The organism is Bartonella sp. PS17NMGDW (assembly GCF_042193555.1).
Taxonomy (GTDB): Bacteria; Pseudomonadota; Alphaproteobacteria; order Rhizobiales; family Rhizobiaceae; genus Bartonella; species Bartonella grahamii.
Map to the genome: position 1 here is coordinate 115,344 of NZ_JBHILY010000004.1, position 51,366 is coordinate 166,709.

At 36.1% G+C, this 51,366-nt stretch carries 40 protein-coding genes, 1 tRNA gene and 4 pseudogenes; 38 read left to right on the forward strand and 7 right to left on the reverse strand.

Annotated elements, in window-relative coordinates; genetic code table 11:
• The first annotated feature begins 1,767 nt into the window (after positions 1 to 1,767).
• From ACFIJK_RS04440 to ACFIJK_RS04470, 7 genes are all read left to right on the forward strand, one after another.
• Complete coding sequence (locus ACFIJK_RS04440; RefSeq protein ID WP_375626816.1) at positions 1,768 to 2,601, forward strand: outer membrane protein; 834 nt, start codon at positions 1,768 to 1,770, stop codon at positions 2,599 to 2,601.
• Between the two features lie 333 nt (positions 2,602 to 2,934).
• Positions 2,935 to 3,846: a porin gene (locus ACFIJK_RS04445; protein WP_375626818.1), complete on the forward strand. Its 912-nt coding sequence runs from the start codon at positions 2,935 to 2,937 to the stop codon at positions 3,844 to 3,846.
• Between the two features lie 883 nt (positions 3,847 to 4,729).
• The gene (locus tag ACFIJK_RS04450) at positions 4,730 to 5,011 is read left to right on the forward strand and encodes an outer membrane protein (protein WP_375626820.1); all 282 of its coding nucleotides are present in this window, start codon (positions 4,730 to 4,732) and stop codon (positions 5,009 to 5,011) included.
• A 202-nt stretch (positions 5,012 to 5,213) separates the two neighbouring features.
• A complete protein-coding gene (locus tag ACFIJK_RS04455; RefSeq protein WP_375626822.1) occupies positions 5,214 to 6,104 on the forward strand; it encodes an outer membrane protein in 891 nt (296 codons plus the stop codon).
• A 1,441-nt stretch (positions 6,105 to 7,545) separates the two neighbouring features.
• The gene (locus ACFIJK_RS04460; protein ID WP_375626824.1) at positions 7,546 to 9,333 is read left to right on the forward strand and encodes a porin; all 1,788 of its coding nucleotides are present in this window, start codon (positions 7,546 to 7,548) and stop codon (positions 9,331 to 9,333) included.
• Between the two features lie 248 nt (positions 9,334 to 9,581).
• Positions 9,582 to 12,497 (forward strand): isoleucine--tRNA ligase, encoded by a 2,916-nt coding sequence (gene ileS, locus ACFIJK_RS04465; RefSeq protein ID WP_375626826.1) that lies wholly within the window; start codon positions 9,582 to 9,584, stop codon positions 12,495 to 12,497.
• A gap of 177 nt (positions 12,498 to 12,674) precedes the next feature.
• Complete coding sequence (locus ACFIJK_RS04470) at positions 12,675 to 13,166, forward strand: hypothetical protein (protein ID WP_375625697.1); 492 nt, start codon at positions 12,675 to 12,677, stop codon at positions 13,164 to 13,166.
• A gap of 648 nt (positions 13,167 to 13,814) precedes the next feature.
• On the opposite strand, the gene ACFIJK_RS04475 is transcribed toward ACFIJK_RS04470, so the two are convergent.
• Positions 13,815 to 14,261, reverse strand: a complete 447-nt coding sequence (locus tag ACFIJK_RS04475) for a nucleoside deaminase (RefSeq protein ID WP_375625699.1) — start codon at positions 14,259 to 14,261, stop codon at positions 13,815 to 13,817.
• A 268-nt stretch (positions 14,262 to 14,529) separates the two neighbouring features.
• On the opposite strand from ACFIJK_RS04475, the gene ACFIJK_RS04480 reads away from it, so the two are divergent.
• The 9 genes and pseudogenes from ACFIJK_RS04480 (at position 14,530) to lpxK (ending at position 25,619) form a co-directional block, all read left to right on the forward strand.
• Positions 14,530 to 15,930: a pseudouridine synthase gene (locus tag ACFIJK_RS04480; protein ID WP_375626829.1), complete on the forward strand. Its 1,401-nt coding sequence runs from the start codon at positions 14,530 to 14,532 to the stop codon at positions 15,928 to 15,930.
• On the forward strand, positions 15,911 to 16,477 hold the full coding sequence (rsmD, locus tag ACFIJK_RS04485) for a 16S rRNA (guanine(966)-N(2))-methyltransferase RsmD (RefSeq protein WP_375625702.1): 567 nt from the start codon (positions 15,911 to 15,913) through the stop codon (positions 16,475 to 16,477). Before ACFIJK_RS04480 ends, rsmD begins: the two co-directional genes overlap by 20 nt.
• Positions 16,478 to 17,280: 803 nt before the next feature.
• Positions 17,281 to 17,730 (forward strand): hypothetical protein, encoded by a 450-nt coding sequence (locus ACFIJK_RS04490; protein ID WP_375626831.1) that lies wholly within the window; start codon positions 17,281 to 17,283, stop codon positions 17,728 to 17,730.
• A 1,696-nt stretch (positions 17,731 to 19,426) separates the two neighbouring features.
• Entirely contained in the window at positions 19,427 to 20,758 is a 1,332-nt protein-coding gene (locus tag ACFIJK_RS04495) for a TldD/PmbA family protein (RefSeq protein WP_375626833.1), read from the forward strand.
• Entirely contained in the window at positions 20,745 to 21,548 is an 804-nt protein-coding gene (locus ACFIJK_RS04500; RefSeq protein ID WP_375626835.1) for a 3'(2'),5'-bisphosphate nucleotidase CysQ, read from the forward strand. The genes ACFIJK_RS04495 and ACFIJK_RS04500 overlap by 14 nt, the downstream gene beginning before the upstream one ends.
• Before the next feature lie 46 nt (positions 21,549 to 21,594).
• On the forward strand, positions 21,595 to 21,840 hold the full coding sequence (locus ACFIJK_RS04505) for a DUF4170 domain-containing protein (RefSeq protein ID WP_375626837.1): 246 nt from the start codon (positions 21,595 to 21,597) through the stop codon (positions 21,838 to 21,840).
• A gap of 259 nt (positions 21,841 to 22,099) precedes the next feature.
• A pseudogene (locus tag ACFIJK_RS04510) lies at positions 22,100 to 22,363 on the forward strand (type ISP restriction/modification enzyme); the annotation flags it as partial.
• 903 nt (positions 22,364 to 23,266) lie between these two features.
• Positions 23,267 to 24,589, forward strand: coding sequence for a lipid IV(A) 3-deoxy-D-manno-octulosonic acid transferase (gene waaA, locus ACFIJK_RS04515; protein WP_375626839.1), 1,323 nt, complete (start codon positions 23,267 to 23,269; stop codon positions 24,587 to 24,589).
• Positions 24,579 to 25,619: a tetraacyldisaccharide 4'-kinase gene (gene lpxK / locus ACFIJK_RS04520; protein WP_375626841.1), complete on the forward strand. Its 1,041-nt coding sequence runs from the start codon at positions 24,579 to 24,581 to the stop codon at positions 25,617 to 25,619. The genes waaA and lpxK overlap by 11 nt, the downstream gene beginning before the upstream one ends.
• A 19-nt stretch (positions 25,620 to 25,638) precedes the next feature.
• On the opposite strand, the gene ACFIJK_RS04525 is transcribed toward lpxK, so the two are convergent.
• Together ACFIJK_RS04525 and mutL are read right to left on the reverse strand one after the other, a co-directional pair.
• Positions 25,639 to 25,875: a DUF2093 domain-containing protein gene (locus ACFIJK_RS04525; RefSeq protein ID WP_375625714.1), complete on the reverse strand. Its 237-nt coding sequence runs from the start codon at positions 25,873 to 25,875 to the stop codon at positions 25,639 to 25,641.
• 108 nt (positions 25,876 to 25,983) lie between these two features.
• Positions 25,984 to 27,837, reverse strand: a complete 1,854-nt coding sequence (gene mutL / locus ACFIJK_RS04530; RefSeq protein WP_375626844.1) for a DNA mismatch repair endonuclease MutL — start codon at positions 27,835 to 27,837, stop codon at positions 25,984 to 25,986.
• 239 nt (positions 27,838 to 28,076) lie between these two features.
• Here mutL and ACFIJK_RS04535 point away from each other — a divergent pair, with 239 nt between their 5' ends.
• Both ACFIJK_RS04535 and lldD read left to right on the forward strand, forming a co-directional pair.
• Positions 28,077 to 29,165, forward strand: coding sequence for a 2'-deoxycytidine 5'-triphosphate deaminase (locus tag ACFIJK_RS04535; RefSeq protein ID WP_375626846.1), 1,089 nt, complete (start codon positions 28,077 to 28,079; stop codon positions 29,163 to 29,165).
• A gap of 1,155 nt (positions 29,166 to 30,320) precedes the next feature.
• Positions 30,321 to 31,472 (forward strand): FMN-dependent L-lactate dehydrogenase LldD, encoded by a 1,152-nt coding sequence (gene lldD, locus ACFIJK_RS04540; protein ID WP_375626848.1) that lies wholly within the window; start codon positions 30,321 to 30,323, stop codon positions 31,470 to 31,472.
• A gap of 1,086 nt (positions 31,473 to 32,558) precedes the next feature.
• On the opposite strand, the gene ACFIJK_RS04545 is transcribed toward lldD, so the two are convergent.
• Positions 32,559 to 32,681 (reverse strand): hypothetical protein, encoded by a 123-nt coding sequence (locus ACFIJK_RS04545; RefSeq protein WP_375625722.1) that lies wholly within the window; start codon positions 32,679 to 32,681, stop codon positions 32,559 to 32,561.
• A 1,483-nt stretch (positions 32,682 to 34,164) separates the two neighbouring features.
• Here ACFIJK_RS04545 and ACFIJK_RS04550 point away from each other — a divergent pair.
• Positions 34,165 to 34,619: pseudogene (locus tag ACFIJK_RS04550) on the forward strand (integrase); the annotation flags it as partial.
• An 849-nt stretch (positions 34,620 to 35,468) separates the two neighbouring features.
• Here ACFIJK_RS04550 and ACFIJK_RS04555 read toward each other — a convergent pair.
• Positions 35,469 to 36,131: a lysozyme gene (locus ACFIJK_RS04555; protein WP_012754682.1), complete on the reverse strand. Its 663-nt coding sequence runs from the start codon at positions 36,129 to 36,131 to the stop codon at positions 35,469 to 35,471.
• Positions 36,132 to 37,182: 1,051 nt separating this feature from the next.
• Between ACFIJK_RS04555 and ACFIJK_RS04560 the strand changes: the two are divergent.
• Positions 37,183 to 37,387 (forward strand): annotated as a pseudogene (locus tag ACFIJK_RS04560) (helix-turn-helix transcriptional regulator).
• Between the two features lie 102 nt (positions 37,388 to 37,489).
• Here ACFIJK_RS04560 and ACFIJK_RS04565 read toward each other — a convergent pair.
• Positions 37,490 to 37,562 (reverse strand) — tRNA-Thr (locus ACFIJK_RS04565).
• A 453-nt stretch (positions 37,563 to 38,015) separates the two neighbouring features.
• Between ACFIJK_RS04565 and ACFIJK_RS04570 the strand changes: the two genes are divergently transcribed.
• On the forward strand, positions 38,016 to 38,219 hold the full coding sequence (locus tag ACFIJK_RS04570) for a SlyX family protein (RefSeq protein ID WP_375626827.1): 204 nt from the start codon (positions 38,016 to 38,018) through the stop codon (positions 38,217 to 38,219).
• A gap of 570 nt (positions 38,220 to 38,789) precedes the next feature.
• Here the strand turns inward: ACFIJK_RS04570 and ACFIJK_RS04575 are convergent.
• Positions 38,790 to 39,128: a hypothetical protein gene (locus tag ACFIJK_RS04575; protein WP_375626851.1), complete on the reverse strand. Its 339-nt coding sequence runs from the start codon at positions 39,126 to 39,128 to the stop codon at positions 38,790 to 38,792.
• A gap of 164 nt (positions 39,129 to 39,292) precedes the next feature.
• Here ACFIJK_RS04575 and ACFIJK_RS04580 point away from each other — a divergent pair, with 164 nt between their 5' ends.
• The 17 genes and pseudogenes from ACFIJK_RS04580 (at position 39,293) to ACFIJK_RS04660 (ending at position 51,081) form a co-directional block, all read left to right on the forward strand.
• A complete protein-coding gene (locus ACFIJK_RS04580; protein WP_375626823.1) occupies positions 39,293 to 40,720 on the forward strand; it encodes an amino acid permease in 1,428 nt (475 codons plus the stop codon).
• Between the two features lie 40 nt (positions 40,721 to 40,760).
• Positions 40,761 to 41,441, forward strand: a complete 681-nt coding sequence (locus ACFIJK_RS04585; protein WP_012754688.1) for an energy-coupling factor ABC transporter ATP-binding protein — start codon at positions 40,761 to 40,763, stop codon at positions 41,439 to 41,441.
• Complete coding sequence (locus tag ACFIJK_RS04590; protein WP_375626854.1) at positions 41,438 to 42,076, forward strand: energy-coupling factor transporter transmembrane component T family protein; 639 nt, start codon at positions 41,438 to 41,440, stop codon at positions 42,074 to 42,076. The genes ACFIJK_RS04585 and ACFIJK_RS04590 overlap by 4 nt, the downstream gene beginning before the upstream one ends.
• A gap of 15 nt (positions 42,077 to 42,091) precedes the next feature.
• The gene (locus ACFIJK_RS04595; protein ID WP_375626819.1) at positions 42,092 to 42,661 is read left to right on the forward strand and encodes a biotin transporter BioY; all 570 of its coding nucleotides are present in this window, start codon (positions 42,092 to 42,094) and stop codon (positions 42,659 to 42,661) included.
• Between the two features lie 246 nt (positions 42,662 to 42,907).
• Positions 42,908 to 43,462, forward strand: coding sequence for a biotin transporter BioY (locus ACFIJK_RS04600; RefSeq protein ID WP_375626856.1), 555 nt, complete (start codon positions 42,908 to 42,910; stop codon positions 43,460 to 43,462).
• 70 nt (positions 43,463 to 43,532) lie between these two features.
• A pseudogene (locus ACFIJK_RS04605) lies at positions 43,533 to 43,631 on the forward strand (SMI1/KNR4 family protein); the annotation flags it as partial.
• Between the two features lie 5 nt (positions 43,632 to 43,636).
• The gene (locus ACFIJK_RS04610; RefSeq protein WP_375626875.1) at positions 43,637 to 46,210 is read left to right on the forward strand and encodes a DUF6990 domain-containing protein; all 2,574 of its coding nucleotides are present in this window, start codon (positions 43,637 to 43,639) and stop codon (positions 46,208 to 46,210) included.
• Between the two features lie 88 nt (positions 46,211 to 46,298).
• The gene (locus ACFIJK_RS04615) at positions 46,299 to 46,646 is read left to right on the forward strand and encodes an HNH/ENDO VII family nuclease (protein WP_375626858.1); all 348 of its coding nucleotides are present in this window, start codon (positions 46,299 to 46,301) and stop codon (positions 46,644 to 46,646) included.
• Between the two features lie 274 nt (positions 46,647 to 46,920).
• Positions 46,921 to 47,391, forward strand: coding sequence for an SMI1/KNR4 family protein (locus ACFIJK_RS04620; protein ID WP_375626860.1), 471 nt, complete (start codon positions 46,921 to 46,923; stop codon positions 47,389 to 47,391).
• On the forward strand, positions 47,388 to 47,558 hold the full coding sequence (locus ACFIJK_RS04625) for a hypothetical protein (RefSeq protein ID WP_375626879.1): 171 nt from the start codon (positions 47,388 to 47,390) through the stop codon (positions 47,556 to 47,558). The genes ACFIJK_RS04620 and ACFIJK_RS04625 overlap by 4 nt, the downstream gene beginning before the upstream one ends.
• A gap of 23 nt (positions 47,559 to 47,581) precedes the next feature.
• Positions 47,582 to 48,061, forward strand: a complete 480-nt coding sequence (locus ACFIJK_RS04630; RefSeq protein WP_375626812.1) for a hypothetical protein — start codon at positions 47,582 to 47,584, stop codon at positions 48,059 to 48,061.
• Between the two features lie 46 nt (positions 48,062 to 48,107).
• Complete coding sequence (locus ACFIJK_RS04635) at positions 48,108 to 49,166, forward strand: hypothetical protein (RefSeq protein WP_375626862.1); 1,059 nt, start codon at positions 48,108 to 48,110, stop codon at positions 49,164 to 49,166.
• Between the two features lie 68 nt (positions 49,167 to 49,234).
• The gene (locus ACFIJK_RS04640) at positions 49,235 to 49,897 is read left to right on the forward strand and encodes a lysozyme (RefSeq protein ID WP_375626864.1); all 663 of its coding nucleotides are present in this window, start codon (positions 49,235 to 49,237) and stop codon (positions 49,895 to 49,897) included.
• Positions 49,894 to 50,121 carry a hypothetical protein gene (locus ACFIJK_RS04645; protein ID WP_012754703.1) on the forward strand — a complete coding sequence of 76 codons (228 nt, stop codon included), beginning with the start codon at positions 49,894 to 49,896 and terminating at the stop codon, positions 50,119 to 50,121. The genes ACFIJK_RS04640 and ACFIJK_RS04645 overlap by 4 nt, the downstream gene beginning before the upstream one ends.
• 116 nt (positions 50,122 to 50,237) lie before the next feature.
• Positions 50,238 to 50,444: a hypothetical protein gene (locus ACFIJK_RS04650; RefSeq protein WP_375626866.1), complete on the forward strand. Its 207-nt coding sequence runs from the start codon at positions 50,238 to 50,240 to the stop codon at positions 50,442 to 50,444.
• Between the two features lie 179 nt (positions 50,445 to 50,623).
• Positions 50,624 to 50,809 (forward strand): hypothetical protein, encoded by a 186-nt coding sequence (locus ACFIJK_RS04655; protein WP_375626868.1) that lies wholly within the window; start codon positions 50,624 to 50,626, stop codon positions 50,807 to 50,809.
• Positions 50,810 to 50,991: 182 nt separating this feature from the next.
• Positions 50,992 to 51,081, forward strand: coding sequence for a type II toxin-antitoxin system YafQ family toxin (locus ACFIJK_RS04660; RefSeq protein ID WP_375626877.1), 90 nt, complete (start codon positions 50,992 to 50,994; stop codon positions 51,079 to 51,081).
• The last annotated feature ends 285 nt before the right edge of the window (positions 51,082 to 51,366 follow it).

Here is a 51,366-nt window from a genome sequence, read left to right on the forward strand (position 1 = left end):
CCTGAAAACAGGAGGGGAGCTATTTTTTTAAATGGTGTTATAATTGTATACGGTGAGAATGAAGAGTACTGTTCGGAAAAGATACGAGCAGGGAGATTTTAGTGAACGAATAGTACTGTATAATAGCAACCAGTCGTTACAAAATTCATGGGTTTAGATGAATATAGCCTAGAGATTTCGGGTTATTTTGTTATGCCGATCGTCATTTTAAGTGTGGTTATATAAGGCATGTAAAACGCCTTGATAAGTGCTTTTAGAGTATGGGGTGGGATTAGTGAAGGACTTGTCTATAGGGAATCTTTGGTTAAGTGAATTACATGAATGGGAAGCTAAATGAAACCCACTCGACAAAAATCTGGACTATTTGCAGACAGGGTCTGATAGGACGCTTCATCCAAATCGAGAAGAAAGCCAAGTATTTATTTTAATGTTAAACTTTTGATCTTGGTGTGTTTCAAGGAATAAAACGCCATTGAGTTGCATACTTACGTGAGCTTGTTTTAAAGAAACATTTCTCAATGCTCACAAGCCTATTTCGCGACGCCATTTATGAAAGGTATAATGGTAAATCCATTGAGTACTACCGCCTTTACGCTTATGAAGGTGAAAAGCCAGCATTCATCACACACTTTGCTAGTTCTCAATATTGTGACAGCCTTTGGTATGTGAGACGATTCATAAGGAGGCGTTTTTAATCCTTTCTTGTACAGTTTTTATCGACACGGCTTTTCTTGCTTGTAATGTGCAAGCGAATGATTTTGATTGATTGCGATATGCAACCAGTTTGGAATGAGAGAATCTTACGATATGTGACTACAGAATTTTATAAAATATTCTTTATTTGTCTATGATTCAAAATATCAGATATTTGCTCTACCAAATTAATGACTTTCAAAGCAAAGTTTGGTGTGAACACTTTAAGAAAGATCTCTCATCTTTTTTGCTTTAGGGAGAGTTTTAATATAGATGTCAGCATTTATCATACCAGTTTCTTGTCTTTAGGCATTTTTTTCAATTTAGTCTTGTAATGGAGTATGAAATGATAGCCTAGAAATAAGGCTGAAGCTCTGAAAAAGACTTTACTATAAGGTTGAAAGAAGAAAAAAATGGTAAATATTTAAAAACAATAAATGCCTAAAGTAAAAATAAAGAGCAGGCAAGTTGCATGTGATCTTGTTTCAATCCATGGATTATTGGAAGTCTTATTTTGTGCGATACAAGTTTATGTTTGAAATAAGCATCCTTTTTATGAAAAAAACGAATACATAGTTTTCATATTTGGTTATGCGAAGGATGAAGGTAAAAACGTTATTTGTATAAATTTAAATAGAACGGTTGCATTTGACAGTTCTTGCTATTGAAAACATTCATAAGTGACATTTTTAGTTTTTTAACGGTTTCACATACTTGCTCGTTTGTAATGTATAGAGGGATGATTTTTGTTGCTTGAATATACAATGGTTTAAGATGAGAGCATTTGAATTTAATATAAAAGGATAATTTTTCATTAGACAAGAGCACATGCTTTCCACGGTGATAACGCAGATATTTTTGAAAAATTTATAAAGAAGAGCAAATGTGACAAGAGACAATCATTTGTACATTGGCATAGTTCAATTCTCATTTATTACAGATCAAGCAATCAAAGGTGATTTGATTGGCTTTTTGTTTTTTTTATGAGTGTATCATTTTTGCTACAGATATCTGAAGTTTGGGCTCTATATGAAACGATGTGTTCAAATAAATATTCAGCTATGGAGAGAAAATATGAATATGAAATGGTTAATAACAGCTTCTGCTTTCGCTTTTGTTTCAGCTTCAGCAGCACAAGCAGCAGATGTTATTGTTCCCCCAAGTCCAACACCTGTTGCTCCCGTTATTGTTGCTCCAACTTTTTCTTGGACAGGTTTTTATGTTGGAGGCCAGATTGGTGGTTTTTCGGGTAAAACGAAAATGGATATTCTCAGTAACGGAAAAAAGATTCCAGCGCCTGATGACCTTTTGCCTAAACTATCTGGTTTCATGGGTGGTCTTTACGCAGGTTCCAACGTTGATCTCGGCAATGGCCTTATTTTAGGTGTTGATACAGATATCGTGTGGTCTAATAAAGATGACACGAAGACAGGAAACACATATGTTATTCTTCCAAATCACATAAATTATATTAAGAAGATATTAACAGAATCTGGAATTAGTATTGGTAAAGATGCGCTTGAAGCTGGTGCTAAACGGACCCACAGTTTCACTTTTAAAGAAAAGTGGGCTGGTGCGACACGTGTACGTATTGGTTTTGCAGCTGAACGCATTATGCCTTATGTTGCTGGTGGTATCGCCTATACACAGCTTCAAGATACTGCATCGATTTCAATAACAGGCAAAGATTCAGATAAAGTAATAGCTTCTGGTATCTTGTCTGATGAAACAAAGACCCTTGTTGGTTACACTCTGGGTGCTGGTGTTGATTTAGCTATGACCAATAACGTTATTGTCCGTGCGGAATATCGTTACTCTGATTTTGGTAAAAAGAAATTCTCAAATGATAAATATGAGACATCTTACAAAACCAATGATTTCCGAGTTGGTGTTGCTTACAAATTTTAATAGATGATAAGTTAAACAACAGAGGCGCTGTCGAAGGCAGCACCTCTGTTATTCTCTGTTGCTATATTATCACACAATACATAATTTATTGTGGATGTGGAGAAATATTATTCATATTTTCTTAAAAAAATCATAGACAATAAACAATAATTACATTTAAAAATCAATAAGTTATTTATATATATTTTTTAAGTTTCTCGTACAAAATCGAGCTATGAATTGGTTTTGTCTGGGATGTGCCCTCCATTTTCTGTGACTGTATCATTTTTACTACAGCTTTTCTTTCTGTAATCTTGTAGCACTGTGCTCATAAATAAATTAGGAGCAAAGTTTATGAATATAAAATCTTTAGTAACAACTTCTGTTATCGCTATAGCGGCAGCTTCTGCAGCACAAGCTGCTGATGTTATCATCCCTCGTGAAACAGCCCCAGCAGTCATCTCAGCCCCTTCATTTTCTTGGACAGGCTTTTATATCGGTGGTCAGATTGGTGGTTTTTCAAGTAAAATTGACTTAAAAGATAAAGATAAAGAGACTTCAGTTTTTAAAGACTTATCACCTAAACTTTCAGGTATGATTGGTGGTTTTTATGCAGGATCTAACTTTGATCTTGGAAACGGCATTATATTAGGTGTTGAAACAGATATGATCTGGTCTGGCAAAAAGGATGTGCGAGTAGCTTCTGAAACTGTAACTCCTCCAGCTGGTGGAACTGTAACTCCTCCAGCTGGTGGAACTGTAACTCCTCCAGCTGGTGGAACTGAAACTCCTCAAGGTGGTGGAACTGAAACTCCTCAAGGTGGTGGAACTGAAACTCCTCAAGGTGGTGGAACTGTAAAGAGTTTAAGTATTAGAAGTGCAGGTGCACAAGAAGCTGTGGATGTATCAGAAGCTGTTGGTTTTAAACAGAAATGGGCTGGTGCTACGCGAGTACGTATTGGTTTTGCTGCTGCTGACCGCATTATGCCTTATGTTGCTGGAGGTGTTGCCTATACACAGCTAGAGGCTGCTCATGGAGAAGTGAAGGTAGGTGATAAAACTTTTGTTTCAGGTTCATCTGCTGAAACAGCAACAATGGTTGGTTTCACTATTGGTGGCGGTCTTGATTTTGCTGTGACTGATAATGTCCTGTTGCGTGCAGAATACCGTTACTCGGACTATGGTAAAAAGAAATTTTTTGCAAAAGAAAAAGAATATAATTTCAGAACCAATGATTTCCGTGTTGGCGTTGCATACAAATTCTAATTTTGTAAAAAACGAAATAAACTTCCAAGAGGCTCTGTCTTTGACAGAGCCTCTATTATTTTCTGTTGTTATATTATTACTCACTCCATATTTATTGGAGATATAAAAATATTTTCATAAACGACAGACAAGAATTACATTCAAAATCGATAAGTTAACTTACGAATTCTCGTACGGAGTGAAGTTAATAACGTTGTAAAGTCATGCAGCGATTTTGTTTTGAGTGCATCCTCCATTTTCTATAACTGTATTATTTTTTACTACAGCTTTTCTTTCTGTAATCTTGTAGCATTATCCTCTAAATAAATGAGGCGCAAAGTTTACGAATATAAAATCTTTAGTAACAACTTTTTGTTATCGCTATGGCAGCAGCTTTTACGACATAAGCTGCAGACATTATTCTTCTTCGTGAAACAATCCCAGCAGTTATCACAGCTCTTTCGTTTTCTTGGATAAATTTTTATCTTGGTGGTCAAGTTAGCAACTTTTTAAGTCAAAATTGATGTATTTGATTTAGAGACAAAAGAAAAAACTTCAGATAAAGATGGACTACCTAAACCTTCAGGTTTCATGGGTGGTATTTATGTAGGTTCCAATTAGGTTCTAATGTAGATCTTGGAAATGTCCTCATTCTAGGTGTTGAAACCGATGCAGTCTGGGCAGACCGAGGAGAGACGAAGACGGTCTCAAAGATTCTTGCGATTGACGAATTTAATGATTTTAATGATGAATTTGAAGATGCTGGTGTTGCATTGCTGGTGTTACATTGGATGAAAATAAAAAGTTTCAAAAAGGTGACACAGCAGTGTATCGTATTGGTTTCAAAGAAAAATAGTCTGGTGCAACACGGGTTTGTGTTGGTTTTTCCGTCGCTGACCGCATTATGCCTTATGTTGCCAATGGTATTGCCTATGCGCAAATACAAGGTGTCGATAAAGTTTCAGAAACAAAAAAGTCGGCAAATGGTAAGTCAAGTAAAGAAGTTGCTGCTACGGTATTTGATAAATCAAAAACGTTGGTGGGTTTTACCCTTGGTGGTGGTATAGATTTCACGATGACAGATCATATTCTTCTTCGTGCGGAATATCGCTACTCAGACTTTGGTAAGAAGGAATTTAAAAAAGATTACCTTAAACTAGGCTACAAAACAATGACTTTTATGTAGGTGTCGCTTACAAGGTCTAATTTCATCAAAAGCGCAATTATGAATACAAAGTATTAATAAAAAATTAAATTTTAAAGAGATCTTGACTTTTATAAAACCGCTGTTTTCTAGGCTTTTATTTGTATGACTGTGACATTTTTACTACAGCTTTTCTATCTATAATCTTGTAAGGTCATCTTATAGTTAATTTAGGAGCAAAATTATGAATACAAAATCTTTAATAGCAACTTCTGCTGCTGCTTTAATTTCAGCTTCTGCAGCACAGGCTGCTGATGTGATGATCCCTCATGAAGTCGCACCAGCAGTTATCGCAGCAGCCCCTTCGTTTTCTTGGACGGGTTTTTATCTTGGTGGTCAAGTTGGCAACTTTTCGAGTAAAACTAAAGTAACTATTCCAGGAGCGGATAAAGAACTTTTCAAAAAAGATAACACACCTAGTCCTTCTGGTTTCATGGGTGGTATTTATGCCGGATCTAACGTAGACCTCGGAAATGGTCTCATTCTCGGGGTTGAAACCGATGCAGTTTGGGCAGGCCGTGAAGAATCAAAAAAAGCCCGTGAATTGACTCTTACTGAAAAAGATGCAGAAAATTTTAATGCTGCCCTTGAAAAAGCTAAGGTTGAACTAAAAGATCAGCAGCAGTTTGCAGAAGGTGACAAGGTAACAGAAACGCACAGTTACAAAGAAAAATGGTCTGGTGCGACACGCGTCCGTATCGGTTTTGCTGCTGTTGACCGTATTATGCCTTATGTTGCTGGTGGTATTGCCTATGCGCAGGTACAGGGCATTCAATCCGTTGCAGGAAAAGGAGAGAGAGCTAAAGTTGAGCAGAAAGCTGACGGGGATGAAAAAGTGCCAGACGCAGAGGCTAAGCAAGCCATAGATTTGACTGGTGGTACTTGGGCTGATGACACGAAGACAATGCTTGGTTTCACTATTGGTGGTGGAGTTGACTTTGCAATGACAGACAACGTTCTTTTACGTGCAGAATACCGTTACTCCGATTTTGGTAAAAAGAAGTTCGCAAACGATACACGTGAATTCAATTACAAAACCAATGACTTCCGTGTAGGTGTCGCTTACAAATTCTAATTTCGTAAAAATGAAATTAGAAGCATAAAAAATACTAAGGCCTCGTTTAACGGGGCCTTTATTTTATTAGCTCTCTATTCTATATCTCTTAATCCCTTCTATTTTTATTTGTATCATTTTGTGCTATAAGACTTTAGAGAAAAAAGTTTTATATTATAGAGGGCGAATTGGTGGTATATATGGATTTTATAGCTACTGATTACATAAAATCTTATATCATGGCTATCATTTTACGCCTAAGTGAAAAGTATTCAATTAATCTCAGAAATAGGAAAAGATCATAACCAGTGATTAAATTTATTCTGTATATACCAGATTAGAGTGAGCGTATTACATATATCTGTTGGAGTAAGCTTTGGGAAATACAGTCTCATTGGGGAAGCATATGAAGTAACAAAGAGAAAAACTAGTTTTCAACTTTATCCTCTTCTTTTAATTTAGCTTTACGTTTTTGTTTATTGCATTCTTTTTATGGGATCACACTCCTCATGCAAAACAGAACGCCCCAAACGGAATACACTTGTTGTTGTGTATTCACACATTTGTTTTAAAGAAATATTTTTCAAAGTACATCAAGCCCACTTCATGTCAGTATCCGTGAGTGATATAAGACGGTAAAACCTCCCAATGAAATAATATAAAATCTATAGGCCACCACTATCGTTACACGCTTAATAAAAAGAGCAAGCTAGCATCATCATACAACTTTGCCAGCCACCAATGTTGGTGGACAGACCTTGGCTGTTAGAAGCGTTCATAAGAGGCATTTAAAATTCTTTTAATGTTTTTTGTCCACAGACTGTTTCCGCTATCGAGAGACATGGTTTTGATTAATACAACATAGAACAGGTTTTTAATGATAAAATCCTACAGTATTAGTTTTTTCATTCAACATAAAAACAATAAATTATCCTTATAAATTAAACCGATGTGTCATGATGAAGATATTTACGCAAAGAATCTAAAAGTTTTTTTGCGAGTGTTTGAATAAGTCTTTTGTTTCTCTTAATTTTAGATACAAAATACTATCGCTAAAGCACCAAAAGTAGATCATGTTGATAAATAGATGAAACTTTGATGGCGCTTGGTTTTAAAAAAAGGCAATATTTGATTTCACTGTTTTCGTTGGCATTGATTTTGCAATGACAGATGATAGTTTATTGCATGCAGAATACTGTTATTCAAATTTCGGTAAAAAGAAATTTATAAAGAATATTATCATTAACAGTTATGCGAAAATTTAATGAAAATGAATCCAACTTTAAGACACATAATTCTGGTGTGATTTAGTTTACAAATTCTCATTGAATGCAAAATTGAAAGTTTAAGAAGCCTTATTTTCAAAAAATTTTTATTTTTTTGTGAGTGTGTCATTTTTGCTACAGATCTTTCAAAAAAGATGCTCTATATACATTTCATTTTGGATATTTGGAGAGATTTTATGAATACAAAACGTTTAATAACAGCATCTATTTTTTCTTTAATTTCAGCGTCTACAGCGCTAGCTGCTGATGTTATGATTCCTCATCAACCAGCACCATCGACATCTTCTACCATTGTTGCGCCTACTTTTTCATGGACAGGTCTTTATTTAGGTGTCCAAGCTGGTGGTTTTTCGAGCAAATCTGACATAGCTCTTGTTGATCAAGAAAAGAATTTGCCACTAGATAAAGAGATCTCTCCTAAACTTTCGGGTTTTGTAGGTGGTTTTTATGCAGGTTCTAATATTGATCTCGGTGATAACTTTATTTTTGGTGTCGATACGGATTTAATGATATCTGGTAAAAAACACACAAAGACAATTACCATAGGTGCGGCTGATAACACTACAATAGAAAATGCAGTCGTAAGATCCCGCAGATCCGCAAAGCCACAAACGCCTCCAAGCCCAGCTCCGCAAGCAGGAAGAGGAGCACAAGAACAAGCACAAGCACCAAAAGCCGTTTCAGGAGGATCTGCTGGTGTAGGAAAACCTGCACCAGCAAAACCTGCACTAGCAAAACCTGCACCAGCAAAACCTGCGCCAGGAACAGCTGTTGGTGCAAGAACTGCAACATTAGGAACTCCAGTAGCAGGATCCACGTCAGAACAATCTGCTGCAACGCAATCCGGTCAAGCGCAAGCAGGAGTAGCACAATCAAATCAAGCAGCAACAGCTAGAAGTTCTGGCGATGTTAATGTAACAGCAAAAAAAACAGTGGTAGTGGGAGGGGGAAATCCAAGAGTTTCAACAGCATCGTCAAGAATACCATCTGTACCGTCAGTAGTAGCACAATCATCCTCCCCTAAAGCAGTGCAAGCGGTATCATCCTCATTGGGAAGATCAGATACAGGAGGGGCATCGTTAGGTGGGGTAGGTAGATCACAACCAGATGCGCAGTCAGCATCGCGATCAGCTACTGCATCAGTAGTGCCTGCACAAGTACAACCTACTGTAGCACCAGTAGTACAGCCAGCAGCAAAAGCAGCTACATCGGTACAATCAGCATCGCAATCATCAGCAGCGGAAAGAACAGTACAGAGCGGAGGGACACCTGTACTCGCGAGATCAGGTTCAACCTCTGAGTCAGCAAAAGCTTCCAATGGAACAAGCGGAGCCCAACACGGAGGTCATCATGGCGCCCATGGTAGTGGAAATAATGCTAATCCGCATGGTGCTTCTCATGGAGGTGGGCATGGCTCTGGCGCTCATGCGCATGGTACTAATTCACATGCTTCTCGTTCTCATGGTGGACAGAATGTGGCTGGACATGGTGCACAAAGTACACAAGTGGTGGATAAGAACAATTCCAGTGCATATGGTATAGAACAAATGAAAAAGCTGGCTTCTGAACTTGGTCTTGATCAAGAGGATGAAGTTGAAACTTTAAGTCATACTTTCAAACAAAATTGGGGTGGTGCTACACGGGTACGTATTGGTTTTGCTGCTGATCGCTTTATGCCTTATCTTGCTGGTGGTATTGCTTATGGGCAGTTCCAAGACACTGTATCAATATCCGTTAAGGATGAGGATGGAAGAGTCGTTTCTTCTAAGAACTTAGCTGATGAAACAAAAACCATGATTGGTTACACACTTGGTGGTGGCGTTGATTTCTCGCTTCTGGATAATGTGATTGTACGTGCAGAATATCGTTACTCTGATTTTGGTAAAAAGAAATTTGCAAAGGAAAAACTTGAAGTTAACTACAAAACCAATGATTTCCGCGTTGGTGTAGCTTATAAATTCTAATTTTTTAAAGAGTAAATTTCTAAGAGGCTCCACTATTAGTGGAGCCTTTATTTTTTAAAAGATCACTTTTTGGTTTCTTTTCTTGTGAATTTCATGATAAAGCCCATAGAGTGTGATGATATATTTTCCTGATCGCTGCTTAATACGAATGATAAGCTCGGCTTTCCCTATAGATAAAAACCAGAGTTGCAGGGTTCAGGGAAGTTATGCAAAAATGAAATCGTAAAAGTGGACAGGAATATTTCACAATGACTGTGAAAAATGAAACAATAGATTATTCAAAAACTCTTTATCTCCCACAGACAAATTTTCCTATGCGTGCAGGGCTTCCGCAAAAAGAGCTTGAATTGATGGCGCGTTGGGAAAATATGGGGCTTTATGCGCAATTGCGCCAACAAGCAAAAGATCGTCCATTTTATATTCTTCATGATGGTCCACCTTATGCAAATGGACATATTCATATTGGGCATGCTTTAAACAAAGTTTTAAAGGATGTGGTTGTCCGTTCATTCCAAATGCGCGGTTTTAATGCAAATTATGTACCTGGTTGGGATTGCCATGGGCTTCCAATTGAATGGAAAATTGAAGAAAAATATCGAGCACAAGGAAAAAATAAGGATGAGGTACCGCTTAACGAGTTTCGTCAAGAATGCCGTGAATTTGCACAGCATTGGGTAACCGTTCAAAGTGAAGAATTTAAACGCCTTGGTGTCATGGGAGATTTTAACACGCCTTATACTACAATGGCTTTCCATGCAGAAGCACGCATTGCCAGTGAATTGATAAAATTTGCTATGTCAGATCAGATCTATCGTGGTTCCAAGCCGGTGATGTGGTCTGTTGTAGAGCGTACGGCTTTGGCAGAGGCTGAGATTGAATATCATGATCATGAATCAGAGGTGCTTTGGGTTAAGTTTCCTGTTTTTGAAGCAAATTCTGATGATTTATATGGTGCTTATGTCGTCATTTGGACAACAACGCCGTGGACAATTCCAAGCAATCGTGCAGTGAGTTATTCTTCACAGATTTCTTATGGTATTTACGAAGTTGAAAGTGCTGAAAATGATTTTGGTCCTCAAGTGGGAGAAAAGCTTCTCTTTGCAGACGCTTTAGCAATGATTTGTGCAGAAAAAGCCAAACTTGTTTTGAAGCGTTTGCGTGTTATTTCTGCTGAAGAATTGAAAGCTCTTGTTCTTTCTCATCCACTCAAAGGTTTGGCTGGGGGGTATAACTTTAAAATTCCATTGCTTGATGGTTCGCACGTAACAGAGAGTGCTGGTACAGGTTTTGTCCATACAGCACCAAGCCATGGGCGTGAGGACTTTGAAATTTGGAATGATTATAAGTCCTTACTGGAGCAAACGGGGATTGATACGTCTATACCGTTTCCTGTTGATGATGCAGGGTTCTATACGAAAGATGTTCCAGGTTTAGGACCAGATCGTGAAGGAGGACCTGCGCGTGTTATTGATGATAATGGAAAAATGGGTGATGCCAATAAAGAGGTCATTAACGCTTTAATTAAAGCAGATCGATTGTTTGCACGGGGGCGTTTAAAGCATTCCTATCCCCATAGTTGGCGTTCAAAAAAACCCGTTATTTTTCGCAATACACCACAATGGTTTATTTCAATGGATAAAGATTTTGGGGATGGTTCAACTTTACGTAGTCGGGCTTTGGAAGCTGTTTCAAAAACGCGTTTTGTGCCGTCTTCTGGTCAAAACCGCCTAGCTTCTATGATAGAAGATCGTCCTGATTGGGTTCTTTCTCGTCAGCGTTCTTGGGGTGTTCCTATTTGTATTTTTGCGAATGAGGATGGTGTTATTCTAAAAGATGAAGGTGTGAACGAGCGTATTTTACGGGCTTTTGAAGCAGAAGGGGCAGATGCATGGTTTGCTGAAGGAGCACGTGAACGTTTTTTAGGTGAGCGTGCACATGAGCCTTGGGTACAGGTTTATGATATTTTGGATGTTTGGTTTGATTCTGGAGCAAGCCATAGCTTTGTGTTGGAAGATAGGGCGGATTTGAAATGGCCTGCTGATGTTTATTTTGAAGGTTCAGATCAACATCGCGGATGGTTCCAATCTTCTCTTTTGGAAAGCTGTGGTACGCGTGCTTGCTCTCCCTATAAGGCAGTGATCACACACGGTTTTACTTTGGATGAGAATGGTAAGAAAATGTCTAAATCTTTAGGCAATACGGTTGTTCCGCAAGAGATCATTAAAACATCTGGAGCTGATATTTTTCGTCTCTGGGTTATGACAACTGATTATTGGGAAGATCAGCGTTTAGGCAAAAAAATTCTTCAAACAAATGTGGATTCGTATCGTAAACTACGCAATGCAATTCGTTGGATGCTTGGAACTTTAGCATATGATGATGGAGAAGAAATATCTTATGGCGCACTGCCGGATCTTGAAAAATTTATATTGCATAGGCTTTTTGAACTTGATCAGTTGATTAATCGCGCTTACGATGAATTTGATTTTAAAAAGATTATGCGTGCATTATTGGATTTTTCAATCATTGAGTTATCGGCATTTTATTTTGATATCCGCAAGGATTCTCTTTATTGTGATGCGCCTTCATCAAAAAAACGCAAGGCCTCCTTGCAGGTTGTCCGTGAGATTTTTGAGCGTATGGTAACATGGCTTGCTCCAATGTTACCTTTTACTATGGAGGAAGCTTGGTTAGAGCGTTACCCAGAAAGCCAATCGGTGCATTTGGAACAATTTCGCTCTGTACCAGAAGAATGGCAAAACCAATCTTTGTCTGAGCGTTGGAAAAAAATTCGGCAGGTCCGTAAAGTTGTCACAGGTGCTTTAGAGCTTGAGCGCGTTGATAAGCGTATTGGATCCTCGTTAGAAGCCGCTCCTATTGTTTTTATTTCCAATCCGGCTTTACGGGAAGCATTAGAAAATGTGGATATGGCGGAGATCTGTATTACCAGTGCACTCACAATTACGCAGGATACAATACCTTCTGATGCTTTTACTTTGAGTGATGTTGAAGGTGTTGGTGTATATCCAGAGAAGGCATTAGGAAAAAAATGTGCTCGATCATGGCGTTATACACAAGATGTTGGGAGTGATCCTGCCTATCCGGATGTATCTGCTCGTGATGCAGCTGCTTTGCGGGAATTGCAGATTCTTGGCAAGATTTAAAATTTTAGATTAAAGGAAAGAAATGCAAGTAAATTTCTCATATTGATGAATATAGTTTTTTGTGGTACGAGAAAAATTCCGTTGTTTTATCTGCAGGGGGGAAATTTGTGTATGGACCGTTCTCTCATAAATAACGGGAATATTAATCAGCCATACACCTAGGGAATGGAATAGGCAGTGAGAAAACGTGAAATAAAAATATTTCCAATAGGAATTTTAGGGATGTGCTTTGTTTTGACGGGATGCAATTTATCCGCTCCTACCTATGGTACCGATAAACCAGTTTCGATACAGTTTTTTGAAGATGTTGCTAATATTACTTCATTAACACCAACAAATAACAGCAGCCAGATTGTTATGAAACCTCATCCAAAACTTGTAATACCAAGCCCTAGTTCGCGCGGATTTTTGCCGGTGCCGCAACAAGATAGATCTGTCAATGAAATGGCAGCATCGAAGAAGCATCAAGGAAATACTCCTTTTCCTCACAAAGGATCGTCAGTTAATGGTGCTGGTTCAGAAAATCCTTCACAGTTGAATGCAAAGCAACGACAGGAATATTTACGTCGTCAGAGAGCACAAGTTGGAAGTTCAAAATACCGTCGCTACCTCACTGAACCACCTTTAAGTTATCGCCAACCGGCGAAAACTGCACCTATTGGTCGATAGGGAAAAGACAAAATATTTAAAGTAAAGTATTTTTCCAATTACTTATGATACCAAGCTTTTATTCACTCACAGTTATAATGCTGCTGTAGGAGGGGCGTTATTCTCATGAAATAGCAATATGACAACAGCATCGAGAGAGTCATTATGCGTTTCCTAACACGAAGAATTTCTCAAGCTCATTTTACAACATCGCTTATGTGGATAGTATAACGTAAAATCTATTGAGCTTCACCATCTTTATGCTTAGGAAGGAGAAATCTGATACCATCATTTTATTTTCCAGACTCCAATGTTGCGACAATTCTTGCATTTGAGAGCCTTCATAAGAGACATTTTTAATCTTTTCTAAAACGTTCTTTATCTAGACGATAATCCCGCTTATGATATGCAAGAAAGTGATTTTTATTGCTTCAATGTAATTTGAAATGAGAGTATATCTACGATATGTTGGACTTTATATTTTATTATATAAAATAATGAATTATTCTTATGAATGAATGTATCATCTAGTAGAAGCAATATGCAGGATTAAAAGAGAGAAAAAATGCTTTGAAGTAGCTTTTGCTATATATATCAGAAGTATTAATAGTCTTGTTTGAGAAATAGGATAGTTTTTAAAGAGTGAAAGTTATGGAAGAAGAATTTTTTTTAGTATCGCTTTTGTACAAAAAAATCTTTAAGTAATTGAGCAGCTTCTTTTTCTTTAAAACCAGAATAAATGTCAGGTTTGTGATGACAGGTTGGTTGCTGATAAAAACGTGGACCATTTTCTATAGCACCCCCTTTGGGATCATTTGTTGCATAATAGAGACGTCGTATGCGTGCAAATGAAATGGCAGCAGCACACATAGCACAAGGCTCAAGTGTTACATAAAGATCGCAATCAGGAAGCCTTTCGCTTTGCAATGTTTTGCAAGCCATACGGATTGCGCGCATTTCTGCGTGTCCTGTAGGGTCATATGCAGATTTTATAAAGTTACCAGCGCGTGCAATGATAGCTTTTCCACGTGTAATGACAGCACCTACGGGAACTTCATCTTTTTTTGCAGCCCCTTGCGCTTCTAAAAGGGCTATTTCCATGGGCGTCAAAGTCATAATATTCTTTCTACTGAAGGTATAGAAAATCTAAAGGTTATCTCGATAAGGAATGCTATGGAATGAATAATTTATTACGCTTTTATAATGAAAGGAATACCTCTATTTTTAAAGAGTTTAAAACAAACTTGCAAGTCGACAGATACATTATTGTCGTTAAAGGATAGAAAATGATAAATGATTATGCTACTTCCTTTTTCAGGATAAGCGGTATGGTGCATGTGAATAATTTTCTGAACATACTGGCAAAGATTGGTTTGAAACGCAAATGAATGAAAATAATGAGAGTGAACGAATTGCTAAAAGGTTAGCGCGTGCTGGTATTGCTTCGCGTCGAGATGCAGAAATGATGATTGTTGCAGGTCGTATTTCTGTGAATGGTACAGTCGTGACAACGCCTGCTTTTAATGTTAGCCGCTCTGATGTTATTAAAGTTGATGGCAAACCTTTACCTCCTATAGAACGAACGCGTTTATGGCTTTACCATAAGCCAGCAGGCCTTGTCACCACGAACCGTGATCCTGAAGGCAGACCTACAGTATTTAGTAACTTACCAAAAGGAATGCCGCGTGTTCTTTCTGTTGGAAGGCTTGACATTAACACGGAAGGTCTTTTGCTTTTAACCAATGATGGTGGCTTAGCGCGTGTATTAGAGCTTCCTGTAACAGGATGGGTCCGCAAATATCGCGTCCGTGCTCATGGAAGAGTAAAACAGAGTGCGCTGGATAACCTTAAAAATGGTATTGCGATTAATGGTATTTTTTATGGTTCGATTGAAGCATCAATTGAACGTGAACAAGGGTCGAATGTATGGCTTTCTGTCGCTTTGCGTGAAGGAAAAAATCGTGAAATAAAGAATGTTTTAGGGGCATTGGGATTATCAGTTAATCGATTAATCCGTGTATCCTATGGTCCATTTCATCTCTCTGATTTAGAAGAAGGAGCCGTGCAAGAGTTAAAAGGGCGGATGTTACGAGATCAGTTGGGGGAGCGTTTGATTATGCAAGCCAATGCAGATTTTGATGCTCCTATTCTGAAACCCTTTTCAAATTCTGCAGTTGTTGCAGAAAAGCAAAGCCAGAAAGATCTTTCTGTTGCAAATGATGGTTGGGTTTTCTCAAGTGAAAGGGCGATACGGCGCCGACCAAGAGATGGTTCTGTTGAACATAGTCGCGCGCAATTAAGTACAAAGTCTCATGAGAATGTAAAGAAGGAGAAAAGTGAGGAAGGAAAAGCAGAGCGTTTTCTACCGCGTTCTCGCCGTGCTAATGTTTGGATGGCTCCTGGTGCGCGTCCCCAGAGTACACGTAGAAAGCCTTCCTATAGTGAGGAGAAATCGCATGATCATAAGAGCGGTTTGGATGGTAAAAAATCCTTTCATCGAGGCAAGGAAAAACTAAAAGAAAGTCCGTCACACAAAGAGAAGAGGGGAAGTTTTGTTCAAAAACGTGGCAAAACATCTTATGACGAGACGCATCCCTTTGGTAAGAAAGATCGCTTTTTCAAGGATAAAGAGAACATGATAAAAAGTGGACATGAGGAGCATTCTTTTGACAGAAAGAAAAAGGTAAAATCGTTTGGTGGTGCTATGAAAAAATCTAAACCACATAGGGATGGTGCAAAAACTTCGAAGCGATTTGGAGGCTCACTTGCGGATCATAGGCGGTAAATTTGCTGGTCGTGTTTTGTTTTCGCCTGTTAATCAGTCGATTCGCCCAACGAGTGATCGTACACGTGAAAGCCTTTTTAATATTCTTTCTAGCCGTGAAGAACAATTTTGGACCAATAAACGTATTCTTGATCTTTTTGCTGGTACTGGTGCTTTAGGCATCGAAGCACTTTCACGTGGAGCAAAGGCGGCTGTTTTTGTTGAAAACTCGGTTGAGGGGCGGGCGTTGCTTCAAAAAAATATAGAAGCCTTTGAATTACAGTCGATAGGACGGATTTTGCGTCGCGATGCGACCAAACTTGGCAATATTGGCACTATGCTTCCATTTGATGTTATCTGCGCTGATCCTCCCTATAGCCGTTGTTTAGGGGAACGTGCTTTCGTAGAAGCTTTGCGAGGGGGGTGGGCAAAAGCTGATACACTTTTCATACTTGAAGAAAAGAAAGATACAATGATTCATTTACCTGACGTCTTTTATCTAGATGATGAGCGTTTTTATGGTGAGACAGCAATCCGTCTCTATAAATTACGATCGCTTACATCTTGAGAAAGTTCTTGTTTTTATCCGGTAGGATGAAAAAATGCTTCTTTACAGTTTTCTTCATTTTATATGGTTTTTAAAAGGTTAAGCAGAAAGTAAATAAAAGATTTTGATGTTAAAGAAATTGATGAATTTTTATTTCATTATGTTTTTTGTCTCAATCTCTTATTTTTTTTGAAGTTTTTTATAGCCTCAAGAGCGAGTTTTTACAATATACGCCCTTTAATATAGAGGGGCCATCTGTTCTTTTGTCTAGCCAAAAATTGCTTTGAGGTATAATGCTATTAGACCTAAATTAGCAGTATGTATTGCTGCTAATTTTTGTAAGTTATATGCTGATTTGTTAATTTCATCTACATTAAAAGTGTAACACATTGTCAAAGCTTTAGTGTATTATTAGCTTTACTACCGATGAATGTTTTTTCTCCAATAGGATATATATTTCACGACAACAGTTATGATACCTTTTTGTCTCATTTCTTTCGGCTGCACATTAATCATCAACATCTCATTAGCAGCTGAAAGCTTTCAACTATGCAGTCTGCATTTATATCCTAAATAGTGCGTAACTTTTATCTTTGTTATTGTATGAACTTAAAACAGATATTTTCTATTTAAGGTAGACAATAGTGTTCATTTATACTGAACATTTGTGTGTTTATTTTATTAATATCGCTTAGTGAGTTAATCATTATATTAAGTAAATCTGAAAGTATTAAGTGTGTTATCGTTATTACATTTTTAAGAATAATTTTTATATTATTCTTAAGCAATAAAACTAAATGATTTCTAAAACAGGGAAGATTATCATGTTTAAATGGATATATAGCGAAGAAATTAACACAGAAGCGAGTGCTGAGCAAATTTGGGCTATATGGGAAGATGTGTCATCATGGCCTTGTTGGGATAGTGAACTTGAGTGGGTAGAACTTTCTGGTCCTTTCAAAGAAGGGGCTACAGGACGCATGAAACCTAGAAAGGGACCTACAGTAACTTTTACACTTGATAAAGTTATAAAAAATGTTTTCTTTTCTGATTATGCTAAACTTCCTTTTACACGTATGAGTTTTGATCATGAATATATTTGTTCAACAAAATCGGGTTCTTCAAATAACAAAATTCGTCATACTGTAACCATGTCTGGTTTATTTTCTCCTTTCTTTGGAATGATTATTGGGTCAAAAATTAAGTTACATCTTCGGGATGCAATGATTGAAATGAGCAGACGTGCTCTTACTGAAAACAAAATCATCTCGTAAGGGGGTGCATTTATAAAGAAGTTAATACCTTTACAAAGGCGCAGAAACCTTAGTCTTGTTAGAATAAAATTTGTTATGAGTACATAGCAAATCGATGAGCTATGATTTGTTTTTTCATTAGTCGTTGAAATCGAGTCAAATCATCTGAGAAAATTAATTTTGCACCAAAGATCTTATAAAAGTCATTGAATTTTATTCAATATATAAAAGCTTATAAGGTGCGCATTTTTACTGAAAATAAAGAAAGTTGTAGAAGCTTATTTCTGCTCTTGTGAATCTGAGGTCGATATTGTCATGATATTTGCCAGTTTCTAGTATTGCGATAGTTTTTGATTTGGGAGCATTCATAAAAGGCATTTTGACTTCTTCTTAAATAGGTTTTATCAATATTACCTCTATTCATGATGTGAGAGCAAATAGTTGTGATTTCCTCAACATAAATAAGTTTAAAATGGAGAAAATTTAATGATATTTGATTCTTTTATGCAAATTACAAAACGATCAATTATGATTATAAATCAAAGTGTTTTTTTGATTAAAAGATGATCACTTTTCTAGAGAGTGGAAGTTCTAAAAGGCTCTAGATGATAAAATAAAACCTCCCTTAATTTTCGTAAAAATTAATCTCGTATCGTTGTATGTATTTGGTTTAAATGTTTAAAAAAGCGATTTTTTAAAATGCGCACAGATATCCCAGTTTCTGCAAATATTTTTGTATCTATTAAAACAATTATGAGCGATAAACTTGCCAAAATTAATTGGAAGAATACGCTTATTGCAGATTGAATTGAAAGATAGATACAACGTTGAGTTTCATATAAAAGTTTTATTAATTATCATTTTATGACAATACTACGCTTCTTTATTTTTTAATGGAAGGGAAAGAGTATAGTTCTTAAATCAAAATCTATCCTGTATTTTGGAACTTTTATTTTAGGAAAAAGAAGTCAGTCAAATTATGCCTGTTTAATAACAAAATAACCGATTAAGGATGCCGCATGAAAAAATGAGATGCTCTCGATTAGACGTATTAGAAACGAGAGAGAATGTTATGATTATAACTTATTTCTGATAAATATAAAAAATGAGTTCTTTGTGATACCACGTCCATGAGGGTAAAGAAGTTTATGACTGCTCATTTTGTTGAAACCATAATGAAAGGAAAAATTTTTTATTCCGTTTATGTCTTTTTGTTTACAAGATTGCCATCTTATTGTGAGAGAGTTTATAGAAGCAAAGAAGTATACACAAATATAAGGCATTTTCTTGATTCTTGCTTGGAAATTAAAGAGTGCTATAGGAATGAAGGAAGTTATTTCACTATCCAGAGGACATAAGGCTTGTGACTTAAGTCGTTTTATGCTTTTCGAATTTTTGAGGATTTTGACTTAAATTCAAGTGTTATTGCTAGGTCTTTTGTTGATTGCCAAGTTTTCGGTTGATTTGATTATCAGTACAGATTGGGTTTTCTAAAATGATAAGGGGCAATGAGAAATCTTGAAACTAAAGAAATTTTACGACATACTGCGTCTTTTCATAAAGAAGCTAAAAGGGAAATTATTCGATGCATTAAAAGAAAAAAATGCATGAAATATGCGTAATCTTATGAATAAACATACAAGAGTATATTCTGATTTATATAAATTTGTCAGAGTGCTTATCAATGTAAATAATAAAATATTTCAGGGAGTCTATAATGACTGACAAAAACCAGATTGAGAAAGCTGTTTCATTGGTTGAAGCAGCAAGGCGTTCTGGGGCAGATGCTGCTGATGCCGTTATTGTTCATGCTCATTCTACCAGTGTATCAGTGCGTTTTGGGAAAGTCGAATCAACAGAAGCAGCAGAGAGCAATGATTTTACTCTAAGGGTTTTTGTTGGAAAAAAAGTAGCAAGTGTTTCTGCTAATTTAGCGTCTTATCCGCAAGAACTTGCGGAACGTGCTGTTGCGATGGCTAAAGCTTCTCCCGATAGTTTATTTGAAGGTTTGGCAGATAAAGAGTGTCTGGTTAAGTCTCCTAAAGATCTTGATCTTTTTGATGATTTTGTGCCAAGTAGTCATTTTTTAACAGAAGATGCTTTAAAAACAGAGGCAGCAGCTCTTGATGTTAAAGGTGTAAGTAATTCTGGTGGCGCTGCAACAGCTTATGGCCGTAGTGGGTTTATTCTTGTGACCAGCGATGGTTTTTGTGGAGCCTATCGCTCCAGTTGTTTTTCACGTTCTTGTAGTGCTCTTGCAGGTGAAGGAACACAAATGGAGCGGGATTATGATTATACAACAGCCTTACATTTTTCTGATTTAGAGGCAGCAGAAACTGTTGGAAAGAATGCAGGGTTTGGTGCTGTTCGACGTTTGGGTGCAGTTCGTGCGGCGACTGGGGGTGTTGATGTTATTTTTAATCCGCGTACGGCTCGCGGAATTGCAGGGCATATCGCATCTATGGTCAATGGAGCCTCTGTGGCTCGTAAAACAAGTCTTTTACAGAATTTCCTAGGCAAGGAAGTGATGAAGCCTAATGTTAATGTAACCGATCAACCTTTGCGATTACGTGGAAATGCTTCTCATCCTTTTGATGGAGAAGGGGTAGAGGGGCAAGCACTCAATATTATTGAAAATGGTATTTTAAAAAATTGGCTTCTTTCATCAGCTACAGCACGTGAATTGGGACTTAAAACAAATGGACGCGGTGTGCGTTCGGCATCATTAGTGCAGCCGACAAGTACAAATTTTGCTATTGAACCAGGTTTAGTATCGCCTTGTGATATGATAAAAGATTTGCGAAATGGATTTTATGTGACCGAATTATTCGGTCATGGCATTGATTTTATTACTGGTCAGTATAGTCGTGGGGCTTCCGGTTTTTGGATTGAAAATGGTGAAATTGCTTATCCAGTGAGTGAAGTAACGCTAGGTTCTGATTTGCTTCATATGTTAGCACATTTAACACCTGCCAATGATATTGATCGGCGTTATGGTACGGCGGCTCCAACATTGTTAATTGAAGGGATGACACTTGCAGGAAAATAACACGCATCATTCTTCTGATTTAAATCTTTTGCGTGATGTTTGTCGAGAGGCAGGAGATTTAGCAATGCGGTATTTTGGATGCACGTTGGATGTTTGGATTAAAGAAGGTAATTCACCGGTCAGTGAGGCAGATTTTGCTGTTGATCATTTTTTGAAAGAGAAGCTTCTTGGAGCGCGTCCAAATTATGGATGGATTTCAGAAGAAACAAAAGATAATCGAGAACAACAAGATTATGAACGCTCCTTTGTGGTTGATCCTATTGATGGAACACGAGGTTTTCTTTCTGGCAGTCCTTATTGGTGTATTTCGGTTGCCATTATTGAGAATGGGCGTCCTATTGTGGGCGTTCTACAATGTCCGGCTCAAGGAGACATTTATGCAGCTGTAACGGGTGGAGGGGCAACATTAAATGGGGTAAAACTTCCTCGTTTAACTTCGGGGGGGCATCGAAAATATAAAATTTCGCTTGATAAATCGCTCGCACAAAAATTACCAGATGATTTTCTCAATCGAGTTAGTCTTTACCATTATCTTCCTTCTCTTGCTTATCGTATTGTCCTTGTTGCTCAAGATGAAATTGATATCGTATTAGTTCGTCCGAATTGTCATGAATGGGATATTGCCGCTGCTGACCTTATTTTGCAGGAGTGTGGAGGGTGTTTTTTATCGCTTGATGCCCCTTTACTATCTTATGGAATTGAACCTTACCAATATGGACTTTTAATTGCTGGTAAAAATAATTGCTGTCAAGATATGATAGGTGTTGTTCGTCAAACAAAGTTAGTTTAATCACGTAAAAGCACGCTAAAATAATCTAAATGATATAGAGGCACATATGACTGAAACCAAAGAAAAAAAACAATATTTACATCTTGTATTTGGTGGGGAATTAAAAAATCTTAACAGTAATCAATTTAAGAATCCTGATGATTTAGATGTGGTTGGTATTTTCTCAGATTATCAATCGGCTAAAGAAGCATGGCAGGCAAAAGCACAAAGCAGTGTAGATAATGCATTACAACGTTATTACATTGTAGATTTGCATCAGTGTCTTGATGCTGAGTTAGGCGATGTAGAATAAAGCTTGAATATTTGGTCATCATAGCTTGTAGATTGTTTCACGCTTTTGTTTAGTCGTCCTTTTCATAGGTACGTTCTTTGGGTAAAATAGAATGCCGTAAAAAAATATGCTTGTTATTTAAAATTCATATGTTTTCTTAAGGAAACATCTTTCAAGGCACCCAAGCACATTTCATAATGGTGTCCGTGCAAGGTATAAAATCCATTGTTATACCACCATCTTTACGCTTAATAAAAATTCAAGACAGTTCTATTAACCTATTTACAACAGCAATATTATCATGACGAGCGATCACTCGAAGTTTATGATTATATTGTGAATAGTCACTCTGCTTTTGAATGGAGTATGAAACATTAATGCGTTCAGATTAATAAAAAGAGTAGCATTATTAATGATACCAATTACTACTTCGTTGAGATTATTAGCACTCCCTACTTATCCATTGGAATTTTTCCAACAAGTTATCACTATAAGCTTAGAAACCATGAAAGTCGTTAGAAACTTACCAAAATTAGAAACTTAGAAAAACTGAATAGATTGATGAAGTTAATTTACCTCATAAGGATTTCTTGAGTACTCGTTTAAAACTACAATCTATAAATTAATCATTTTGCGTTGATTATATACAACCTTAAAAGGAATAATATACCATGCGATTTCCTGAAAAGAGAGGATTTAAAATTTTGAAAACTCTTATTTAAATTGCTTTAAGACTTTTAAGAAATTTTCTATTAAACAAGATTAGATTTTTCTGGATTACCTTTAAGAGATTATATCACAATTTAAAATGAGAACTTTATACCGCTCAAAAGTTTTTTTAAGATTAGTTTTACATATTCATTTTATTGAAATGAAATTATAGAGATTGGGCTTTCTTTTAAACATATTTTATTTGTTGTATTTATATAGGTTGTAATATTTATATGGATTATTTTTTGAAAAATTGATAATACCTAACATATGTAAAAATAAGTTTTTTCTCTAAAATATCAACGTGCAAAATTCAAATTTTTACTAAAATCATAAGAAGTATTTATTCAGTGAGCTGAAAAAAATTGATATAATCTATGTTATAGGTTGTATGATATTTATCATTTATATTCTCAAAATTATAATCGACTGAAATGTAGCTTTGTTATTTTTTGAGTAAGACTTTTCATAGGGTGCAGAATGAAGTGATACAAAATTTCATTAAAAGAGATTTAAATAATCTGTATATGTTATCTTTATAGGAAAATTTAAAAAAAATATGGCGATAAAATTACGTTTTTTGTCCTTTATGTATTGAATTTTCTCATGGGTGAAGCGTTTTTTATTCAAGATATGGATGATATTAAAAAAATATGGATGTAACTAATAGTGTTGATGAATTTTTTAACAAAATAAGCATATAGATATCTTAAAGTAGCTGGATGAGGTGATTTAAATGGTAGAATTAAAGGCACATACGGCTCTTTTAAGCTATCGGATGATTGGTTTTTTCTTATGTCCTGTTATTCCTTTTTATTTGTTCTTTCGTGCTATTCGTGGAAAAGAAGAGTGGTGTCGCAAAAAAGAGCGTTTAGGTAAAAGTTCTCATGTACGTCCCCAAGGTTCGTTAGTTTGGTTGCATGCAGCAAGTGTTGGAGAAACACTTGCACTTGTTCCACTTGTAAACTATATTTTATCATTAAAAATCAATGTATTAATGACAACTGGGACTGTAACATCTTCTACTCTTGTGAAAAAACATTTTGGTAATAGGTTGATTCATCAATATGCTCCTTTGGATTTAGATTTTGCAGTGCGCCGTTTTATTAGTCATTGGAAGCCTGATCTCGTCTTGATTTGTGAATCAGAAATTTGGCCCCTTCGTATTAAAGAACTTGCAAAAATGCGTATTCCGCAGATTTTGGTTAATGCCCATATGTCTGAACGTTCTTTTAAAGCTTGGCAAAAACGACGCGTTCTTGCCAAACATATTTTTAAGGATATTGATTTGGCGATTGGTCAAAACGAAAGAGATGTAGCTTATTACCATACACTTGGCGTAAAATCTGTTACGTTTTCTGGTAATCTCAAGGCTGATGTTTTTCTGGTTGAAAATCAAGCATTGCTTGCACGTTATCGTAATGCTATCGGCAATCGCCCAGTTTGGGCAGCTGTTTCAACGCATGAAGGGGAAGAGGAAATTGCTTTTGAGGTCCATAAGATTGTTAAAAATTATTTGCCAGATTTATTAACAATTATTGTGCCTCGTCATCCTGAACGTTCAGAAGATCTTATCAGAAAATGCGACAATAAGGGATTACGTTTTATTCGTAGGAGTAGAGATGCTGTTCCAAACATGAATACCGATATTTTATGGGGAGATACAATTGGAGAAATGGGTCTTTTTCTTCGCTTATCGAAAGTTTCTTTCGTTGGTAAGTCGTTATGTGGAAATGGTGGACACAATCCATTGGAATTGGCTTTGCTTGGTTCCGCTATTTTGACAGGGCCCCATGTTTCAAATTTTCAAGAGATGTTCGAACAATTTTTAACGCATGATGCAGCATATATGGTTCAAGATACAAAACAGCTTGCTATTCAGGTGTATAAGCTTTTAACAAATGAAACATTGCGACAAGAAATGGTTGATAAGGCTCATGAAGTGGCGACAAATATGGCAGGTGCACTTGAGCGCACATTAAAGATTTTAGATCCATTTTTACAACCCCTTGTAATACAAACAGGTTTACGTCAGCGTCAGGGTAGATATGCATATTAGCGCCCCCCATTTTTGGTGGAAAAATAAAAGCTTTTTGCGTTTTGTATTAGCTCCAGTTTCATGGGGGTATGGTTATTTTTCAAGTCGTTTTATGGCAAGACAGCCTCCCGTGATTGATTTGCCAGTTTTGTGTATTGGAAATTTTACATGTGGCGGTGCGGGTAAAACGCCGGTTGTTATTGCTTTTACCAAAGTGGCTAAAGAACTTGGTTTCGTACCTGGTGTTGTATCACGTGGTTATGGTGGATCAGTTAAAGGGGTACATCTTGTAAATGAGAAATATGATACTCCACACAATGTTGGAGATGAGGCACTTTTACTTGCACGGCATGCTTTGGTAGCTGTATCACCTAATCGTTATGCAGCGGCACAACGGCTGAAAAAAGAGGGATGTAATCTTATTTTAATGGATGACGGATTTCAAAGTCGCCGTCTTTATATGGATTATACGTTACTCGTTGTTGATGCGATGCGCGGTTTTGGTAATGGAGCTGTCTTTCCAGCAGGACCTTTGCGCGTACCATTAAAAACGCAATTTTCTTTTATGGATAGTGTTTTATTGGTTGGTCACTCCGATGCGCCTGATAATGTTGCTTTTCTTGTGTCTCGTACTGGAAAGCCTTTATATCGTGCTCATCTTAAAGCCAGTGCCTCTGATGAGGTTTCAGGAAAATCATTTTTGGCATTTGCTGGGATTGGCAATCCAGATAAATTTTTTAAATCTATTAAAGAATTGTCTGGTCATGTGGTGCAAACTTACATATATCCAGACCACTATTTTTTCACAGATGAAAATTTAAAAATCCTTATACAAAAGGCTAAAATGCACAATTTATGGCTAGCAACAACAGCTAAAGATTATACCCGTATACAGACAATTCACACGCAAAAAGATTTGAAAAATCTTATTGTCTTTGATGTGAATGTCGATTTTGTTCAAAAAGACTTCTGTCGCATAGTCCTTGAGGAGGTCATGACCCGCTTTAGAAAACGTTCCCTTGAGTTTTCTTGTCTAAGAGGCAAAGGCTAAATTTATAGCTTTCGAGGGTTTATTTTTCTTTTGTTTTTAACAATTGCTTGAGATATGGGTTGCACTCAAGTTCGCGCTTATAGGAGATTTCACAACTAGCATATGCTTCTTGGCGGTGATGATTCCAATATTTTAAATCATCTATAGGGATCTTTTGTCCGCTAACAGCACAAATGGTATAGGAACCATATTCTATAATGTCATATCCATTATTAGAATAATGAATTTTTGCTTCGCGTTCACTATCGGAAAACATTATAACTCCTTTTTACTGATACAAGAGATTCAGGAAAAGTGCCATAAGATATATTATAAAGTCGAGAGTTAATTTAAAAATATTTTTCTTGTCAAAATGGTTAAGAGTTTATTTTCTGCCAAAAAGCCGTTCTATATCTGCCAATTTGAGTTCAATATAAGTAGGGCGTCCATGATTACATGTACTTGTATTGGGTATTGCCTCCATTTGTCGCAACAGTGTGTTCATTTCTTCGGGGTGTAAAAGGCGCCCAGACCGTATTGAACCGTGACAAGCCATCGTTGCTGCAACATAATCAAGCATTGCTTTTAAATTGTTTGTTGTATCATATTCAGCGGCTTCATCTGCGAGATCTTTAATAAGGGCTTGGACGTTGATCTCTCCTAACATGGAAGGTGTTTCACGCACAACAATTGCTCCTGGTCCAAATGGTTCTATTCCTAATCCAAATTTTTGCAAAGCATCTTTGTGGGTTAAAAGGCATGTTGCATCCTCTTCAGAGAGTTCTACAATTTCAGGAATAAGTAATAACTGTGAAGGAAGCGGTTTGGAATAAAGTGCATTTTTGAGTGCTTCATAAACCAATCGTTCGTGAGCTGCATGCTGATCGACAATGATCAAACTATCTTGTGTTTGGGCGATAATATAGTTTTTATGGATTTGTGCTCTGGCCGCTCCTAATGGATAAGATAACTCTTCTGATGAAGATGTAGTGTTTGGAATGTATGCATCTCCACTTGGTATATTTAAGCCCTCCATAATAGGAGTAGCATCTTCTTTTAAACCAGAAGAACTAGTAATATCCAATGGTTTGTGAACCATTGAAGCGGTGGCAAAATGATGAGGCTGTGGGCTATAAGAAGAGGACTGGTACGTGTTCTTAAAATTGCCTAACGGTTGTTGTGCCAATGGTTTTTGTATTTGAAATGCAGCTAGCGTTGCTTCAGAACGGGTTGAAGTAGGACGAATACCAGATTGCTGTAATGCTTCACGAATAGCTCCAACGATCAAACCACGAATTAATCCTGGATCACGGAATCGTACATCAGCTTTGGCTGGATGTACATTAACATCTACCTCAGCAGGTGGGAGATCAATAAAAAGAATAGCGACAGGATAACGATCTCGTGTCATGACATCAGCATAAGCGCCTCGGATAGCGCCCCATAGAAATTTATCACGCACGGGACGCCCATTAACATAAGCAAATTGATGAAGGCTGTTATTTCGGTTGAAGGATGGTAAACAGGCAAAACCCGTTAAGCGCACCGCTTCGCGTTCAGCATTCAGCGCGATGCTATTAGGGGCGAATTCTTTTCCCATAATTTGCGTAATACGTTGTAATTGTCCTTGAGTATTGTTTTCTGTAGCAGACAGTTCCATAGATGTTCTATCTAGTCCTGAAAGAGCAAAGCGGATATGTGGAAATGCGATAGCAATTCGCTTAATCATATCGCTAATAGCATTTGTTTCAGCCCGATCGGTTTTCATAAATTTTAATCGTGCCGGCGTGACAAAGAAAAGATCACGAACTTCAACAATTGTTCCAAGGTTTGCAGCAGCTGGTTTGGGTCCTACAATTTTTCCTGCAGTAACGGAAATTTCAGCAGCGCTCTCAGCATCTTTTGTTCGTGAAATGAGTTTAAGTTTAGCAACAGAACCAATAGAGGGGAGGGCTTCTCCTCTAAACCCAAGGAAGCAGATATTGTGTACGTCATCGGTAATCTTTGAGGTACAATGGCGAGAAACTGCTAAAGTTAACTGATCTGCAGGAATTCCATAACCATTATCACTCACCTTTATAAAATTTTTTCCACCATTTGCTGTAATAATTTCGATGCGTGTTGCACCAGCATCAATAGCGTTTTCAACAAGTTCTTTGACAACATTTGCTGGTCGTTCAATAACTTCACCAGCGGCGATTTGATTAATAATATTTTCGCTAAGATGGCGTATAATCATAATAAATTCTAACAGGAATCTTAAGGCTTCTATAAAAAATTATGATAACATCATTTGCGCGACATTCAAGAATAAGAGAGTATGGAAGGTATTATTTTTACAATACCTCCTATTTTATTTTATGTTAACAAATTGGTTGGAAAAAACAGAAAAAATAGTTTTTATCACCTTAAAATAGCTTGCACCAATTTATCATCTAGGTCAAAAAAGAAACAATGTAAAAAGGGAAGGCAATATATATGGCGCGTATAAGCGGTATTTTAGCAGATAGTGATATACAAGCTCTGATTGAGAATAACTTTCTCAAGGCTCAGTATCCATTTGATAGATCTCAAATACAACCAGCAAGCCTTGATCTTCGTTTAGGGGAGAAAGCTTATCGTATACGTGCTTCTTTTATGCCGGGTCCTAATACAAAAGTTTTGGATAAGCTTGAACGGTTAAAGTTGCATGAGTTTGATTTACGAGACGGAGCCGTTTTGGAAACGGGGTGTGTTTATATTGTTCCTCTTTTGGAAAATTTAGCTTTACCAGAATTTTTATCTGCTGTTGCCAATCCCAAAAGTTCTACAGGCCGATTAGATATTTTTACGCGTGTCATTACGGATAATGCTCAGGAGTTTGATAAAATTTGTGCTGGTTATCATGGTCCACTTTATTTGGAAATTAGTCCACGCACATTTCCAATTTTGGTGCATAAAGGCTCACATTTATCACAGCTTCGGTTTAGAAAAGGGCAAAGTTATTTAAATGAAGTTGAGTTACACACTTTGCAAAAGCAAGAAACACTGATATCGGAGGATCTTCCTAATATTAGCGCTGGTGGTATTGGTCTTTCCATTAATTTAAAGGGAGACGAAAACGGGCTTATAGGTTATCGTGGTAAACATCATACAAGTGTTATTGATATTGATAAACGTGCTGTTGCCCACGTTTTAGATTTTTGGGAACCTCTTTTTGATCGTGGTCAAAGGGAGTTGGTTCTTGATCCTGATGAATTTTATATTTTAGTTTCACGAGAGTCTGTTCATGTGCCTCCGCTTTATGCCGCAGAAATGACTCCTTTTGATCCTTTAGTTGGTGAGTTTAGGGTGCATTATGCAGGCTTTTTTGATCCAGGATTTGGGCATGTGGAAGCGGGTGGAAAAGGAGCAAGAGCGGTTTTAGAAGTGCGGAGCCATGAAGTTCCTTTTATCTTAGAGCATGGTCAAATGATTGGCCGTTTGGTCTATGAGCATATGCTTAATCGACCATCAACCCTTTATGGACATGATGTTGGATCACATTATCAAGCACAGGGTTTAAAGTTGTCCAAGCATTTTAAATGAGTTGGAAACTACGAATTTTGATAACATGTATGCAGAAAGTGTATTTTGGATAAAAGAAAATTTTGTTCTTCGCAAAACCGGCGCCATTCATTCTATTTTTAGTTTCCAAAGTTATTGCATCCCTTGCATTTGAGAGGCATTTTTATTTCTTTTTTTCAAGAGGTTGTATCTATAGGAACTTCGTTTATGATGTGCAAAAGAATAGTTTTGATTATTTTATCATGAAAAAATCTAAAATGAAAGAATTCTACTATATTCAATATGTTATTCGTATTTATTGATTATAATAAATCAATAAATTACTAGAATTCAATATAACAGTAACGTATTTGCTTTTCAAAGTAAACATGCGAGATTGGATGCTGCTATTGCTCCATTTTTCTAGAGCTTGAATGACCAGTATATTTTATTTCGTATAAAAATTATCCTTAAGAGCCAATAAAGAAGTTTTGCACTACAGTTTATTAACAATTTTTTTAATAAAAATTGTTCTACTTTTAGTAACTCATTTATAGCTTCAAGATATAAAATATTGCTAGAAAATTATTCAATTCAATATGGAGAGCTTCTACTCGTATGAACGTTAAAATTTTTTTTATGCTTTATGTGAATTAGGCACTGTATATTTTTATAAACTTTCATGAAGTAAGTAACAAGTCTCAGTTTTGAGTATTGATATAAGAAGATTTCTGGATATATGCGACAGCTTTATTTCCAGTATTAATAAAGGATTTTTTTATCTTTTAGTGGAGATTATGGTTTATACTTAATGACTACAGGCTCTATATTCTTATAACCTATAATGTAAGGACCTGCGGAGGGAGAAACGACTTTAAATTATAACTAATTAAGCTGCGGAGCAATCGCTTTCGAAGAGGTGTTCGTTTAAAGAAAATATAACATTTCAATTGCACATGAACAATATATGAGTGGATACGTTATTAATGATACCCCATACTGTGAGATTTTAAATTTGGATAGGAGAAATAAAGACATTGTTTTTATCAATTAGTTTTTTTAGAAAGTTGCAATCTCTGTTGCTTCTATCTATTCAATAGAGCGTTTTGGGAGAATATCGAGTAGGAAGGTACACGGATTCGCTTTTATGCGTTTTAGGATATCTTCTCTTTTCATTTAGGAACAATGGTGCCATCAATGATTATTTCTTCAACACTTGATTATCGTAAGGCAGCAAAGCGTCGTCTTCCTCCCTTTCTTTTTCACTATATTGATGGTGGGGCTTATGCTGAAGAAACGATGCGACGTAACTGTAAAGATCTTCAAGCTCTTGCACTGCGTCAAAGGATTCTAAGGCAAGTTGGTGAAGTTGATCTTTCAATCAAGCTTTTTGATCAGACACTTGATTTACCGATTGTACTTGCACCTGTTGGGCTAACGGGCATGTATACACGTCGTGGAGAGGTAAAAGCAGCGCGTGCCGCAGCGGCAAAAGGGATTCCTTTTACTCTATCCTCTGTTTCAGTTTGTCCCATTGCGGAAGTGCAAGAAGCGGTTGGAGGTGCATTTTGGTTTCAACTTTATGTTCTCAAAGATCGCGGTTTCATGCGTGATGCACTAGAACGGGCTTGGTTAGCTGGTGTACGCACGTTGGTTTTTACAGTTGATATGCCAGTTCCTGGTGCGCGTTATCGTGATGCGCATTCGGGGATGTCTGGTCCTTATGCTGGATTACGTCGTTTTTTACAAGCGTTTACTCATCCATATTGGGCTTGGAACGTTGGTGTTATGGGGCGCCCCCATGATCTTGGAAATGTCTCCACTTATCTCAAAAAGAAAATTGCATTAGATGATTACGTTGGTTGGCTTGGTGCAAATTTTGATCCATCAATTGGTTGGCATGATTTACAATGGATTCGCGATTTTTGGAAAGGAAAAATGATTTTGAAAGGTATTCTTGATCCAGAAGATGCACGAGAAGCAGTAAAATTTGGTGCGGATGGTATTGTTGTTTCTAATCACGGCGGACGTCAGCTTGATGGTGTATTATCAACAACACGAGCGTTGCCTGCAATTGCGGATGCTGTAAAGGATCATTTGACTATTTTAGCGGACTCAGGTGTTCGTTCTGGTCTTGATGTTGTCCGCATGATAGCACAAGGTGCGGATGCTGTTATGATTGGCCGTGCTTTTGTTTATGCGCTTGCAGCAGCAGGTAAGAAAGGTGTTATGCATCTCCTTGATCTTTTTGCCAATGAAATGCGGGTAGCTATGACACTGACCGGTACTCAGACAATTAAAGATATTACACGCAAGAGTTTAGTAAATATAGATGTTTTTAAGCAATGAAAGCAATATTTTTACTGCTTTCAGAAAAAGAAAGTCTTTTTATAGAGGAGCATAATTATATATTTTACAAATATGTTGACAGTTAAAGTTAAATAGAAAAGATCAAAAAGCTCCTCTATAAAATCACATAAAATACTCAGTAACTAAAATAATACTCCGTAAATACAATAATATTTAACGCAAAAATCTTAATAATAATAAACACAAAAAAAACACTAATAACATTGCATACATCTTTTACTTATTTTATTAAAAGCTCATTCTATGGATAAAAAGGAACAAGCGCTGATATTAAAGGTAAAACAATTGTTGATATAGAAAAAATAGATATAAATAATGCTGCGAGCATTTTTCTCTCCTATATATAAAAATATAACATGTTAATTACTTCTTTCCCACATTATCATAAAACGTAAATTTATAAACTTCATTTAGTTTTATTTTAATATAGAACAATATTAATTATGGCATATAAATAAAATTATTAAAAATGTCAATATGTGTTTATTGTAATCTATAATTATAATAAAAAATAGATCTAATAAATAATATTTCTATAATCTATATATTATTTATATTAATTTTATTGGGTAATTATTATATGGATATGATATTGTTTTTATGGAGTACATTTTTAAGCAATGAAAAAAATACCCATACAATCTTTAAAAAAGCTCGTTTACTGAGAGCAAGACTGCGTGAATTAATGTTTTTCTTTCTTATTTTCTCGCATCCTCAATGAGTTATGATGTTTTTGAACTGGCGAACATATTAGGAAGCAGTTAAATATTTTTTGTATAGTATGTCATTGCTAACACTGTTTATGCTTTCTCTATTGATTTCATAATTTGTTAAAAAAATCGAGTTTGTTTTTATTACAGATGGGGTCGTTAGGTATTCCTAATGATACAAATTGGCATAGAACGTTTTGTTCTATAAGGGATTTAACAATTGCATCTCTAGGCTTCTCCATTGATACTATGCTCTTCATAGACAACAACAGATTGGTGAGATTGGCATAACTCTAGCACAGATATATTATCTCAAAGTTGAATTGTTGGCACACTTGTAAACGTTGGGATAACTTTATGTTTTTTGAAGCTCTACAGCAATATCAAGACAAATCTGAACAGGTTCTTCAGTAGCAAGTAAGAGAACATCTTTCCCTTTTTTAAACAGAAGTTTTTCTGATATCAATTTTTGCAGCATTTTTGTGAATATTCATAACAGCGCGCTTTCCTAAACTTATATAAACGGGTACAGGATTACTCAGAGTGGAAAAAATTACAGTTTCCATTTGATCGAATTACTCTCATAAGTAATTGGATAATATTTACTTTATCGCTGAATAAAAAAGAAAATTTTTTCTTTCTTTAAATAGAGGATGTGTTGTCATCTAGCCAATAGGGATAGTTTGCGAGCAATTTGTTCGATGCAAGACAACTTAACATTGCAGTTACTTTTTATCACTTGAAGCTGTGAAAAGAAGGCTAAGATAGATAAAAGAATGTAAAAAATGAGGGATACATTTTAAAATAAAAAATTATAATTATGTTAATTCCACACCAGTTGCTGCTGATATTGGTAACAAAAGAAATTTGACTAAAAAAATTATCAAAATTATTGAGGACATTCCTAATAGCATGTAGACTAAATCTTTTTGTTGGTATGGGTGGGATTTTCTTTGAGCAGAAATTGATTCTATCCCCTGAAATTAGCAATAATCTCTCCGGTGATGTCGTAAACTTTTGGGGGATGTTACAACGTCACTATCGTCCTTTTATGAAAAATCTAGCATTTCAGATGAGTAGCTGTGAGGAGTTTCAACGTTTAATACAGTAAGACCCAACAACTCTCACGGATTTAGAATGGGCTTCAAGATTTTTATATTTACAGCGATTAAGTTTTGGAGGGAAGGTAAATCGTACGATGAGAGTTGGAATCCGTCGTAGCGCGTGGGTTTAAGTCTTTCCAATTTGAAGGCGTGCTAAAACTTATTTGCCTCTGTTTAGCAGGTGTTAGCATTGAACATTTAAACTGGTCTGATTTTATTGTGCGTTATGATCATCTAAAAAACTTGTTTTATCTTTCACCACTTTATTGTGGTTTTGAAGGTTATTCCAGAAAAGATTTTTATAAGCGGGAGAATTATCAGCTGATGTCTAAGCTGCTTGTATAAATAAAAGGGAGGTTTCTTTTGTCTTTAAACAATATGCTAGAAATTCAAAAAACTTTAGTTAATTTCATAAAAGAGATTACACCATCTTATACAGATTGCTCTGCAAATAATACAATTTCTGGTAAGGAATAGGGCACCACCAATTTTGATTTCTAAAAAAGAAACAATACGCATTAAAGAGTCTTTAAATTTGCGGACTTTTTGAGAATCCTTTCAGAATCTTTTGCAAAAAGTGAACTGATAGAAGATTTGCTATCAAAATATAGAAACTTTTCTAACAAATTACGAATAAATCTAAAAATATATATTACATATAAAAAACAGTATGATACGCTGGCAGACTGGGCTTTAGAAACAAGAATCAAAGTGTATAAAGATGCATAGAGGTGAGATTGGTATGGATCATTTTTATGATTCAATAAAAATTAAAGAAAAAATTCTATATCAAAAATTTAAGGTGGTTTAAAAGGTGGACGGGCAATGCATAGAAGGATGAACGAGAAGGTGAATTAGGTGAGGGAGATTTATAGATTATCAGCATCTTTTGTATAAAGTGTCTCCTCAAGGTAAATATTGTGATGAAGTAAGACAGTGGTTGAATGTTCAAAAAGATAATACACGCTCTTAATTTTTCCGTTATACACATCACAATAAATGCCGTGAAAGGCACGGTTCTGTTACAAACTTTCTCTAAAAGCAGCATATGAGTTTGCAAGATATTAGAGTGATGTTTTAAAAGAAGGTAATGGTCCCATTTTATTTCAGGAACAAGTTATCTTAAAACAGCAAAGCAATATTTTTCAAGAAACTGCAAAAGCGACTTTTGAAAGCAAAAAAGCAGAGTTAAAAAATGAAGGTAAAAACGGTTTCTGGTTTTCTCCACTAGAGTTGCATGTTATTTCCCACATAGGGAATTTACTACAGAAAAATTAACAGCCAAGATCACTCACAATGTTTTTGCGCCACTTTAGCATGAAAAAGCAGATACCGTGCGGAACTATTTGTCTTATCTTCAACATCATTATTACAATTAGAAAGCTGAAACAACGTCATTCACAAATCACATAAAAGCTGTCCATTGTTCATTATACAATCCCGTGGATTGTTTTTCTTAAGCATGCCAAATCCTATTTTGTTGAAGACAGAACGTTGAGTATCATTAGTTCTTTGAACGACGACAGCAGTGCAATCCGTAAAATCTTTTCTCATCTTCTTTAGTAGGATAACAAAGATGCTCTTGGAATACACCAATAGACTCAATCACTTTATACAAATATAACCTTGTTGAATCCTTTCGCTTCAACTCAGACATCTCCGTCACTCTAATTAAATCCTATCGACCACCAGAGCGTTTTTATCCTTTAAGTTCTTTTACTTTTAATCTGAATATATCGACCTCTTTCAAATCTTTTCATTGATTAATCTTTCAGAGGAATTGTATCCTTAGCACTTTATTTTCCGTTTATGCCTCCAACCACATAGACCAGCACCTTGTTCATTATGTTTTAAATATCTCTCGCCAAATTTGGACTAATCACATTGATATCTTGTCGATTCAAATAAATTGGCAGCCATCCAATACAAGAAGTTCATTCATTCGTCGCGCAGCCAGTTAGAAAGCTTAGTACGCATAGCAGCATCAGTTTTCTTATTAATCTTCATTTTCTACCTTAAGCCGTGTTGTCCTATTTTGAAAGCTTCCTTTGTTTGCTTTTGCTTCTCAACTTGTTTCCCAAGAAAAAAGGCTTTCACTAAAGCTATAAGAAAAGCTGCTATGGTCACTGATGTCATTGTTAGATATTTTTTTATCCATAAGATCATAGGCGGTGTTCTTGAAAGCGTTTAGCAATGTATACCATAGCTGTACAAGCAGCTAAAACCATAATGCCTGCTAAAACCCATTGAACAGGACCATTTCCTGAAAAAAGCCCTCCAAGCCCTGAAAAAGAACCTATGATTGGTGCAAGAGCTTCTACTTTGCAAATACCTGTTACACCTTCTGATTCTACTACATGATAATTTGGAGCAACATGAGATCCTTTCGCCCATAATCCTGCTTCGGCTGCTCGGCGATTGACAAGACCTTGGATACGTTTTCCTCCTACTCTTGTCCATTTTTGTAATTCAGTTGGTACCACTTCATATGCACCTTTATTGAGCTTTTTTAAAAGTGTAGAATTGCAAAAGGCTGTTATTCCTACGTTATAGCAAAATGATACTAATGCCGCGAATTGTTCATTGTTTAAAGGAACGGTAACGGCTTTTTCAACAACGAGTTCACACTCTCTCAAATCCTGACAAAGGATTTTTTCAGCTTCTTTTTCCGTAATTTGCATGTCTTTGTGGACGCTTGGAGCACCAGCAGCATTTGTATGTCCATAACCAATTGTCCATACACCACCAGAATATTCATAAGCCGATAAACGTAAGCCTTCCAATTGCTTAATCAATGCAAGCCCTTCTTTTGATATTTTTCGCATTATTCTTACCTATAAAAAAACCTACACAAAGCAGGATATGAATCGAAAACTTACATCTACTCATTTTTAAGAACAGAACAGCGAAAGGGCATAATAAATTCAAAATCTCCATAGTGAGTTATGTTAAAATCCATATCGTTTTTTGAACAAATATTATGCTAAACACCATTCATTTTGCAGCAATTGATCTCCATCTCAAGATAATAACTTTATAATAGATCCATTTATAGTCAGATAGATTTTACTCATAAATTCTTACAGTTGATCCAGAATGATTTAGAAGAACTTTACTTAAAAAACTTCAATAATCCTGATGAAAAAAAGCATTTTTTAACAAAAAAATAAGAGATATAATAAGTAATGAAATAATAGGTATTGATTTTCAAGTAATTGCATAACCCATAAATTACACCATAGAATTATTTTCATAAAAACAAAAAAACATTACAGTTGAATATTATAGATCTACAAATTATCTTAGAATCAACACGATATACACGTAACGTATTATACATATTTAATAAAAAAATCTATAGTGAATTTAACTATTATTTATTTTTTCCTCTAATTGCTTAATTTTCTTAAAAATATCTTTATGAAGGATTTTAAATAAAATGTTATATAAAACATAATCGATATTTTCTCCCTCTCTAGTAGTCTGTTTCCAACTAAAACAATATAGTAGTGGAGCATATTCAATATATGGACCAATGATATTGGATAGTGTTGTAAAGAATATTGTATTGTAATAAACTTGAACGATGATTTCGGTTTCATATATTTTTTCCATATGAATAACGCTTTCGTCTTTTTCATATGAAGCGTTTTATGGGGCATTTGAGGCCAATGGTATCATCTTTGTCTAGTGATGTATTGGCTACGTTTCCAGAAGCGTCTTAAACAAATCAATCAAGCTATTGAAATCTTTTTAGAGGCAATAATACAAGAGATACAAAAGATTTTAACAAAAAGCCGCTTGAAGATATGGGAGGTTCTCTCCTCCTAGCATCTCCGCCCATTTACATAACATAAAAAAGAGAAAGGTAATGAGATGATATTTGATGATGGCGATAGATATGTAACAACCCGTGAATGTGTACAGCTTTTTAGTGTATCCACAACAACGATTCGCAATTGGGTGCTTCAAGGGGTTGTTTCCGGAGCCATATAAGCTATGGAGAGCGGTGAGGTGGAGAAAGAAAGAGATCTTAGCCTTTACTCCAGAGAAAAATACGGAGCAAATAACAACAGATTAGGTAAAATTGTATAAACGGTAGAAGGTGGTCTAAAAGGTGGTTTTCAAACAGATAATTAAATAAAAAATCTGGATGTTCTAATATGATAAAGAGAAAATGCGGTGCCGCATGCCGGATTCGAACCAGCGACCCCATCATTACGAATGATGTGCTCTACCAACTGAGCTAATGCGGCATAGGTTTGTAAATCAATGAGACAAAACTAATTTGAGGGTAATAGCTAAAAGTACGTATAAAAGCAAGAATGCATTTTTTCAATAATTTATAAAATATGATAATAATTTGCAGGAGAAGTATGTAAAAATCAGAGGACAGTATTCTTTGATCTTAATACTATAAATGCTTTCCAATTTACGATAGCACTCAAATTAAGAAGCTAGGAATGTAGATCTTGAGGATGGAAAAAGGTGTCAAGATAACTTAGTAAAGATAAAAACATTTTCTGATTCTTAAGAAAGAAATTTGTTGAATAAGTGATTAGGAAAAAAAGATCATTATAAACCCTTTATAATGTGAAAATAAGATGAGTAGAATTAGTTGAAAAGTTACTTCTTATTTTTATGGGAAGAAAAAGGGGGAGGATTAATAAAATTAATCACGTTTTTTTATTTAAGATGGAGTAGGAATCATGTCGGATGAAGATCGGCTTATAGAACTAGAAATGAAGCTAGCTTACCAAGAAAAATTCATTGAGGAGCTTTCTCTAGTAGTAACTAATCAATGGAAAATTTTGGATGAGATATCTAAAAAAGTTGATGTTTTAGCGAGGCGATTTTCAGATTTAAAAGAACAGAGTGTTACTGAAGCTGTTGTTTTACCATTTTCTCAATAGGGAGAAGGTGCTTAAAAGTTCTTCTGCTAATAGTCTCTTGGATTTTTTTAGATGTAATAGGGTGGATATCACAATGGGAGGAAGCTGCGAAATATTCTTTATTACAATTGCAATTATTTACAGATTAGTTTTTATTTAACGCATTTTGTTAGACTTGTAGAATAATTTTTATAAGCTTCTTCCTTAATTTCAAGAAGTTCTAATTTTATAAAGAGTGCTGATATTAGAAGACGTTTTTTATATGTGATTTCTAGTATTAAAATTAAGAAAAGTTTTTGTGGAGTATAGAGAAGTATCCATAAAAATATATGAACTTCAATATGTTAAGTTTTTTCTGTACAGAGTTTTCTATAGATGGGAGTTAGATTTATTCGCTACTTTTTTAAATTGATACAAATGAAGTGATGTTATCGTTATCTATAGAAATTATAAGTGAGCGCATATATTTATAATAAAGCGTTTTAATCCATTTTGATGATCAAGTGATTTGCAGTTGTTTTAATAGGGTGAGGTGCTCTAAGCGATATCGGTTGTGTATAGTATAAAGAGCTCTAGAAGTCTTTTTCAAGATTAAATGTATTCTTCGTTATATGTACATGACATTTTGTGAAAAGGTTTTTGTTTTTCGTAATTTAAGATATAAAATACTATTGCTAAAGCACCAAAGATAGACCATGCTGGTAAATAAGTGAGAGTAATGCAAATTGAAGATAGAAAATCAGGCATTACCTTGCATAGAGATTGGTTAAGGTGATAGACATCTGTTTGCAGAAGGTTTGTTAAAATTTTATTAAAGGGGGTTGTTGTCCAATGTGATGTGATTACAGAGTGTGCGTTATCAATGACCAATGCTATAATAGTTAGTGTAACGAAAATGAAGGACATTAATTTAAATAAATGGTGGAGCATATTTTTTCTTAAAACTTCAACGGGGCATATATATAATGCACAAAAAAATAAGGGGTTGCATTATGATAAGAAAATAATTTTACGTTTGTTTTGTGTTTTTTGAAAAAGGTGCCTGATTTTTCGATAAAAGTTGAAGTTAGGTTCAACAAAAGTAATGAGGCATGATGTCTGAAAAAAAGCACAATGAATTGAAGCGTAGCCTTCAAAATCGCCATATTCAAATGATTGCTTTGGGTGGCGTTATTGGGACAGGACTTTTTTATGGGTCAACCGAGGCAATTCAATTAGCTGGTCCCTCAGTCATTTTATCTTATCTTGTCGGCGGGCTTATTATGTATTTCATTATGCGAATGCTTGGTGAAATGTCAGTAGAAGAGCCGTCTTCAGGAGCATTTAGTTTTTTTGCTTATAAATATTGGGGGAGATTAGCTGGTTTCATAACAGGTTGGAATTATTGGTTTCTTTATATTCTTGTGAGCATGGCTGAACTTACAGTGATAGGTTTTTATCTTGATCATTGGATTTTGATTGATCATTGGAAAGCATCTTTCATTGTTCTTTTATTTGTTACATTCATTAACTTGTTTAATGTTCGTTTTTATGGAGAATTTGAATTTGCTTGCGCTTTGATCAAAGTGGCTGCTGTTATTGGTATGATTATTTTGGGAATTTTTCTCATTGTCACTGAACTAGGGGAAAATCAAGCGAATATTCATTATCTTTGGGACCATGGCGGTTTTTTCCCTTATGGAGCAGTAGGGGTTGTTTTAGCGACTTCTGTAGTAATGTTTTCCTTTGGAGGAACAGAGCTTATTGGTATTGCTGCTGGAGAGGCATCTGATCCACAAAAAACAATTCCAGCGGCTATCCGTCAAGTTATGTGGAGGATTATAATTTTTTATATTGGTTCTATCAGCGTTATTATGATAATCAGCCCTTGGAATATGATTGGAAAAAATGGCAGTCCTTTTGTTACAATTTTCGAGACTATAGGAATTCCTGCTGCTGGTCATATTTTGAATTTTGTGGTGATTATGGCTGCTATTTCTGTTTACAATAGTGGCATTTATTCTAATGGACGTATGCTTTATAGTTTAGCTGTACAAAAAAATGCACCACATATTTTTAGTAAACTGAGTGCTGCTCGTGTTCCTTATATTGCTATCCTTTTTTCATCATTCTGTACGGTGTTGATTGTCGTTTTTAATGCTCTTGTTCCTGATAATAGTTTCATGCGGATCATGGCTCTTGCAACTGCAGCAGCAGTGATTACTTGGGCTATTATTGTTATTGTTCATTTGAAATTTCGCAATGCACATAAGAACAGAAAAGGCAACTTTACTTATGCGTTTGGTTTATATCCTTACGCTAACTATCTTTGTCTCTGCTTTCTTGCTTTATTATTTTGCATTATGTTTATCAGTGGTTTTGGGCAAAATGGATTGATGACTCGACTTTTTGATATGATAGGAATAAGCGTGCCTTTTCTTGAAACATATATTCCTGTACAGATGCCTGATATGAGTTTGGCAGTCATTATTATTCCTCTATGGTGCTTATTATTACTTTTAGGTTATAAACTGAGACGATAGAGAAAGAAGAGCTAATAAAACGGATTGATTGGAATAAATCTTGGGGACTATAAAATTTGATGAGGTAACACAAGTTTTTGGTGATTTGTGTGTTTTAAGGAATATTACTGTACAGCTTACCGAAAAACGAATTGCTGTTATAGGTGCGAATGGTTCTGGAAAAAGTACATTTGTTCGTCTTATTAATGGACTCCAATTACCATCTCACGGTTTTGTAAGCGTTGATGGGCTTGATACCAAGCGCGATGCAAAAGCAGTAAAGCGTAAAGTTGGATTTGTATTTCAGAATCCCGATAATCAGATTGTTTTACCATTAGTTGAAGAGGACTTATCATTTGGTCTCAAAAATTTAAAGCTTAGTAAAGATGAAATTAAGGAGCGTGTAGATGAAATTTTACAGCGCTACGAACTTCAAGACTTCAGAAATCACGCTGTCCATTTATTAAGTGGTGGGCAAAAACAACTTGTTGCTATTTCCGGTGTAGTTGCAATGAAACCAGACTACATTATTTTTGATGAGCCGACGACATTACTTGATTTGCGAAATAAGCATCGCGTTACGCAAGTGATAGAAGAATTACCACAAACGGCAATAGTTGTATCGCATGATTTGGAGTTTTTGAAAAAGTTTGATAGAGTGCTGGTTTTTGATAAGGGGGAGATAGCAATTGATGATGTACCTTTTGTTGCTATCAAGGAGTATATAAGAAGAATGTCATGATCGGTTTATATATTCCAAGGGATACGTTTATTCATAGGTTAAGTCCTGGAGTTAAGTTATTATTTCTTGCGGCGTGTGGAACTTTTATAATAATGGTTTCTTCCATAGCGCTTCTTGGGTTATTTTTGTTGTTGGTCATCTTATTCTATAGAGTCGCCAAGGTCCCTCTCAAAACTGCGATAAAGCAATTTAAATCGATGGGATTGCTTTTGGTTCTTCTATTTGTATTTCAAACTATTTTTAGCGGTTGGCTTACGGGGGTTGAGGTCATATTACGTCTTGTTATCCTCTTTTCTTTATCATCACTTGTTTCATTCACAACAAAAGTTTCAGATATGGTGGATGCAATTGAAGTCTGGCTTCAGCCTTTTTGCTGTTTTGGTATAAATCCATCAAAAGTGAGTATGGTTATTTCTATGGCGATCAGGTTTATTCCTCTTTTGAGTGAAAAGTTTAATGAGGTACATGAAGCACAGCAAGCACGGGGACTTAATACTAACATTGTCGCTCTTGCGATACCTTTAATTATACGAACCATAAGAATGGCTTCAGAAGTGGCTGAAGCATTGGAAGCGCGTTCTTATGATGCTGATACCATTGATACAGCATTTCATAATAATCAAAGTTTTTTATAGTGAAAGAAGAATCAAATGAATACAAAAGATTTAGTTTATATTGCTTTATTTGCCGCTATTTATGCTATTTTAGGACTTTTCCCTTCTATTTATCTTCCTTTTCTTCTAGGGGTACCTATTACAGCTCAATCGATGGGACCGATGCTAGCAGGGTCTATTCTTGGGGCAAAAAGGGGTGCTTTAGCATCACTCCTTTTTCTTGTTCTTGTTGCGATTGGATTACCTCTGTTGCCTGGTGGTCGTGGTGGAATCAGTGTCTTTTCAGGGATTGCAAGTGGTTACTTAATAGGTTTTCCATTTGCTGCATTTTTTATTGGTTTAATGGTAGAATTGTTTTGGCAGCGGTTAAATTTTATAACATTATTTGTGATAAATACTGTTGGTGGCATTGGGATAGTTTATTCTTTTGGTGTTCCATGGACAGCGTATATGACCAAAGTCTCTTTACTGAAGGTTTTAATGGCTTCATCAGGTTTTTTGATAGGCGATTGTTTAAAAGTGCTGATTGCATCCTTTGTTGCACTCGCGATTAAAAGATCTGTTCCTCTCATTCATTCAAAGCATAATAAGAACAAGCTAAAATGAATGTATTATTTTATTATATAATATTCATGTATCACAATAAGTTTACTGAATTTAACCATAGTAATCTATGATGTAATTAAACATTGTAGAATCTAATATGATTTATATAAGTGATATTATTAAAATAAATTATTATAATATTTTTCTCTATATCTAAGGCATTTAAAGTGTACTTTTATAAATCTGATACTTTTTATTAATTATAGAACATTAACGAAATATTTTCCATAGTGAAGGAATAATTCAGTGAATACAAAAGACTTAGTTTATATTGCTTTATTTGCCGCTATTTACGCTGTTTTGAGTCTTTTCCCTCCTATTTATCTTCCTTTTTTACTGGGTGTCCCTATTACAGCTCAGTCTATGGCTCCGATGTTAGCAGGCTCTATACTTGGAGCGAAAAGGGGAGCTTTAGCATCACTTCTTTTCCTTATTCTTGTTGCGATTGGATTACCTCTATTGCCTGGTGGTCGTGGTGGAATTAGTGTTTTTTCAGGAGTTACGAGTGGTTATCTGATTAGTTTTCCATTTGCTGCATTTTTTATTGGCTTTATGGTAGAATTGTTTTGGCAGCGGTTAAATTTCATAATATTATTTCTGATAAATACTGTGTGCGGTATTGGGATAGTCTATTCTTTTGGAATACCATGGGTAGCTTATATGACTCAGGTTCCTTTGCTAACAGTTTTAATAAGTTCATTAGGTTTTTTGGCTGGTGGTTTCTTGAAAGTGCTGATTGCATCCTTTGTAGCGTTGACCATTAAAAAAACCGTTCCTCTCATTCATCCGGAAAAGGGGTAGTTCTGTACTGAAGAACAATTTTTGCCAAATGTATGTGGATTAAAAATCACTACAGAATACCATTCTGTTTTGTCTACTTTATGTCATGTTTCCATTGGGCGATTCTGAATATTACGCTAGCAATTTTTATGAATTCCTTTGCAAAAGAATTAAAGAGCACGCACGGTAATGACGATGCAAACCAAAGATGTCACGGAGATTTTAAAAAGACTGGGCTGGGAGCCTTATCGTGATAACGTGGGTGATACTTTCGCGCATTATCATCTTCCTGACTGCATTGTGGGCATAGGCTATGGTGTAAAAAATTATGGAGAGAGTGGCAAAGAGTTTTTGCTTTCGGCTGATCTCACCACCGCTGCTTATTGTCTTGGCTGGGAATATTCTAGAAGTGAAAAATCACAGCGTAAATATGAAGATGTGCTGTTTTACGCGAAGGAGGATTTTAATGTTAAAGCTCCGGATCTTTCCGAAAGCCATATCACAACCGCTTTAAACAAAGTGATTGCATGGGCGCAAGCACAGGATATTGAAAAAGAGTTGTGCGAGGAAGCTACTAATCATTCTGCCGTTGCACAAGCATTACTTGGTGATATGGAGGCTTTAAGGAGTGATAGATCTACCCCAAAACTATCTGTACCAGAATTTTCTGATTACAAAACAATGACGAGGTATGATCGCCTGCTTTTTTTTGCACAGGCCTATAAAAATGGGGAATTAGACGATATTCTAACGCGCAAGAAGCCAAAACAGCGCTCGATAAGCCTCACAGCAGCAATGCGCGTTCTCAAAACACAAGGGTGGTTTGCTACGGAGCCTGGAAAAATGTGGTTGATTTTGCCCGACCGCTTTATTCAATTTGATTTTGGTTTTATACGTCTCCATGACAATTACAATGTCCGTATTGAAGCTGAAATATCTAATGAAATGATTTCTGTCGCTTGCAATTGTATTCACTATAGTAAGGAATATTGGTGTGTTTCTCCTAAAAATATTTATAATTCTTTTAATACGATTGGGGGGGGGATTTTTAGTGGTTTTGGTAAAGGCATTGATATTTGTGTAGAGACATTAGATGAGCAAGAGCTTATCAAAATCTCTGAGCGGATAATACAGTGGGCACGTGCCCAAGATTTACAAGCATCAATAGAAAGCAAAACGCTTATCCAAAAATATAGCTACAATATAGATATAGTCTGGCATTTAGCTTGTTTAGCATTAACAGGTCAAATTGATGTCCTGAAATCTTATCAAAATTTTTTAGAAGCAGGTACGATTTCTGAAATTTTGGATGACCGTGAAGTAGAGAGATATATTAACCAGGCCGTTCAATTTGCTGAAGAATATCTGAAAATCCTTAATGAGCGAAAAGCTATAGATGATCGTCTTAGTTTACAAGATTTGTCTTTTCTTAATACAGTTTCTGAAGACTTAAAAAGGATGGACTGGACAGTCTATCGTGATAAAAATTACAATTGCAATGCTTATTTTATAAAGAAAGATCGTATCATTAATATAGTGTACGACCTTGATAAAAACGGAGAGACACCATTTGTTACCTTCAAGGTTTCTCTTTCAACACTTGGTTTTTCTACAGCTTATCGATCTATTTTTATCGATACTCCCCAATATACCGTTCTTAAAGAATCAGAAGAAGTTTATGCAGTTTCTAGTACTGAATTGGATGAAGGTAAACTGAAGCAGATCTGTGCGGATATTTTGTGCTGGGCTGATCGACAAAATGTGAATCAAATCATCTATGATTATGCGGCTTTGTCCCCAGACAGTGAATATGATTTTGCGAAGTTGCACCTTATTGCACTTATTCTTATTGGGGATGTTGAAAAACTCAAATTTTATAAGGAAAGTTTGAAGGATAAAAACTTTTCAGCTTTGATAAGGGAAAACATAGCACATATTATTGATAACGTCCTTACTCTTGCACGCCGTTATCGGACTGGTTTTCCTAAAAATGCTCCGATTTTAAGCTTGGATGCGCAAACAGCATCTGTTGCTTCTAAAACAACTTCTGTTGAAGTGGCAGAGGAATTGGATGAAGTGGATGACACTGATGATCGTCTCACCATGGAAAGTGCTCATGCAATTTTAAAAAGCCTAGGCTGGTCAACCGAGAAAATCAATGAGAATGACCATATGGCAAGCTATCAATTGGCTGATCGTGAAGTAGATATTCTTTATAACGACGAAATTGCCAAAGACTACCCACAATTTGATAGCGCCTTTTTGATTAGCACGGGCATTCTTTCCACCGCTTGTAAATTCATTGATCCTACCCACACGGAAGATATTCCAGATATACAGCTTAATTTTGAAGCCAAGGGATTAGAAATCTTTGAACCAGAAGTCACTGCGGATCGCTTAAAGCAAGCACTTGATGATGCGCTAAAATGGTCAGTCAAAGACATTGACCTTTCTAAAAGGCTACGCTCTGATTATGGTATAGCTCCTTGGGAAAAAGGCGCCACGTCTAAAGCAAACGATACGGATTATGCTTTACTTCATCTTGGCTCTCTTGCTTTATTGGGTGATGTTGAGACCTTACAATCTTATCAGAAAAGCTTTACGGCAGGTGATCACCTAGGCTTTGACGAAAGCATCAACAAAACCCATCTTGAACGTGCATTAGCTTTAGCCAAAGAAGTAGCAAAGGTGAAGCAAGTGAGCTACGCTTTAATTAAACAGGTGGCAAAAGATTTTGATGATCACTCAGAGCTTTTTAGCGAGGAATAACCTCGCTCTTGGAAGGAGAGTTTATTTAAGTCTATTTAGAACAAAGAATAAATTGATTATTTTGAAAAAATCGAGGGGATTATGAATCATGAAATGGATAAAGAAAAAAAGTATGGGGGCAGCTGAGCCTATGGAATTTAAAGGTCAAAAAGTTTATCAGGAAGATGAACTGTTTGATCCTGAAACAGTTTCTTCTTGGAAAGAAAAAGGACACATAATAACAGGTACAAATGTGGAAAGAATGGCATCAGGAAGAGCTCCTATTGGAGTCGATTGTAGGCCTATTGTGTTACATCCTGTGACACAAGAACAAGATAGTCCTCTCGTTGAGGTTCTCTACTCATTTTATCAAGACAAGAGTTTGGTTGCTCATATGAAGCCAAAGACAAATTTTATCAAAAAAGTTATTTGTTGGATTTCAAAAAAAGTCTCCTAAGCAGGAAAAAAGAAAAAGTAATTATTGCAAATATTGGAGTAATGACACTAAAAGGCGCTCTCTAAGCTTTAATGATCATCCCCTTTAATTATATCATATATTGTAAATGCGAGATGATTTTACAGACACAGATGAGAAAAGAGTTCCTTCAAAAAAATATCTCTTATGATTTTATCAATCTCATCCCAATTCCATTGGCTATGGTAGAGAAATATTGATCATTAGAAACACTCATTATGAGTAAAAACACGCTGTGACTTATGGAGAAAAATTTATGAAAAGTTATACTTTATCAGATGTTGCACAATATATTGATATGCATAGTCATGCTATTAATTTTGGTACTAAAGATAATGCTCCTGATGATGTAAGGATTAAAACAGCTGAGAATACTCTCGATTTACAATTTACCTCTTCCTATAAGGGTTTTTTAAAAAATTATGGAGGAGGAGAAATTGGAGGTGAAGAAATATTCAGTATTTATGAAATCTGCGCAGGTATTCCTGCTGGTGATATTGTTTACCGAAATTTGCTCGATAGAAGAGATGGCTTTACGGACCCCAAACAACTTGTTATCTGCACAACTGATTTTGGTGAAACCTTTTATTTTGATTATACGCAGTCTCGGGATGGAGAGTGCCCGCTCTATCTTAAGTTTCCACTTGACGATCCCCAGTATTACGCAAGTAATTTTTATGAATTTCTCTGCAAAAGAATTAAAGAGTATGCAGGGGAGGATTCATGAAAACCTATACCTTAGATGATGTTGCAGTATTAATTGATAAAGTTAATAAATATAATGATGATATTATCAATTTTCGTACTGAAGAAAATGCGGCTGATAATCTACAGATTGAAAAGGCGGAGAAAGCTCTTAGTTTGAAATTCAACTCTTCTTATAAGATTTTTTAAAAAAACTATGGAGGAGGGGAAAAATGAAAAAAATCTTAAAACTATTGAGCTGCATGGCTCTCTTAAGTACAGCTGGATGTCAGTTAGGCAATCCTCCCCCATCGACTTTGGTTTTATGGGAAAAGCCTAGAGCAGATCGGGCTGTAATCGAACAATCACTTTTAAAATGTGGCTGGAAACCGGTTTATGCTTCTTCTAGTGATATGAATTCGTATGCAAGTGAATTTGCTTCAGTATATGAGTGCATGAAAAAAGCAGGCTTTCGATATAAATTGCAGGATTCAAAGGGGATTTATTTTACACAACCTCTGAAAAGTGACTCGTTCCTAACCGATCTCATGATAGCTGGATATCAGCAATTTATGGACAATGATACTTTTGGTCTAAGCAATACGAGAAAGAAGGAACGGGCCATGATAACTCATTTTAAGAATGAAAGAAAACGTCAACAAACAAAAAAATCTTTGCAAAAGCGATCATCAAAGCGTCCTACCCATTCTTAAAGAGTTAGTTGAACAAAAAGCACGAATGATGGAGGGAGTCAAAATAGTGCTCTTCTTTATTCAAGCGGGTGATACGTTGAATCTAGAGGTTGATCAACTCACCAACAAGGCAGTGGTAGGTTCTCTTTCCACTAGTTTTTTAGAGGATGTGCGTTTTAATCAGCCTCACAGAATTCTGGAAGCCGATCCGAAAAATAGAAAAGGTCTTGTGATCAATAAAGGGGCATGTTTTCGCTTTTATCATGGTGGTGAGAATGGGGGCAGGCACCTCTTTTACCGCATTCCAGGGCGTGGAAGGATGACTTTTGACGAAGATCTTGAAGCAGGAAAGGATTATTATATATATCTCATCTTAAAAGATCAGACGAATGAGCTATCCTTTGACCTTTCGCAAAATCCGACGGCTCCTGATGGCTATACAGAGGATAATTCTGAAAAGATTGGTGGATTTCATACGCTATGTGCGGATGTTGGTGAGATTGAAGGTCATCCCTTATCAGGTTATCAAGCGGGGGATATTTTGCCCAATTCTGTTTGGTGTTTAAATCACCGCCCGCGCAGTAGTCCAGAAGGGATGGTTTACAATCCGTGGCATAATATTTGGGTTGATATTTATCTTCAATCAGGGACAGGTGTAAATGCAAAGTCGGCATATGGTGTTCCGATTACGATCAATCGTAGCTATGCGGATCATGCATTTGATTTTTGGTCTGTTAGTAAGAGATTTTTGACGAGTGATGAGTTCGCGTCTTGCATGTATGGCAGTAATCAAGCAACCAGTATTGTCGGCAATCAAGCGCCTTCTCCGAAGACGTCTGGAGGACACGTTGATACAAACAATAGACGGATGATTTCGCATATTGGTTGTGAGGATGGTTGCGGTTATGTGTGGCAATATTTGTCTGGTTGTTATCCAGTGACTAAATGGCATACAGGGGAGCAAGGAAGCAGTTTACGTGTAGACATAAATGTTATGTTGGGAGGAGGCGACTGGACTGGTGGCTCTAACAATGATCATCTTGTGCGGAACTTTGCGCATTCTCGTTATGTCGAAGATGAAAAAATAGGCGCTCGTGGATGTAGCGAGCCACTTTATTATAATTAGCGCGAGATTGATTAGAACATCATTTTATCCAGCCTCACTTTTGTGGGGCTTTTTTTATGGAGCGTCAGATGAGAAAGATATCGAAAGAAGGATTAGAGCTTATCAAACAATGGGAAGGTTTGCGTTTAGAGGCTTATAGAGATACGGCATGTGTCTGGACGATTGGTTATGGTCACACCAGCAATGCGGGTCACCCCCTCGTCAAAAAAGGTATGTGTATTAGCCAAGAGCAAGCAGAAGAAATCCTTTGTGAAGACTTAAAGCAATTTGAGAAGACGGTAGAGGAATCGGTCACGGTTTCGTTAACGGATTGCCAATTCGCGGCATTGGTATCGTTTTGCTATAACGTAGGAACAGCTGCTTTTTGCAAGTCAACATTGTTGAAGAAGCTTAATCAAGGGGATTATGAAGCCGTACCCTTAGAATTACAGAAATGGAATAAGGTCGGTGGGAAGCCTCTTGCGGGTTTAGCCAACCGTCGAGCAGCAGAAGCAGGATTATGGGCAAAAGGGTCTTATGTTTCTTCAAATTATCAAAGGGTAGAAACGAAAATGGCAACGGGTCTTTTCAAGGTAGAAGCACTTGCCCCGATTATAGGGTCTTGTTCTGGTTTTGGTGGCTTGTTAGCAGGCAATGGACCAATCCAATGGGCATTAGCAGGCATAATGGTTTTAGCGGCTGTAACGGGCATAGTGATTGTTGCCAAGCGGTTTCGGGAGCAACGCTTATGATTTTTTGGCTAAAGAAATATTCTCTTATGTTTACAGCGGCTTTAGCCGTTTTTTTTATGGCTTTAGCCAAGGCGTTTCACCTTGGCAAGCAAAGCGAACGGCAAAAGCAAACAGAGAATGCTTTAAAGACAGCAACAACGCGGCTTGAGGTAGAAAATGAAGTTAATCAAAAAAGTGATGCTGGTGTGCGCTCTGAACTTTCTCGTTGGGTGCGCGGCAAATAGGTCTGTTTCTTGTGGTGGCTGGTTGCCCATTTATTTGGATAATAAGGATGTTGCGGTCATCAGTTCCAACCTTGCAAGAGATATTTTGAAGCATAACAAGCAGGGAGCCCATTTATGTGGTTGGAAAGATGGTCAAGAAACGAAGCAGCAAAGATAAAGGTCTTACAGAAAAAGAACAACAGCTCCTTCACGAGATGATAGAGACCTACCAAGGTTTAAAGATGATGTCACGTATCATGAAATTGATTGTCTTTATGTTCGTAATAGATTTTTCCCGTTTTGTGGATGCCGTAGATAATAGCTTTTCACACCTCAAAAAGTGACTAACAAAAAGTTGAAAAACTTTTTGTTTAAGAAAAGAAATTAATATTAATGATAATTTACACTATGTTTAACTAAGTTAAATAATGTATAATCATTAATATTCTTAAAGAGGAAATATTATGAGTGAAAAAAGTGACTTATAGCAGCTAAAGTAGATATAAATCTAAAAAGCGCATTTATGGCTATAGCTGAAATAAAACACTGTTCAGCATCTCAAATTTTACGTGATCTTATTCGTGTGTACGTTGAAAATAATAAGATACCCAATAAAGAAACGCTTGAAACTTTTCATAAAAATGATAGCAATGAAGATGTTTTTTATGCTGAAAATATTGCTGATTTGATTAAGCAATTGGATATTTGATTATGCGTTCAGTGAGTTATTCAGGAAAGTTTAAAAAGGATGTAAAATGAGCAAAAAAACGTGGAAAAGATATGCGAAAGTTCACAGAGGTTATGCAACTTCTAGTTAATAAGAAGCAATTGCTATCTATTTTAAATGATCATGCATTACAAGGAAATTAAAAGCCTCGTCGATATCTTCATATAGAATCCGATTGGTTATTAATTTATATAGTTGACGAAGAGCACATCCATTTTGATAGGACAGGTACGCATTCAGATTTATTTAAGTAAAAAGTTGATTATGCCCTTTAAAAAACCTGATTCGCAATAATTGAGAGCCATGTCACAAAATCCTATTCCCTAACCTTTATTTACGAATCCATCATGTTAAAAATATAATAAAAACAAGATATTAAATAAGGAAAAACAAAAAGTGGTGCCCAGACGCGGCAAGCAGGGGCTTAGCAACAAGATTCAAAGTATATAAAGATGTGTAAGAGCGTATTGATGTCTATAGCTTTTTATGATTCAATAAAAAAAGTAAGCATTAAAGGAAAAATCTCAAATCAGAAATTA

Excerpts from the sequence above, each read along its gene's own strand:
- ACFIJK_RS04440 (WP_375626816.1), top strand. The coding sequence starts at position 1,768 with ATGAATATGAAATGGTTAATAACAGCTTCTGCTTTCGCTTTTGTTTCA.
- ACFIJK_RS04445 (WP_375626818.1), top strand. The coding sequence starts at position 2,935 with ATGAATATAAAATCTTTAGTAACAACTTCTGTTATCGCTATAGCGGCA.
- ACFIJK_RS04450 (WP_375626820.1), top strand. The coding sequence starts at position 4,730 with ATGCCTTATGTTGCCAATGGTATTGCCTATGCGCAAATACAAGGTGTC.
- ACFIJK_RS04455 (WP_375626822.1), top strand. The coding sequence starts at position 5,214 with ATGAATACAAAATCTTTAATAGCAACTTCTGCTGCTGCTTTAATTTCA.
- ACFIJK_RS04460 (WP_375626824.1), top strand. The coding sequence starts at position 7,546 with ATGAATACAAAACGTTTAATAACAGCATCTATTTTTTCTTTAATTTCA.
- ileS (WP_375626826.1), top strand. The coding sequence starts at position 9,582 with ATGACTGTGAAAAATGAAACAATAGATTATTCAAAAACTCTTTATCTC.
- ACFIJK_RS04475 (WP_375625699.1), bottom strand. The coding sequence starts at position 14,261 with ATGACTTTGACGCCCATGGAAATAGCCCTTTTAGAAGCGCAAGGGGCT.
- ACFIJK_RS04480 (WP_375626829.1), top strand. The coding sequence starts at position 14,530 with ATGAATGAAAATAATGAGAGTGAACGAATTGCTAAAAGGTTAGCGCGT.
- ACFIJK_RS04490 (WP_375626831.1), top strand. The coding sequence starts at position 17,281 with ATGTTTAAATGGATATATAGCGAAGAAATTAACACAGAAGCGAGTGCT.
- ACFIJK_RS04495 (WP_375626833.1), top strand. The coding sequence starts at position 19,427 with ATGACTGACAAAAACCAGATTGAGAAAGCTGTTTCATTGGTTGAAGCA.
- ACFIJK_RS04505 (WP_375626837.1), top strand. The coding sequence starts at position 21,595 with ATGACTGAAACCAAAGAAAAAAAACAATATTTACATCTTGTATTTGGT.
- waaA (WP_375626839.1), top strand. The coding sequence starts at position 23,267 with ATGGTAGAATTAAAGGCACATACGGCTCTTTTAAGCTATCGGATGATT.
- lpxK (WP_375626841.1), top strand. The coding sequence starts at position 24,579 with ATGCATATTAGCGCCCCCCATTTTTGGTGGAAAAATAAAAGCTTTTTG.
- ACFIJK_RS04525 (WP_375625714.1), bottom strand. The coding sequence starts at position 25,875 with ATGTTTTCCGATAGTGAACGCGAAGCAAAAATTCATTATTCTAATAAT.
- mutL (WP_375626844.1), bottom strand. The coding sequence starts at position 27,837 with ATGATTATACGCCATCTTAGCGAAAATATTATTAATCAAATCGCCGCT.
- ACFIJK_RS04535 (WP_375626846.1), top strand. The coding sequence starts at position 28,077 with ATGGCGCGTATAAGCGGTATTTTAGCAGATAGTGATATACAAGCTCTG.
- lldD (WP_375626848.1), top strand. The coding sequence starts at position 30,321 with ATGATTATTTCTTCAACACTTGATTATCGTAAGGCAGCAAAGCGTCGT.
- ACFIJK_RS04545 (WP_375625722.1), bottom strand. The coding sequence starts at position 32,681 with ATGCTGCAAAAATTGATATCAGAAAAACTTCTGTTTAAAAAAGGGAAA.
- ACFIJK_RS04555 (WP_012754682.1), bottom strand. The coding sequence starts at position 36,131 with ATGCGAAAAATATCAAAAGAAGGGCTTGCATTGATTAAGCAATTGGAA.
- ACFIJK_RS04570 (WP_375626827.1), top strand. The coding sequence starts at position 38,016 with ATGTCGGATGAAGATCGGCTTATAGAACTAGAAATGAAGCTAGCTTAC.
- ACFIJK_RS04575 (WP_375626851.1), bottom strand. The coding sequence starts at position 39,128 with ATGCTCCACCATTTATTTAAATTAATGTCCTTCATTTTCGTTACACTA.
- ACFIJK_RS04580 (WP_375626823.1), top strand. The coding sequence starts at position 39,293 with ATGTCTGAAAAAAAGCACAATGAATTGAAGCGTAGCCTTCAAAATCGC.
- ACFIJK_RS04590 (WP_375626854.1), top strand. The coding sequence starts at position 41,438 with ATGATCGGTTTATATATTCCAAGGGATACGTTTATTCATAGGTTAAGT.
- ACFIJK_RS04595 (WP_375626819.1), top strand. The coding sequence starts at position 42,092 with ATGAATACAAAAGATTTAGTTTATATTGCTTTATTTGCCGCTATTTAT.
- ACFIJK_RS04610 (WP_375626875.1), top strand. The coding sequence starts at position 43,637 with ATGCAAACCAAAGATGTCACGGAGATTTTAAAAAGACTGGGCTGGGAG.
- ACFIJK_RS04615 (WP_375626858.1), top strand. The coding sequence starts at position 46,299 with ATGAAATGGATAAAGAAAAAAAGTATGGGGGCAGCTGAGCCTATGGAA.
- ACFIJK_RS04620 (WP_375626860.1), top strand. The coding sequence starts at position 46,921 with ATGAAAAGTTATACTTTATCAGATGTTGCACAATATATTGATATGCAT.
- ACFIJK_RS04625 (WP_375626879.1), top strand. The coding sequence starts at position 47,388 with ATGAAAACCTATACCTTAGATGATGTTGCAGTATTAATTGATAAAGTT.
- ACFIJK_RS04630 (WP_375626812.1), top strand. The coding sequence starts at position 47,582 with ATGAAAAAAATCTTAAAACTATTGAGCTGCATGGCTCTCTTAAGTACA.
- ACFIJK_RS04640 (WP_375626864.1), top strand. The coding sequence starts at position 49,235 with ATGAGAAAGATATCGAAAGAAGGATTAGAGCTTATCAAACAATGGGAA.
- ACFIJK_RS04645 (WP_012754703.1), top strand. The coding sequence starts at position 49,894 with ATGATTTTTTGGCTAAAGAAATATTCTCTTATGTTTACAGCGGCTTTA.
- ACFIJK_RS04655 (WP_375626868.1), top strand. The coding sequence starts at position 50,624 with ATGGCTATAGCTGAAATAAAACACTGTTCAGCATCTCAAATTTTACGT.